General features: G+C 42.4%; 48 protein-coding genes, 1 pseudogene, 1 riboswitch and 1 other annotated feature (2 of these 51 cut by a window edge). Of the genes and pseudogenes, 32 read left to right on the forward strand and 17 right to left on the reverse strand.

Annotation, left to right across the window (positions count from 1 at the left end; translation table 11 throughout):
* From trpB to CUU66_RS10410, 3 genes are all read left to right on the forward strand, one after another.
* Positions 1-224 carry the final stretch of a tryptophan synthase subunit beta gene (trpB, locus tag CUU66_RS10400; protein ID WP_101641904.1) on the forward strand. The gene continues 982 nt to the left of window position 1, outside the view, so 224 of the gene's 1,206 nt are visible here — the last part of the coding sequence; the start codon falls outside the window, past its left edge; its stop codon occupies positions 222-224.
* Positions 217-1,008 carry a tryptophan synthase subunit alpha gene (gene trpA, locus CUU66_RS10405; protein ID WP_101641792.1) on the forward strand — a complete coding sequence of 264 codons (792 nt, stop codon included), beginning with the start codon at positions 217-219 and terminating at the stop codon, positions 1,006-1,008. The genes trpB and trpA overlap by 8 nt, the downstream gene beginning before the upstream one ends.
* Positions 1,009-1,352: 344 nt before the next feature.
* Entirely contained in the window at positions 1,353-1,775 is a 423-nt protein-coding gene (locus CUU66_RS10410; protein ID WP_101641793.1) for a VOC family protein, read from the forward strand.
* A gap of 322 nt (positions 1,776-2,097) precedes the next feature.
* On the opposite strand, the gene CUU66_RS10415 is transcribed toward CUU66_RS10410, so the two are convergent.
* Complete coding sequence (locus CUU66_RS10415; RefSeq protein ID WP_257967952.1) at positions 2,098-2,589, reverse strand: C40 family peptidase; 492 nt, start codon at positions 2,587-2,589, stop codon at positions 2,098-2,100.
* Between the two features lie 300 nt (positions 2,590-2,889).
* Between CUU66_RS10415 and CUU66_RS10420 the strand changes: the two genes are divergently transcribed.
* Entirely contained in the window at positions 2,890-4,608 is a 1,719-nt protein-coding gene (locus CUU66_RS10420) for an ABC transporter ATP-binding protein (protein WP_101641795.1), read from the forward strand.
* 227 nt (positions 4,609-4,835) lie between these two features.
* On the opposite strand, the gene CUU66_RS10425 is transcribed toward CUU66_RS10420, so the two are convergent.
* Entirely contained in the window at positions 4,836-5,522 is a 687-nt protein-coding gene (locus tag CUU66_RS10425) for an LrgB family protein (RefSeq protein ID WP_374702988.1), read from the reverse strand.
* Entirely contained in the window at positions 5,519-5,911 is a 393-nt protein-coding gene (locus tag CUU66_RS10430) for a CidA/LrgA family protein (RefSeq protein ID WP_101641797.1), read from the reverse strand. Before CUU66_RS10430 ends, CUU66_RS10425 begins: the two co-directional genes overlap by 4 nt.
* A gap of 211 nt (positions 5,912-6,122) precedes the next feature.
* Here CUU66_RS10430 and CUU66_RS10435 point away from each other — a divergent pair, with 211 nt between their 5' ends.
* Entirely contained in the window at positions 6,123-6,923 is an 801-nt protein-coding gene (locus CUU66_RS10435; RefSeq protein WP_101641799.1) for an alpha/beta hydrolase family protein, read from the forward strand.
* Positions 6,924-6,954: 31 nt separating this feature from the next.
* Here the strand turns inward: CUU66_RS10435 and CUU66_RS10440 are convergent, their stop codons facing one another.
* Complete coding sequence (locus CUU66_RS10440) at positions 6,955-7,149, reverse strand: hypothetical protein (RefSeq protein ID WP_101641803.1); 195 nt, start codon at positions 7,147-7,149, stop codon at positions 6,955-6,957.
* A gap of 203 nt (positions 7,150-7,352) precedes the next feature.
* Between CUU66_RS10440 and CUU66_RS10445 the strand changes: the two genes are divergently transcribed.
* The 5 genes from CUU66_RS10445 to CUU66_RS24145 all read left to right on the forward strand — a co-directional run bounded on the left by CUU66_RS10445 (position 7,353) and on the right by CUU66_RS24145 (position 11,689).
* Entirely contained in the window at positions 7,353-8,834 is a 1,482-nt protein-coding gene (locus CUU66_RS10445) for an amidase family protein (protein ID WP_101641805.1), read from the forward strand.
* Between the two features lie 714 nt (positions 8,835-9,548).
* Entirely contained in the window at positions 9,549-10,313 is a 765-nt protein-coding gene (locus CUU66_RS10450; RefSeq protein ID WP_101641806.1) for a sugar phosphate isomerase/epimerase family protein, read from the forward strand.
* 20 nt (positions 10,314-10,333) lie between these two features.
* Entirely contained in the window at positions 10,334-10,885 is a 552-nt protein-coding gene (locus tag CUU66_RS10455; protein WP_180955242.1) for a GNAT family N-acetyltransferase, read from the forward strand.
* A gap of 130 nt (positions 10,886-11,015) precedes the next feature.
* Positions 11,016-11,453: a peptidylprolyl isomerase gene (locus CUU66_RS10460; protein ID WP_101641810.1), complete on the forward strand. Its 438-nt coding sequence runs from the start codon at positions 11,016-11,018 to the stop codon at positions 11,451-11,453.
* A 62-nt stretch (positions 11,454-11,515) separates the two neighbouring features.
* Complete coding sequence (locus CUU66_RS24145; protein WP_180955243.1) at positions 11,516-11,689, forward strand: hypothetical protein; 174 nt, start codon at positions 11,516-11,518, stop codon at positions 11,687-11,689.
* Between the two features lie 298 nt (positions 11,690-11,987).
* Here the strand turns inward: CUU66_RS24145 and CUU66_RS10465 are convergent, their stop codons facing one another.
* Complete coding sequence (locus tag CUU66_RS10465) at positions 11,988-12,908, reverse strand: DMT family transporter (protein WP_101641811.1); 921 nt, start codon at positions 12,906-12,908, stop codon at positions 11,988-11,990.
* Between the two features lie 186 nt (positions 12,909-13,094).
* On the opposite strand from CUU66_RS10465, the gene CUU66_RS10470 reads away from it, so the two are divergent.
* From CUU66_RS10470 to CUU66_RS10480, 3 genes are all read left to right on the forward strand, one after another.
* The gene (locus tag CUU66_RS10470; RefSeq protein WP_101641813.1) at positions 13,095-13,517 is read left to right on the forward strand and encodes an organic hydroperoxide resistance protein; all 423 of its coding nucleotides are present in this window, start codon (positions 13,095-13,097) and stop codon (positions 13,515-13,517) included.
* Positions 13,518-13,757: 240 nt separating this feature from the next.
* Complete coding sequence (locus CUU66_RS10475; RefSeq protein WP_257967953.1) at positions 13,758-14,633, forward strand: GNAT family N-acetyltransferase; 876 nt, start codon at positions 13,758-13,760, stop codon at positions 14,631-14,633.
* Positions 14,634-14,718: 85 nt separating this feature from the next.
* Positions 14,719-14,824, forward strand: a riboswitch (SAM riboswitch).
* Between the two features lie 129 nt (positions 14,825-14,953).
* Entirely contained in the window at positions 14,954-16,057 is a 1,104-nt protein-coding gene (locus CUU66_RS10480; protein ID WP_101641817.1) for a 5-methyltetrahydropteroyltriglutamate--homocysteine S-methyltransferase, read from the forward strand.
* A gap of 248 nt (positions 16,058-16,305) precedes the next feature.
* Here CUU66_RS10480 and CUU66_RS10485 read toward each other — a convergent pair whose 3' ends face one another.
* The gene (locus CUU66_RS10485; RefSeq protein WP_101641819.1) at positions 16,306-17,265 is read right to left on the reverse strand and encodes an acetamidase/formamidase family protein; all 960 of its coding nucleotides are present in this window, start codon (positions 17,263-17,265) and stop codon (positions 16,306-16,308) included.
* Positions 17,266-17,416: 151 nt separating this feature from the next.
* Here CUU66_RS10485 and CUU66_RS10490 point away from each other — a divergent pair, with 151 nt between their 5' ends.
* From CUU66_RS10490 to CUU66_RS10525, 8 genes are all read left to right on the forward strand, one after another.
* A complete protein-coding gene (locus CUU66_RS10490; protein WP_101641821.1) occupies positions 17,417-18,205 on the forward strand; it encodes a GNAT family N-acetyltransferase in 789 nt (262 codons plus the stop codon).
* 199 nt (positions 18,206-18,404) lie between these two features.
* On the forward strand, positions 18,405-18,839 hold the full coding sequence (locus tag CUU66_RS10495) for a DMT family transporter (RefSeq protein ID WP_101641823.1): 435 nt from the start codon (positions 18,405-18,407) through the stop codon (positions 18,837-18,839).
* 111 nt (positions 18,840-18,950) lie between these two features.
* Positions 18,951-20,126, forward strand: coding sequence for an iron-containing alcohol dehydrogenase (locus CUU66_RS10500; RefSeq protein ID WP_101641824.1), 1,176 nt, complete (start codon positions 18,951-18,953; stop codon positions 20,124-20,126).
* Between the two features lie 1,072 nt (positions 20,127-21,198).
* On the forward strand, positions 21,199-22,605 hold the full coding sequence (locus CUU66_RS10505; RefSeq protein ID WP_180955244.1) for an IS4 family transposase: 1,407 nt from the start codon (positions 21,199-21,201) through the stop codon (positions 22,603-22,605).
* A gap of 222 nt (positions 22,606-22,827) precedes the next feature.
* Positions 22,828-24,252: a tyrosine phenol-lyase gene (locus CUU66_RS10510; RefSeq protein ID WP_101641828.1), complete on the forward strand. Its 1,425-nt coding sequence runs from the start codon at positions 22,828-22,830 to the stop codon at positions 24,250-24,252.
* An 84-nt stretch (positions 24,253-24,336) separates the two neighbouring features.
* Positions 24,337-24,544 (forward strand) — a binding site (T-box leader).
* 93 nt (positions 24,545-24,637) lie between these two features.
* Positions 24,638-25,933: an aspartate--tRNA(Asn) ligase gene (aspS, locus tag CUU66_RS10515; protein ID WP_101641910.1), complete on the forward strand. Its 1,296-nt coding sequence runs from the start codon at positions 24,638-24,640 to the stop codon at positions 25,931-25,933.
* A 337-nt stretch (positions 25,934-26,270) separates the two neighbouring features.
* On the forward strand, positions 26,271-26,498 hold the full coding sequence (locus CUU66_RS25400; RefSeq protein WP_101641830.1) for an HD domain-containing protein: 228 nt from the start codon (positions 26,271-26,273) through the stop codon (positions 26,496-26,498).
* A 246-nt stretch (positions 26,499-26,744) separates the two neighbouring features.
* On the forward strand, positions 26,745-27,353 hold the full coding sequence (locus CUU66_RS10525) for a LysE/ArgO family amino acid transporter (protein ID WP_374702989.1): 609 nt from the start codon (positions 26,745-26,747) through the stop codon (positions 27,351-27,353).
* A 773-nt stretch (positions 27,354-28,126) separates the two neighbouring features.
* Here CUU66_RS10525 and CUU66_RS10535 read toward each other — a convergent pair.
* Positions 28,127-29,254 carry an AI-2E family transporter gene (locus tag CUU66_RS10535; RefSeq protein WP_101641839.1) on the reverse strand — a complete coding sequence of 376 codons (1,128 nt, stop codon included), beginning with the start codon at positions 29,252-29,254 and terminating at the stop codon, positions 28,127-28,129.
* 427 nt (positions 29,255-29,681) lie between these two features.
* Here CUU66_RS10535 and CUU66_RS10540 point away from each other — a divergent pair, with 427 nt between their 5' ends.
* Together CUU66_RS10540 and CUU66_RS10545 are read left to right on the forward strand one after the other, a co-directional pair.
* Positions 29,682-30,890 carry an MFS transporter gene (locus CUU66_RS10540; RefSeq protein ID WP_180955245.1) on the forward strand — a complete coding sequence of 403 codons (1,209 nt, stop codon included), beginning with the start codon at positions 29,682-29,684 and terminating at the stop codon, positions 30,888-30,890.
* A 60-nt stretch (positions 30,891-30,950) separates the two neighbouring features.
* Positions 30,951-31,718 carry a GNAT family N-acetyltransferase gene (locus CUU66_RS10545; RefSeq protein ID WP_101641844.1) on the forward strand — a complete coding sequence of 256 codons (768 nt, stop codon included), beginning with the start codon at positions 30,951-30,953 and terminating at the stop codon, positions 31,716-31,718.
* A gap of 64 nt (positions 31,719-31,782) precedes the next feature.
* On the opposite strand, the gene CUU66_RS10550 is transcribed toward CUU66_RS10545, so the two are convergent.
* The 3 genes from CUU66_RS10550 to CUU66_RS10560 all read right to left on the reverse strand — a co-directional run bounded on the left by CUU66_RS10550 (position 31,783) and on the right by CUU66_RS10560 (position 34,187).
* On the reverse strand, positions 31,783-31,998 hold the full coding sequence (locus CUU66_RS10550) for an alpha/beta-type small acid-soluble spore protein (RefSeq protein ID WP_101641845.1): 216 nt from the start codon (positions 31,996-31,998) through the stop codon (positions 31,783-31,785).
* Positions 31,999-32,571: 573 nt separating this feature from the next.
* Positions 32,572-32,958: a VOC family protein gene (locus CUU66_RS10555; protein ID WP_101641912.1), complete on the reverse strand. Its 387-nt coding sequence runs from the start codon at positions 32,956-32,958 to the stop codon at positions 32,572-32,574.
* Positions 32,959-32,993: 35 nt separating this feature from the next.
* Positions 32,994-34,187 carry a M20 family metallopeptidase gene (locus CUU66_RS10560; protein WP_101641848.1) on the reverse strand — a complete coding sequence of 398 codons (1,194 nt, stop codon included), beginning with the start codon at positions 34,185-34,187 and terminating at the stop codon, positions 32,994-32,996.
* Between the two features lie 325 nt (positions 34,188-34,512).
* Here CUU66_RS10560 and CUU66_RS10565 point away from each other — a divergent pair, with 325 nt between their 5' ends.
* Together CUU66_RS10565 and CUU66_RS10570 are read left to right on the forward strand one after the other, a co-directional pair.
* Entirely contained in the window at positions 34,513-35,130 is a 618-nt protein-coding gene (locus CUU66_RS10565) for a DUF421 domain-containing protein (protein ID WP_101641851.1), read from the forward strand.
* A gap of 18 nt (positions 35,131-35,148) precedes the next feature.
* Positions 35,149-35,451, forward strand: coding sequence for an EthD family reductase (locus CUU66_RS10570; RefSeq protein WP_180955246.1), 303 nt, complete (start codon positions 35,149-35,151; stop codon positions 35,449-35,451).
* Positions 35,452-35,587: 136 nt separating this feature from the next.
* Here CUU66_RS10570 and CUU66_RS10575 read toward each other — a convergent pair whose 3' ends face one another.
* A complete protein-coding gene (locus tag CUU66_RS10575) occupies positions 35,588-36,412 on the reverse strand; it encodes an SPL family radical SAM protein (RefSeq protein ID WP_101641855.1) in 825 nt (274 codons plus the stop codon).
* Between the two features lie 132 nt (positions 36,413-36,544).
* On the opposite strand from CUU66_RS10575, the gene CUU66_RS10580 reads away from it, so the two are divergent.
* On the forward strand, positions 36,545-37,963 hold the full coding sequence (locus CUU66_RS10580; protein ID WP_101641856.1) for a S8 family peptidase: 1,419 nt from the start codon (positions 36,545-36,547) through the stop codon (positions 37,961-37,963).
* Between the two features lie 50 nt (positions 37,964-38,013).
* Here CUU66_RS10580 and CUU66_RS10585 read toward each other — a convergent pair whose 3' ends face one another.
* Together CUU66_RS10585 and CUU66_RS10590 are read right to left on the reverse strand one after the other, a co-directional pair.
* The gene (locus CUU66_RS10585) at positions 38,014-39,603 is read right to left on the reverse strand and encodes an amidohydrolase (RefSeq protein ID WP_101641859.1); all 1,590 of its coding nucleotides are present in this window, start codon (positions 39,601-39,603) and stop codon (positions 38,014-38,016) included.
* A gap of 223 nt (positions 39,604-39,826) precedes the next feature.
* Entirely contained in the window at positions 39,827-40,729 is a 903-nt protein-coding gene (locus CUU66_RS10590; protein ID WP_101641861.1) for a LysR family transcriptional regulator, read from the reverse strand.
* 135 nt (positions 40,730-40,864) lie between these two features.
* Here CUU66_RS10590 and gltB point away from each other — a divergent pair, with 135 nt between their 5' ends.
* From gltB to ppc, 3 genes are all read left to right on the forward strand, one after another.
* Positions 40,865-45,418 carry a glutamate synthase large subunit gene (gene gltB, locus CUU66_RS10595; RefSeq protein WP_101641864.1) on the forward strand — a complete coding sequence of 1,518 codons (4,554 nt, stop codon included), beginning with the start codon at positions 40,865-40,867 and terminating at the stop codon, positions 45,416-45,418.
* A 19-nt stretch (positions 45,419-45,437) separates the two neighbouring features.
* Complete coding sequence (gene gltD / locus CUU66_RS10600; protein ID WP_101641867.1) at positions 45,438-46,934, forward strand: glutamate synthase small subunit; 1,497 nt, start codon at positions 45,438-45,440, stop codon at positions 46,932-46,934.
* A 343-nt stretch (positions 46,935-47,277) separates the two neighbouring features.
* Positions 47,278-50,040, forward strand: a complete 2,763-nt coding sequence (gene ppc, locus CUU66_RS10605; protein WP_101641870.1) for a phosphoenolpyruvate carboxylase — start codon at positions 47,278-47,280, stop codon at positions 50,038-50,040.
* Between the two features lie 288 nt (positions 50,041-50,328).
* Here ppc and CUU66_RS10615 read toward each other — a convergent pair whose 3' ends face one another.
* Both CUU66_RS10615 and CUU66_RS10620 read right to left on the reverse strand, forming a co-directional pair.
* Complete coding sequence (locus CUU66_RS10615; RefSeq protein ID WP_101641875.1) at positions 50,329-50,964, reverse strand: FMN-dependent NADH-azoreductase; 636 nt, start codon at positions 50,962-50,964, stop codon at positions 50,329-50,331.
* 905 nt (positions 50,965-51,869) lie between these two features.
* Positions 51,870-52,313 carry a YndM family protein gene (locus tag CUU66_RS10620; RefSeq protein WP_101641878.1) on the reverse strand — a complete coding sequence of 148 codons (444 nt, stop codon included), beginning with the start codon at positions 52,311-52,313 and terminating at the stop codon, positions 51,870-51,872.
* Positions 52,314-52,525: 212 nt separating this feature from the next.
* On the opposite strand from CUU66_RS10620, the gene CUU66_RS10625 reads away from it, so the two are divergent.
* Positions 52,526-53,776, forward strand: a complete 1,251-nt coding sequence (locus CUU66_RS10625) for an MFS transporter (RefSeq protein WP_101641880.1) — start codon at positions 52,526-52,528, stop codon at positions 53,774-53,776.
* 226 nt (positions 53,777-54,002) lie between these two features.
* On the forward strand, positions 54,003-54,203 hold the full coding sequence (locus CUU66_RS10630) for a cold-shock protein (protein WP_101641882.1): 201 nt from the start codon (positions 54,003-54,005) through the stop codon (positions 54,201-54,203).
* A 106-nt stretch (positions 54,204-54,309) separates the two neighbouring features.
* Here the strand turns inward: CUU66_RS10630 and CUU66_RS10635 are convergent.
* Positions 54,310-55,065: pseudogene (locus CUU66_RS10635) on the reverse strand (class I SAM-dependent methyltransferase).
* Positions 55,066-56,496: 1,431 nt separating this feature from the next.
* Between CUU66_RS10635 and CUU66_RS10640 the strand changes: the two are divergent.
* Positions 56,497-56,922: a GNAT family N-acetyltransferase gene (locus tag CUU66_RS10640; protein WP_101641885.1), complete on the forward strand. Its 426-nt coding sequence runs from the start codon at positions 56,497-56,499 to the stop codon at positions 56,920-56,922.
* Positions 56,923-57,238: 316 nt separating this feature from the next.
* On the opposite strand, the gene CUU66_RS10645 is transcribed toward CUU66_RS10640, so the two are convergent.
* On the reverse strand, positions 57,239-57,671 hold the end of the coding sequence (locus CUU66_RS10645; RefSeq protein ID WP_101641887.1) for a metal-dependent hydrolase. The gene runs 440 nt beyond the window's last position; the window shows 433 of its 873 coding nt (coding positions 441-873); the start codon falls outside the window, past its right edge — the gene reads right to left on this strand; the stop codon is at positions 57,239-57,241.

Raw genomic sequence — 57,671 nt, forward strand, 5'->3', positions numbered from 1 at the left:
AATACACCTCCGTTACTGATGAAGAGGCTTTGTCAGCGTTCCATTTGCTTACCAGAACTGAAGGTATCATACCAGCGCTTGAAAGCTCACATGCGATAGCACATGCTGTAAAAATTGCTGCAGAACTGCCGGCTGATAAAAGCATAGTCATCTGTTTATCGGGACGCGGTGACAAGGACGTAGATACCATTAGAAAAGCTGAAGGGAGAGCGGAACATGAATAAATTAACCGAAAGATTTCATAGATTAAAAGAAAATGGCGAGAAAGCGTTCGTTGCCTATATAATGGGTGGAGACGGCGGCATGGAACGACTTAAGGAGGATATCTTCTCTCTGCAGGCTAGCGGAGCAGATGTTATTGAGGTTGGGGTACCTTTTTCAGATCCGGTTGCTGACGGCCCCGTCATTCAGGATGCTGGACTCCGGGCCCTTGAAGCAGGTACTACCCTTTCTACCATTCTAGAAACGCTGCGGGTTATTAAAGCACAGGTCAGGGTGCCGCTTATTTTAATGACCTATATCAATCCAGTCTTGCAGTATGGTGTAGATAAATTTGCTTTGGACAGTGAAAATGCCGGGGTGTCCGGCTGTATCTTCCCAGACCTTCCTCTCGAGGAAGAAGGCCTTGTTACAGGTGCGCTTTCAAAGACTGATATTTCGGTGATCCGATTAGCTTCGTTAACAAGCCCGGAAGAAAGGCTCAAGAGATTAGCAGAAGACAGTGAAGGTTTTATTTATGCAGTAACCGTTAAGGGAGTCACAGGGGAAAGGGCGGAACTAAATGCCGCTGAACTAGAGGCGAAAATCAGTAAACTAAAAACGTATACGAATACCCCGGTCTTGGCTGGGTTTGGAATTTCCACTCCATCACTTGCCAAGAAAGTCCTTCCTTTTTGCGACGGAGTGATCGTTGGCAGTAAAATCGTGAATGCCTTCCATCAGGGTAAAAGAGAAGAAGTTGACGAACTGATCAAAGGAATTAAAGGTCTTGCTTTAACAGTTAAATAAGAGAGAAGAAACACCTGGATCGTGGATCTGGGTGTTTTTCGCGATATATACATGTAAACGCATTGTGCCTATCTGAGCTTTTTCCATTTGGAGCAGCGGGACAGGTGAGACCCCACAGGCGAAGCCGAGGAGGCTCGGGCCCCGCCCCTAAGGTCCGCGAGCATCCTCACGTTCCAATCAACCCCCTAGTTCAATTAACAACAAAGTTTGCGAAAACAGCCTTTTATTTATACAGCCTTCTCAGAAAACTCTCTTATTCAAAATAAAATAACCCTCCTAGAAGGAAAGTACGTTTTTTTATCGAATATTTCAATCTAGAATGCTGAGAGAGGAGCCTGAGTTGGATGAATACTGAGTTATTACGGGTAGGGACAACGTATATTCCTGTAAGAAACATTGAAAAATCATCGGAATGGTACACGGCTGCATTAGGGGCAGAATTAAGCTATAAAGACGAGGATAAGGCCATTATCAATCTAGCAAACCAAAGCTTTTTCCTAGTGAAAGCCGCTCCGAATCAACAGTTGAATTTTATAGATGATAAGGGCAGGGAACATTTTGCCCTGACGTTTGAAGTAAATGGCATACAGCAGTTAAGAACCCTTCATGCCGAATTGCTGGAAAAAGGAATCAATATTGGTGAAATAGAAAACAGGGGCCACACGGGCAGGAATTTTGTATTCAGCGATCCAGATGGAAATAAGTTTGATGTGTGGAGTGAGCTAAGCCGGGATTTTATAGAAAAATACGGAATTCGTTCTTCTTGACATGGAATAAAACAGGCTGGAGCATTATCCAGTCTTTTTTCTATTTCTCTGTATTCCTTGAACTTGCAGGATAGGATGGATTACTTTCTTTCACATAATTAACATTGACCTTTAATTTCCAGCGCAAACCATCGTAATGATGAGTGAAGAATGTAAAATAAATGGCCGAGAAATAACAAGAATGACCCAAGCGGCAGGTCGGTTTACCATTTGGAGATGCTGCATGAGATATATTCTCCAAAGCCTTTTAAAACCAGATGAAGTAAAAAACCGCCGATCCTTATGAAAAGGAGTCTGCGGTAAGATCAAGTTAAATCTTTTTTTAGTATTTCGGAAGTACTCGTTTTGCGCCTGCATATTTATCTTTCCAATACTTCGAACTCATATTTTGAACAGACACGCCTTTTGAAACGGTCACAGCAAGGAACTGTCCTTTAGAAAGATAAATCCCTACAAAGCTTACATCTTTTCCATTTGTTTTAAAGAATACGAGGTCGCCTTCTTGAAGATCCTTCTGTTTGACCGCTTTACCTACCTTAAACTGATTTTTTGAAGAAGCTGGGAGGTTTATTTTGGCAGCTGACTTTTTGAACACATATTGAGTGTAGCCGGATGCATCAAAACCTTTTGGCGTTTTGCCTCCCCATTTATAAGGAGATTTGATATATAGATTTCCAACAGCTGTTACTTCCTGGCCCCAGGAAACACTGGCCTGTGCCTTCGGTGTAAAAGCACCGAACATGATAGCGATTGCCATAGAGGCAATCAGTAAACTTGCTAATAAAATCTTTGGTAAACGAATACTTGCTGTCACAAAAATGACCCCCTGTTTATTATTTTTGTTTTACAATGAATTAGTCGGAGGAGACTTACATTTAGTTTCGTTTTTTTATGAAGTTTCACTCGACAAATAGCGAGCGTATTCTATTTATTGACCCTGCAAAATCTGCAAAAGATAGAGGCCGTGTCAGCTGAAAGGTTATTCTGCAGTGATAAAGAGCATAGATAAAGGCGTAAAAATAGCATTTGGAGCCCCAATTATAGAAAAGCAGCATAAAACCAAAGAAAACCATGATATGATTTAGAAAGTTCATAAACAAAGGAGTAACAGAAAATGATTCAGCGATTTTTTACATATTATAAGCCGCATAAGAAGTTATTTATGATTGATTTTGCCAGCGCTGTAGTTGTTGCTCTGCTAGAGCTTGCTTTTCCGCTTGCTGTTCAATGGTTCATCGATAATTTGCTGCCGGGTGAGGATTGGTCTGCCATTGTATCAGTGAGTCTTGGACTCCTGGCGCTTTACGTGATCAGTACGTTCCTTCAGTTTATTGTGAATTACTGGGGCCATATGCTCGGGATCAATATCGAAACAGATATGAGGCAGCAGCTGTTTCAGCATGTTCAGAAGCAGTCCTTTACGTTCTTTGATAATACCAAAACAGGACATATAATGAGCAGGGTGACCAATGACTTGTTCGATATAGGTGAGCTTGCCCATCATGGTCCAGAGGACTTATTTATAGCTGTTATGACATTCTTCGGTGCCTTCTGGATTATGCTGACCATCAACGTCAAGCTGGCTCTCGTTGCAATTTGTATACTGCCTCTCCTTGTGCTTTTAATGGTGTTCAGTAACCTCAAAATGAATAAAGCATGGAATAAAATGTACGGGGAAATAGCTGACGTAAACGCCAGGGTAGAGGATAGTGTATCGGGGGCACGTGTTGTCCAATCCTTTACAAACGAAAAATATGAAATTAAAAGATTTAGAGTAAACAACCAAAGATTCAGAACTGCTAAACTTGCTGGCTATAAAGTCATGTCCTTCAGCTCATCCGGAATATATATGATGACCAGGCTGATAACTCTTGCCGTTCTTGTTGTAGGAGCATGGCTCAGCTACCATAATCAGCTCTCTTACGGGGAACTGGTAGGATTCGTCCTCTATGTAAATGTTCTGTTTAAGCCTGTGGACAAAATCAGTGCGTTGATGGAGCTGTATCCTAAAGGAATGGCTGGATTTAAGAGGTTTACAGAAATCATTGACCAGGATCCGGACGTGCAGGATGCGGAAGATGCAATCGAAGCCGGTTCATTAACTGGGGATATCACTTTTGAGGATGTATCATTCAGTTATGACGGGAAAAATCCAGTACTGCAGGACATAGATTTAGAAATTAGAGCCGGTGATACCGTCGCATTTGTCGGCCCGAGCGGAGCTGGGAAAACCACGATCTGTTCACTCATTCCACGCTTCTATGATGTAACTGCCGGGAAGATAAAAATGGATGGCATTGATATCCGCGAGCTCACCAAGCAGTCGCTGCGCTCGCAGATAGGGATTGTCCAGCAGGATGTTTTTCTTTTTACGGGTACACTTAGGGAAAATATAGCTTATGGGAGGCTTGGTGCATCCGAGAAAGACATCGAGGAAGCAGCGAAGCTTGCTCACTTAGAAAAATTTATTGAGTCTCTGCCTGACGGATATGAAACGCAAATAGGCGAGAGAGGCCTTAAATTATCCGGAGGCCAAAAACAAAGGATCGCAATTGCACGGATGTTTCTGAAAAACCCGCCGATACTTATACTCGACGAAGCGACATCGGCTCTCGATACAGAAACCGAAATGATCATTCAAAATGCATTGACTGAGCTTGCTAAAAACCGTACCACATTGGTAATTGCTCACAGATTGGCAACCATCCGAAACGCGGACAGGATCGTCGTTGTTACAGAAGAAGGGATTGCAGAACAAGGAAGCCATGAAGAACTGCTTCAGCAGGAAGGCGTGTTTGCTAACCTTCATCGAGTTCAATTTCAAAACAATTAAATGTGTAATGGCCCTTTGCTTAGCAGGGGGCTTTTATAGATATTGATAAGTGTTGGGGAAAAATGTAATAGTGAATTCAAGAATTTAACTGAAATCGAGGATATTAGAGCAGGATCCAAGAGATTAAGAGACAGGATTTAATTTATTTTAATTTCCAGGAAGAGACATTAAATTAGCGCAACAAAAGAAAGAATCCGGTTTTTACCACCGGATCCAGGCATTTCTCATTAAAATAGTAGATGCAATAGTAACGGACATAAGATGGAAGTGAAAATGGAACTTAAAGTCATGGCAATTGAACTGATGGCACTCTCCAGCTCGCCATATTCCGCGGCTTTTGAAGTTCCAATCCCATGGGAGGCTGTCCCAAGGCCGATTCCAACAGCGATTGAATGAGTGATGTTAAGTTTTTTTAGGATAACCGGTCCAAATATGGCACCTGATATACCTGCAACCATGACATAGACCGCAGCCAGTGCAGGAATGCCTCCGGTCAAGGAACTTATACTCATGGCTACAGGAGAAGTAACAGACTTAGGGGCAAGTGATAGTATGATTCTTTCATCCAGACCGCACCATAAGGCCAGGAAAATCCCGGAGACCAGGCCGGCCGCAGTACCGGCAAATACGCTCGTCAGTATAGACACGAAAGAGTCTTTCAATGTTTTCCGGTGCTGATATAGCGGATAAGCAAATGCTACTACAGCTGGTCCTAAGAGACTGCCTATCCAGTTTCCGCCTATCATGTAAAATTTGTAAGAGTGGTGTGACAAAAATAAAATGATGATAATCACCGCTGTTGATGTAGCAATAGGAACAAGAATAGGTGATGGAAACTTTTTGTAAATTATCTGCATGACGAAATATATGAGTGTCGTAAAGCAGATGATAAGGAGAGCTGTGATGATATTCAAATGCTCATCTCCTTTTCAGCTTCAGATACAACTTTTTTAAGTTTATTCCGGTTAAGCCTCTGGCTCATCGCTGAAGATAAAATGATTACGATCATTGTACTGATGAAAACGATCCCTAAGCTGGAAGGATATTTTCGGAAAAGGGAGAGGTAATCCATAGCTCCTACAGTAGCCGGAATAAAAAGAAGAGGCATGATTTTGATCAGAAAATGGCTTCCTGTTTCAATCCATCGCGGCCGAAACCACTTTACATGCAACAAAGAAAATAATATAAGCATTCCAATTATGCTTCCTGGAATACTTATGTGCAGTAAGCCTTGTATAAACTCTCCTAATAAAAAGAAACCATATAAAATTGCCGTCTGGCAAATGATAAAAAATATTTTCATTAAAAGACATCCCATATTATATTTTAATTCTCATGTTAAATCTGTAAGCGTTTGTATGTCAACCGTACTGTCTTGGCATTAATTTTCAGCAAATGCAGAAAGAAATTGACAGAAGATCAAATGTATTCTATATTAATTCCAACAAAACTTATAGGATTAAGTTAAATTAAACTCTTAATAGAAGCTTGAAAAGAAAAAGGGAGATGGAAAAATGGGAAGAAGTCATATAAAAATTCCGTGGACCAATCTGAGTTTATCGGCCGCACTAGATATCCCTGAGTACGATGAACCAGTGAGCGGACAATCCAATCTGCCATTAGTCATCATCTGCCATGGTTTTATAGGAAGTAAAACAGGTGTGGACCGCTTATTTGTTAAGACATCAGAAAGACTGAATGCTGAAAAATACGCTGTGTTAAGGTTTGATTATTGCGGGTGCGGAGAAAGCCCTGGGAAATACGGAAATACCGGATTATGCGAAATATTAGACCAGACTAAGAGTGTTATTGACTATGCGTTTAATCTTGATTTCATCGACAAGAACAAGGTTTTTCTGCTGGGTCATAGCCTTGGAGGTGCCGCAGCTGCTCTGACTCTTGATAGAGAGGCTAGAATAAACAAACTTATTTCATGGTCTGCTGTAGGCTTTCCCTATGAGGATATAACCTCTATTCTGGGGAGTGATGAAGTGTTGAATTTGAGAGAGGAAGAATCCATACAATACTGTGGATATGAATTTACAAGGAAATTTATTGAATCGCTATTAAAGCATTCTCCAGTAGAAAGTTTAAAAAAGTTTCACGGAGATGCTCTTTTTGTCCATGGTACTGGGGACGACGTGATCCCTTACAAATATAGTCTTCTGTTTAAGGATTTAGTAAAAAACAGTAAAGTCCATTTAGTGGAAGGCGCGAACCATACCTATTCCTGCTCAAGCCATTTTGATGAACTGATACATGTAACTATTGAATGGCTAAATAAAGTCGGCAGAGAGCAAAATACGGCTGTGTAGGAGCCGAAGCCTTCGGCTGGGCTCCCTTTTCTTAATGCTTTTCTAGATTATTCGCTGCTGTATTAGATTGCTGCAGCGCCTGATCAACCATACGTAAAGATTCTTCAATATCTTCCCGGTTCCCCTGCTTTTCTACAGTGTCCTTAGCATTTTCCAGCAATGACTTCGCCTGATTTAATGCTGAAGATGTGTCCTGAACGTAACCACGAGCATTTTTCTCTGGCATATAAATCCCTCCTTTGATTTCAAACATTACCTATTTTGTATCACTCTGCGGAGAAATATTTATTCTAATTTTTCTTAAGCCGCCAAAAAAGTCGAAAAATGTTTTCAACTTCAATTCTGTGGCAGGATAATGGATCTTGTATCCCGAATAGGAAAGGAGGCATAAAATCATCCACACATGCTAGAAAAAGGAGTATACATAAAATGAAGAGCCCGAAATTACAAAAACTATACGAAGAATGGCTGGTTGAGGCCACAATTGATGAAATGCAGGGGAAAATGGAGAGCGGCCAATTGACCTCTAAGGAGCTAACTCTGCTCTATTTACAGAGAATCGCCGATTATGATAAAAGCGGCCCTGAAATAAATTCTGTTCTTGAAATAAATCCGGATGCACTCCAAATTGCCGAAGCACTTGATGCCGAGAGAGCAGCAAAGGGTCCAAGAGGGCCGCTTCACGGTGTACCAATTCTGGTCAAGGATAATATCGATACTGGGGATAAAATGCATACCAGTGCAGGATCGCTAGCACTTGCCGGCTCCTCGGCTTTAGAGGATTCGTTTGTGGCTGCCCAGCTTCGAAAAGCGGGGGCTGTCATTCTCGGTAAGACAAATATGACCGAGTGGGCTAATTTCATGACGGAAAATATGCCTAATGGATACAGTTCAAGAGGCGGACAGGTGCTTAATCCTTATTCACCAGGAAAATTTGATGTGGGAGGATCAAGTGCTGGAAGCGGTGCCTCCATTGCAGCAAACCTGGCTGCAGCCGCAGTCGGGACAGAAACGTCAGGATCCATATTAAGTCCTGCAAGCCAAAATTCCCTTGTTGGTATCAAGCCGACTGTAGGTCTTGTCAGCCGGACAGGAATCATCCCGATTGCCCATTCTCAGGATACGGCTGGACCTATGGCCAGAACAGTAAAAGATGCAGTGTATCTTTTGACAGCTATTTCAGGAGTCGATCCAACTGATCCCGCTACTGGAAAGAACACCGATCTTAACGGAACCGATTTCACAAAATTTTTAGACTCTGCGGGGCTTTCGGGTAAAAGGATCGGTATTGCCAGGGAGGTTTATTTTGACTATATAAGTGAAGAAAAGCAGGAAGTATTGAATTCAGCTATTGTAAAACTTAAGGAAGCTGGAGCAGAAGTGGTTGAAGATGTGGTGATTCCTTCTACCAATGAGGACTGGGGATATGAAGTCCTTACATACGAATTCAAGGCGGATTTGAATGCGTATTTAAGCGGACTCCCAACCAAAAGTGCAGTCCATTCCCTAGCAGATGTAATTGTCTTTAATAATCAAAACAGCAGCCGTACATTAAAATATGGGCAGACTCTGCTATTAGAGTCAGAAAACACAAGCGGTACGCTGACAGAGAGCGGTTATATCCACGCACTTGAGCATGATCAATACTTCTCTGCCATAAAAGGTATCGATGCATTACTGGAAAGCGAGCAGCTGGATGCTATCGTATTTCCAAATAATGCAGGTGCGGGAATACCAGCGAAGGCAGGCTACCCATCCATTACTGTTCCAGCCGGCTACACTGCCGACGGTGAACCTGTTGGAATTACCTTTACTGGAACAGCCTTCAGTGAACCGCTGCTAATAAGTATTGCCTATGGATATGAGCAAAGCGCACTTGCTAGAAAGGCTCCGAAGCTAACCGTCAAATAACATCTGTTAAAACAATGATCTTTTTTCAAGCTTTTGTAATAAAACAAAATCCTAAGTGAGTGTTGATAGTTAGAATATATCTCCGTTACGGCGGGTCATCGGGTGAAGATCTTTTACGGAAAGGTGTAAAAGATCTTCAGCCATTTTAAAAAAAACGGCTCTTTTCTAAAAGATTGTTGTTTTTTTAATAAGTTCTGTGAACAAACCCTATTGTTAAACAGGTTGATTGAAACGTAAGGTGCGAGACTCCTGCGGGAGCAGCGGGTTTTGTCCAGCTCCGGACTGACACCGCGGGTCTAGACAATCGCCATTGAAAGGCAAAATCGGCCCTTCACTGCCGCTCGTCTTATGCCGTTCAGGTGTCTGCTTTTCTTTTAGTGTTTTGCCTCTAATTAAAAAAGATCATCATTCAGCTTTTGATGGATATTTTCTTGAAAAGCACCGTCCTCCGCTCTTCGATCAGGTGAGACCCCACAGGCAAAGCCGGGGAGGCTCAGCGCCCGCCCCGCGGAAAGCGAGCAACCTGTAGTGTAAATCAACCCCTTGTTCAATAACAACAAAGTTTGCGAAAACAGCCTTTAAAAAAGAAGAGGAAAGCCCTTACAAGACAGAGTGGGTTATAATGAGCCCTTCATTATAAAGCGAATCCCATCTTAAACGCTGGGGCTGGATCATACTACGGGGAATTTCTAATTGGTAAAGGAGGAGGAAAGTATGAAAAAGTTTGGACTTCAACTATGGACCGTTAAGGATGCAGCAGAGAGAGATTTTCTTGGTACATTAAGAAGAGTGGGTCAAATGGGTTATCACGGGGTAGAGTTTGCTGGATTTCACAACACTCCGGCAGAAGTTCTTAGGAAAGAGATGTCTGAAGCAGGGCTATCTGCTGCAGGAAGCCATACTTCGATTGAAATGCTGGAAGGTAATCTAAAGGAAGTATTTCAATACAATAAGACGATTGGGAATCATTTGATCGTATGTCCCTGGCTCCCTGAAGAAAGAAGAAAAACAGAAGCTGACTATCTTGAATTAGCAGCCTTATTCAACACGATCGGCAAGGAGTGCCAAGAGGAGGGGTTTCTTTTTGCTTATCACAATCATGATTTTGAATTCACCCAGTTTGGAGGCAAAACAGGTTATGAGATCTTATTGACTCAAACAGATCCGAATTTTGTAAGTTTTGAATTAGATTGTTATTGGGTGTCATACTCGGGATATGATCCTTTGGAACTTTTAACAAAGTACCCGGACCGGTTTTGTTCCCTGCATCTGAAGGATATGAAAATCGTGGATGGGAGAAAGAGAAGCATTGAAATAGGCACAGGGCAGCTGGATTTCGCAGCCCTTTTAAATAATGCCAAACATCTGCCAAACCTTAACTGGTGTATCGTGGAGCAGGAACAATTTGATAGAGACCCTCTTGAAAGCTGCAAAATTAGTATAGACTATTTGACGGCTCTGTCTGTGGACTCTAGATAGTAATGAACAGGGAGAAAGAGATGCTGCTGCAGGGAACTAACATATATTTAAGAGCTTTAGAAGAGGCTGATGCGGCTGCCTATACGGATTTGTTGGTACGTAACCGGCACGTCTGGAAGCAGTTTGAGCCTGCTAAAGATGAAGATTTTTATCAAGTAGAACATCAGCGGGAACTAATCCTGGAAAGTCAAGAGGATACCAAAAACGGAAAATCTTATCATTTTGGGATCTTTTTGAATAACACTGATCTGCTGGCTGGAGATATCAGTTTGTACAGCGTTAAAACCAGTTTCTTTCAGTCAGCTCAGGCAGGCTACGCATTGGATACCGATCAAACGGGTAAAGGGCTTGCAAGTGAGGCTTTGTTTCTCTTAATGAAATTCGCTTTTAACATAATCAACCTAAGAAGACTAGAAGCAGGGGTATCTCCTGATAATCCAGCTTCTATACGTGTGCTGGAGAAAGCAGGCTTTCGTAGGGAAGGATTAATGCGGGAAAATCTGCTGATCAATGGAGAATGGAAGAGTCACTTTTTGTATGCCGTTCTTTCTAAGGATATTTTCAGAGGGTAGCATCAGAATATACAAGGCTGAAAGGCCATGATAAGGAGCTCAGTGCCTGAAAGTTTTCCTTTTTGTCCAGTATGAAGTATAATCATGAAGTAAAACTTACATATCCATGATTTGAAGGGAGTTTTTTCATTTGACTAAATATGCAGTAATCGATTTAGAAAAAGGCGGACAAGTAAAAGTTGAGCTTTTTCCAAACGAAGCACCTGGAACGGTTGAAAACTTTGAAAAACTGATTAAAGAAGGCTTTTATAACGGACTTAACTTCCACCGCGTTATTCCTGGCTTCGTAGCACAAGGCGGCTGCCCGCATGGCACAGGAACAGGCGGTCCTGGTTACACAATCAAATGTGAAACGGAAGGAAACCCTCACAAGCATGAACGAGGCTCTCTATCCATGGCCCACGCTGGTAAAGATACAGGCGGTTCTCAGTTCTTCATCGTATATGAGCCGCAGCCTCATCTAAACGGTGTTCACACTGTATTCGGCAAAGTAGTTGAAGGCATGGAATATGTGGATGATATTAAACCAGGCGATAAAATGAAAGAAGTTCGGGTAATTGAAGAATAAGAAGTAAAGCTCACGATTTTCGTGGGCTTTTTTTTATGCTGTCCTATTGTTGATGAATGGAAATGGGAAAGCGAGATTGGAGAACCTATATACAGGCGATCAATGACCAAAAGGGGGGAATGGGTGCTGGAGAAACGTTCTTCATAGGGGCGATGAAGCACGAAAAGAGGGAATGGAGCTTTAGAAAAGTTCTTCATAGGGGTGATGAAGGACGAAAAGAGGGAATGGAGCTGTAGAAAAGTTCTTCATAGGGGTGATGAAAGACGAAAAGAGGGAATGGAGCTGTAGAAAAGTTCTTCATAAGGGTGATGAAGGACGAAAAGGGGGAATGGAGCTGTAGAAAAGTTCTTCATAGGGGTGATGAAAGACAAAAGGAGGCAATGGAGCTAAAGAAAGATCCTTCATAAAAGTGCTGATCGGGAACCCCTTCCTACAGGTGATGAATGACAAAAAGTAAAGCACGCAGGAACCTTCATCCAAACAAGCCGTCAAAACATAAAAAAGCTGCAGAAGCGGCCCTCTGCAGCAAAGTTATTATAGGGATGCATTGATTCCTTTGTTTTTCCTGAAAATCAGCTGTTTATAGGCACCTGAGCCAATTATAACGCCAGCTATGATAAATACGAGTCCTAGTAAATGGGATGCAGTAATCTTTTCGCCTAAGAAGAGGCCAGAGCCCAGCAATGAAAAGAACGGTATCAGATTTAAAAAGATAGATGCTTCGGCAGCACCTAATTTCCCGATACAGTAATTGTACGACATGTGTCCAAATGCTGTGGCAATGAGTGCGGATGCTAAGAAAATGGCCCATAGGGCTGTATTTCCTGTTGATAGGCTCTGTATTCCTTCTGGCTCGAACAACCTTGCTATGATTAATAGAATGAACGAACCGATAAACAGCATATAGCCTGTCAGCAGCCGTGGGTCCATCGTCTTTGAGGCCTGTTTAATCAGGATAAAGCTAAAAGCCTGTGAAAGCATCGATAGGAAGACTTCGAAATCCCCAATACTGGCTCCCTGCAGGCCGGTTTTACCCTCTAAGACCGTGATAAAGACTCCAGAAACCCCGATTATAAAACCTAATACTTTAATCCATGTAAGCCGGCTTCCAAGAAATAAAACGGACAAAATAACAGTTAACAGCGGTCCAATGCCAAGGATCAATCCTCCATTGACACCAGATGTGTGCTTAAGTCCAATAGACAGGAAGGAGTGATGGCCGGCAACGTTTAAAATCGCTCCAAGAATGATTGCCTTCCATTCACTTTTCAAAGGCAGTCTGAATCGTTTTAACAGCAGTAATACAAGAAAAACGCCAATGCCTGCCGTCATAATCCGGAATGCTGTCATCGTCAGCGGCATAAACTGATCGACTAACACTTTGGTGGCTGTGACATTTAAGCCCCAGGGAATCATAATTAAAAGTAATAAAATATAAATTCGATATGTACGCAAGACTTCAACTTCTTTCCAAAATGAATATTGTTTTATTGTATAGCGCGCGGCTGGTAATGTCACGGGTAAAAAGCTGATAAAAAGACAGCAGCATTCCAGTAAAAAATTATTCCCCTCGAGGTTTGCCGCGGATTGGACAGGGAAAACTAACTGAGTGAAATATTTTCTCGGGGAGGTAATGTTTTTATGAGCGTACTATTTACTGCTAAAGCAACTTCTAGAGGAGGCAGGGCTGGGACAGTCCGTTCAGATGATGGAGTGATCGACTTCCAGCTGGCCAATCCAAAAGCCTTAAACGGAGATGGCGGCAACGGAACAAATCCAGAGGCTTTATTTGCTGCTGGTTATGCTGCCTGCTTTAATTCTGCCCTCAGTCTTGTAGCGGGTAAAGAGAAAGTCAGTGTAGATCCAGTCGTTGCTGCAGAAGTGAGCCTGCTTAAAGACGAGAGTGATAATGGTTTTAAATTAGGAGTAGTCCTAAATGTTGATTTTGAAGGAATTTCCCAGGAACAAGCTGAAAGTCTTGTGGAAAAAGCCCACCAGGTCTGCCCATATTCGAAAGCAACCAGGGGAAATATTGATGTAGAACTTAAGGTCAACGCAAATTAAATTTTTGATTGCTAAATATCTATATGTATGTTATTATAAACAAGCGATGAGCTGAGTTGTGTAAGCCGAGTAACACACCTTTTTGGTACGCACTATGTGGAGTGCGGTTACTCGCCTCAATACGCGAAAGACGCCTGGGCAACCAGGCGTCTTTTTTTTATTCATTGACATACATACTTTTTACTTATAAAAATTGGATATACATAATAATCCAAACGTGGAAAATAAGGAGTAATAATAATGGGACTTCTGTTTGTGAAAGGGTATCATCATGAAGCGATTTTAAGAAATAGTTTTAATGAACTTGCACAACAGATATTCGGCATTAATTTTGAACCCTGGTATCAAGCGGGGTATTGGACGGACAAATATGTGCCTTATTCTTTTGTCGAGGGCAGCCGTGTAGTAGCCAATGTTTCTGTTAATAAGCTTGATCTGATGATTGATAATGTACAGAAGAAAAGTATTCAAATAGGGACTGTTATGACACATCCAGAATACCGCGGCTATGGTTTATCAAAAACACTCATGAACAGGGTACTTGAGGATTTTGCTGCATATGACTACATATATCTTTTTGCTAACCAATCTGTACTGGACTTTTATCCGAAGTTTGGATTTTATCCAGTAAAAGAAACTCAATTTTCTCAAGCATTAAAATATAATCCAGAAGTTGCTATTCCATATAGAAAACTTGAAGGAAGCAGCCGGGATGATCGGTCATTTATTTATGATTTTTCAAATAAGAGGAAACCCATTTCAAAGCGATTTGGGACCATGAATGCACAGGAACTTTTAATGTTTTACTGTATGTATGTCTTTACTGACGATATTTACTATTTTGAGAAGGAAAACGTTATTGCAATAGCGAGGCATGAGAATAACTATTTACATATGTACGATTTTATCAGCCAAGGTGAGGCAGATGTTGAAAGTATTATCCAATCTCTTTCCCTGCCGGCAACCACAGAGGTTATCTTTCACTTTACTGCGGATTCTCCGGAATTTCCTACTAATAATGGGGACAATGAGGATGCGAATGTGTTATTCGTAAGGACTCAAAACCACTCATCCTGGCCCGGAAATGTTAAACATCCATTGACCTCTCAGGCTTGATTTTTCCTTTATCCCTCTAAATTGCTATTTACTTTTTGTTTGAAAAGGTGTACTCTTTATAATAATCAAATAATTTATCAAATTAACCTTATCATGAGCGGTGGAGGGACTGGCCCTGAGAAACCCGGCAACCCTGTTCGAAAGAACAGATGGTGCTAAATCCTGCAGAAGATTACTCTGAAAGATAAGGGAGAGACAACATATGCTATGCCATGTATATCAACGCTCTTCCTTTTTAGGGAGAGCGTTTTTTATATGCTTGAAAAACTGCCGTATAAACGGCTGGAGACTATCTAATATATTATAAGGAGTTGTCATCATTGACCAAAACATTACTAAGAGCACCATTCAGAGCAGACCATGTAGGAAGCTTCCTACGGCCGGAAAGACTAAAAAAAGCTAGATTACAAAAACAAAACGGAGAAATAACTGCAGACCAATTACGAAAAATTGAGGACGAGGAAATTATCCGTCTGGTTGCCAAACAAAAAGAAGCAGGGCTGCAGGCTGTATCCGATGGAGAATTCCGACGAGCGTGGTGGCATTTCGATTTCCTCGCAGAGCTTGAAGGTGTCGAATTATATGAAGCAGATTCCGGCCTCCAATTTAATGGGGTTCAAACAAAAGCGCATGGCATACGAGTAATCGGGAAAGTCGATTTTGGAGATCATCCAATGCTTGAACATTATAAATTTCTGCATCAAATTGCCGGCGACCATACAGCGAAATTCACCATTCCCAGCCCGAACATGCTTCTGCTGAGAGCGGCGATCCAAGATGGAGTATATGATAGCCGGGAAGAATTATTTGATGACCTGGTACAGGCTTATCAAAAAGCCATTCAAGCATTTTATGAAGCTGGCTGCCGTTATCTGCAGCTGGATGATACATCATGGGCAGCATTCTTATCGGAAGATAGCAGACAAAAAATCATTGCCGGGGGTGACGAACCGAAAGAACTTGCTGAACTGTTTGCCCGGGCAGTCAACGAGTCAATTGCCCAGAAACCGGATGATATGACCATTACTATGCATATCTGCCGTGGGAACTTTAAATCAACCTTCATGTCCAGCGGCGGCTATGATTATGTTTCTGAAATCATTTTTGGCGGACTAAACGTAGACGGCTTGTTCCTTGAATTCGACGACGAGCGTTCGGGAGGATTTAATCCGCTGCGCCATGTAACCCGAGACGATCTGCAAATCGTGCTGGGCCTCATCACTTCCAAGTATGGAGAACTCGAACAAGCCGGACAAATTAAAGCAAGAATCGAAGAAGCCAGCCGATACCTTAACTTGAATCAGTTATGTCTAAGCCCGCAGTGCGGATTCGCCTCCACGGAAGAAGGAAATATTCTTACAGAAGAACAGCAGTGGGAAAAAATCAAACATGTAATAAACATTGCAGACGATGTTTGGAAATAAGTCTGTGACAGGACTCGATCGTGTGATCGAGTCTTTTTCGCTTTCAAATTGTATAGTGTATGGCTCGGCTAACAGCTCCTGCAGGCGGAATTCTCCTTGGTGAACTTATTCATATTTATTAATCTGATCGAATTCTGAGTTCATGTAAAGGTACAGCTACCAATTTACGGGTCCACTCGGTTATAGGGTTCCTTTATGCATCTACCTGTTATTCTAGCCCCACTTTTATTCAAGAAGCGGGGCCGACATTATACTTTCAATAAAGCATCATCAGGCAGAAACGCATGAACTCCTTTGGAAAAATTAACAATCTGGGTGATTCGCAAATCGACAACAAGTGAGGCATAGGCACAGGCTTCAGTCCGTGAGATGTTATAGGATTCTGCCATGAGGTCAAGCATAGCATTTAATGCAATCCACATGGCTTCATCCAGGTTTTCATGGAAGCCCATTGTAATCCAGCCGTTTTTTACTTTTGCTCTTGGTGTATGAATGGTTTTATTTTTCAATACAGTCAGGGTAAGGTCGACTTTTTCCATAGGGCATTCCAGCGCTGGACCTGCCACTTCTCCATCTCCTTGAGCCGCATGCCCGTCCCCGGCAGAAAAAAGTCCGCCTTCTACAGGTATGGGCAGAAATAGGGCAGAGCCTGCCTGAAGTTCCTTGCAATCTAGATTTCCACCGCAATTTCGGGGAACAACAGTAGTATGTTTTCCCTCTTCGGCGGGTGGCATCCCCATGATTCCCATGAAGGGGTTGAGCTTGACGGCGTAATCAAAATTGCCGAATTGGCTTTTTCCGAGCATTTCTTTATGGTCAAGGGAAAAATCAAATGTTACTTCTTTGGAAGCATCTAAACCCAGCTTTTTATTCCAATAGCTTGGAAAACCTCCTGCTGAGACCCATCCCCAATCCCCTGGAACGATTTCATTTATTTTTATCTCCAGAGTATCACCCGGCTGTGCATTATTAATGTAGACGGGCCCGGTTATGGAATGTCCGAACCCTTCAGGCTTGCGCTGGTCCTGAATATCCGTGAATTTCTTCCGAGTTCCACTCGGAACGGTTCGTTCTTCTTCTCCCCAGGCTGCATCGAGTGTTTTCATAATGACTCTGTCGCCAGAGTTGATCCTGACAGCTGGCTCGATATCCTTACTGAAAAAACCGTGTAATGTGTCACTGCTCGGGTTAATATAGTGAATTGCCACCAAAACCGCCTCCTTATCTTTACTTTTAATAGTAAAATTAATTACGTTAAAACACAACCAAAATATGTAAGAATATTTTTTATATAAAAAACTAAAGAGCTGATCGTTTTGATACAATAAAAGATAATAGACAGTAACATAGGGGGATATTATGAATAATCTTGATAAGATGCTGGAACTGGATTTTAGATATCTTGAATCCTTCACGAACAGAAGGGATACAGAGTGGGGAACGTTCTTTTATAATGTAGATCAGCCTGATTATTACGATGCGAACCATGCCCATATACATAAAAACTATATTGATTCTAAAAAAGTGATCGAAGAGACGATCGACTTTTACCATCGGATTTCCATTATCCCTCGCTTTTATATTTACGGATTAGATCAGAAGCAGGAGTTTATAGCTGCACTTAAGGAACAAAACTTTGGGTATGAAGAGTTAATATCTCCAGTTCAATTATGGGATAACAAACTGCATAATAAGAAAAAAAGAGAACAAGTTACCATAGAAGAGGTAAACGACCTAAATTTTGCGGAAGCATGGAATATTGAACGCAGCATTCCAGAATTAGGCGGAGAAGTTAGAGGAGACGCATTTGTAGAGGAATACAAGTGTGAGGAATATACTCACTATCTATTAAGATATAATGGGACTGCCTGTTCAACAGCTTGTATCTTTGAACATGATAATCAGGCGAGGATGGAGAATGTCGCAACCCTGGAGGAGTTTAGAGGAAGGGGATTAATTGGCGACCTGATAGGATACATCCAGGAGGAAGTGTCCAGAAGGGGATTAACGCATCTCTGGGTTTTTCCCATTTCTGAAGCTGTCGAAAAGGTGTACTGTAAAAACGGGTTTGAAACCATTGCCAGAATGAGAACTGGGCATGCCTTTTTAGGCGGAAAGAGCATTCAAGAAATAAGGGAAGGAAAGTAGTTCAGCGTTATACCTCCTTCTCTCCGAAAGTTGAAGTCCGAAAAGAGTGTATGGCTGTTAGAAACATATGGCTGGAAGTATTTATCCATATATATTACTCTTATGTAAGAAACTCTTTCCATACATATGGTTGGGATATTACCTCGGCATTATTTGTTTACTATACAGCTGAGAAAGTGACAGAGTAAGGAGAGTCAGCATGAGAGTTCTTTTTCCGGTATTAGCATTAATTGGGGGGATCGCTATCGCCTTTCAGGCGCAGATCAACGGAGGTTTGGGTAAGAAAGCAGGATCTATTGAGGCCTCTTTTATTTCCTTTTTAATTGGTACAGCCGCTTTATTTTTTGTAACCATCTTTTTTGGTAAAGGTAACTTGATTGCTGCGGGATCTGTACCAAAATGGCAGCTCTTAGGAGGTCTGTTGGGGGCCTTCTATGTATTTATCATGGTAGTGACCGTTCCGAAAATTGGAGTTGCCTCTACTTTTATAGCAGTAATTGCCGGGCAGATGATCATTGGAGCGATCATCGATCATTTTGGTCTTATGGGCGGCATAAAGGACCCCCTAACCACCAAAAAGGTAGCGGCATTCCTGCTTTTATTTGTTTCTCTATATTTATTTAATAAAAAATGAAGTAGTATCTTGAATAGGGATCTTTTTAAAAGATCTCTTATTTAGTAAGAAATAAATTCTGAATTTTTTTAATTTTGTAAATCAGAAGATTAGGTATAAGGGGGAAGAAAAATGGAGGCTTATAGTTACTACTGTTCCACACGTATTGAGTTTGGTGAAGGAAAGGCAAAACAGCTGCCAGAGATGCTGAATTTCTTAAATCCTGGTTCCAATTTACTGCTGGTTAGTGACCCAGGGGTTATTCGTGCCGGCCTGATAGCCCCAATTCAGCAAACACTTGAAGGCGCTGGTTTTAAGGTAACTCTCTTTGATGCAATTGCCCAAAATCCAAGGGATACAGACTGTTTAGCTGGTGCGCAGCTTTTTCGTGAATCAAGAGCCGAGGCGGTAATTGCCGTAGGCGGCGGCAGCGCAATGGATACCGGAAAAACGATAGCTTTATGCGGACCGAACGGGGGCACGCCATCGGATTATGCAGATCATTTGCGCCCGTACGCCCAGACAGCTCCCATCATCTGTGTGCCGACAACGGCAGGAACAGGGTCTGAAGTCACCCGTTCCGCAGTGATTACCGAACAAACAACGCATCGGAAAATGACTTTGAAGCACTCGCTGCTACGGCCGATACTCTCCGTACTCGACCCTTTACTAACGTATAGCATGCCAGCAAGTATTACAGCGGCTACTGGGGTTGATGCACTCGTTCACGCTATCGAAGGATATACTTGCAATGTGACCAATCCCATATCACAGGCTCTCGGTGCCAGTGCCATGAGGAAAATCGTTTCCTCTCTTCCTGAAGTATATCAAGATGGCGCCAATCGAGAAGCACGGAAAGAGATGCTGGAGGGAAGCCTGCTGGCTGGTTTGTGCTTTGGATCTGCAGATGTAGCGGCTGTTCACTGCCTGGCAGAAGCGCTGGGCGGTTTGTATGATACACCGCATGGCGTAGCAAACGCTGTCTTTCTTCCTTTTGTTCTAAGTTTCAATGCAGAAGAAAATAAAGAAATTCACTCCAGGGTCTCAAAAATTATGGGCTTTGCGGCAGAAACGGATGAAGAAGACGAAGCAGTGTCTAAATTAATTAGCGGGATACAAAAGCTGGTTAGAAGCCTGGATATTCCATATTTACAGGACCTTCCGGGAATCAAAGAAGAAGATTTTCCTCGAATTGTGGAATTAGCCTTCAGCAACGGATCCACCCAAAGTAATGTCAGACCACTCTCAAGAAACGACTATCTCGAAATACTTAAGAATGCTTATTTTTGTAAAGTGAGCCAGTCATAAATGGACTCCTGTTCCATGAAGTTTTTACCTTTGGAGCAATATACCCAAAGGTTAAAATATGGATTTATACCGTGTTAACAGGGAGGTGTACGATGAAGAGGAATCTATTATTCGTAGGGGTCTGCCTGGATACTATTTAGCACTTTTCCTATTTAATGAATAAAACGGCCTATTGCTCATGGATTCTGGGCCTTTCTGTTTATTTTGAGTATCCTTATTTCTTTGTTTTTTTCTATTTCGGTTTAAAAGAGAGCCCCTTAACAATATGTATTGGTTGGTCCATTGCCGTTCTGGCTGTAAGTATGGGTTCTTTATGTACGTATGGATCCAGTTATTACATAACTCATCTTTTGGGGTAGCCACTTTAGGGGAAACTATGTAATCTAACTATTATTATACGATTTCCTATTCGGCCTCCTCAGCAGGTATGAAAGAGTTTTATTAAGTCCAGAAAAGGGAAGACTCCCCGTCCCCCAATAAGAAGAGGAATAGGTACGGGTATGTAATTGCAGCCTATAAAAAATTGGAGGCAAACACATCGCCTAGGAGGCGGCACAGAAAGTAAGCTTTGAAATCAATTTCCAAAAACGAATGAAAGTTGATTTTAGGCAGGAGCCGCCAAGTGGGTTTGGTTGTGTGGATAGATGTCCGATTTTGAGACGAGTTGTATATGAATAGCCTATGAGTTTCATATATTCCGTGTTAGACAAGGTGACTTTATATAAACATATAAAGTCACCTTTTTGTATGTCTAGGGGCGTAATAACCCAGGACAATTTCCCATTATTTCTCGGGAAAGCGCAGGAAATGACACATAACGCCATCTTTGTCGAAAATTGAAGCTGGAAAGAGAACCGTCCATCCGGGAAATGGGGGACAGTCCCCCAGATGAAACCAGGGGAACCCTTTATATAACTAAGGAAATTATGGATGGCCAAACCCGGGAAATGGGGGACAGTCCCCATACCCATCAAGTTAAGGTTTTACAAAGATTTACAAATACCCCTTAGACTTTGTACTTTGGGGTATTTACTTTTTATAGATGTAAAAATTTATAGAAAGGATGTTGAACATGAATAAGACTTCTTTTCATGATGAATTTCAGATTCTTTCCAAGACTCTTAGTCATATCTTTTCAGCGGAGTATCTTGAACAAACCGCCAGAGATACGGGATTTGTACAGCGAGAAGGAAAGCTGAAAGCGAAAGACTTCCTGTCACTCTGCACATTTTTAGGTGACCATTCCGGGCAGAAAACACTGAACCAGCTCTGCAGCACCTTAGATTCGTACAGAGATATTAATTTAAGTGCCGAGGGATTAAATCAGCGATTTAATGAGGGGGCCGTAGCGTTTATTAAAAAGGTCTTTACGGATTCGCTTAGTCGCCAAATCGGAGAATGTCTGGGTTTTTCACATGCCTTTGACCAATACTTTGACCGTATAAGAATACTGGATTCTTCTGGTTTTCGTCTGCCGGACACTTGTCACGGCCATTACAAGGGCTCTTCGGAGCCAGGTGTGAAAATTCAGTTGGAATATGAACTCCTAAAAGGGAACTTCATACATCTTGAGGTGCAAGACGGGAGAGAAAGTGATCAAACATATGGACATGCCGTGGTTAATACAGTGGAGCCAAGGGACTTATGTCTTCGGGACCTTGGATACTTTTCTTTTAAGGATTTAGAACGGATAAAAGTAAAAGGAGCATACTATATTTCTAGACTCCACGAAAAATCTGCAATCTATGTAAAGAAGGACGAAGGAAACACTTCAAAACTTACAAGGAAACCGGTGTATGTCAGAGTAGACCTAGAAAAAATTATGGACCAAATGAAATTTGGAGAAATGTTTGAAATGGAAGAGGTGTATGTGGGCTATGATCAAAAGTTTCCCACTAGGCTTATTCTCTGTAAGTTAACAGAGGATCAAACAAAGCAGCGGCTTTTGATGAGAGAGAAAAAGGAAAAAAAGAAAGGTGTGAAATACTCACACCAAACCAAAAGGCTCTCAGCCCTTAACATATACATTACCAATATACCCGAAGAGTTTATTACTAAACAGGAAGTGCATGAACTTTACAGTCTAAGATGGCAGATAGAAATTTTGTTTAAAACTTGGAAGTCTCTTTTCAACATTCATAGGATGAAAAAGATGAAACCCGAGAGGGTTGAATGCCATTTATATGGCACCTTGCTTTCCCTGTTGGTAGCCTCGATGATCACATTTCAGATAAGATTCATCTTATATCATAAAAGAGGAAAAGAAACGAGCGAGTTTAAAGGAATGAGTATAGTTAAGGAATATTTTACAAAGCTGCACTATGCCATCTTTGACCGCTCCAGCCCTATTCCTAGTGTAATAACCAGTATATACCGAAGTATAGAAAAAAACGGTCAAAAGTGTCATCGCTATAGGAAAAAGACAGTGTTTGATATTTTGGGAATTGAATACAAGAAAAACTGTCGTTACGCAAGTTGATAGATCAAAAAAAAAAATTCCTCTTGAGGAAGGTTTATTAAGTAAGGCTAAATTTAAAAGAACAAATAAAAGGAACTCATCTGAATTCGATGAGTTCTCTTAACTTGATTGGTATGGGGACAGTCCCCGCTTTAGTGCGTTGATGGTTTAAGGTGTGTTCTTGAGGTGGAAACTGTTTGTTTTCTATAATTGGGTTAGATTTGTAGAAGGGGGATTTTTGCTATGAAAAGACGCACAGCTGAGCCGTATAGGATTAAGGCAGTGGAACCTCTTACGATTCTTACATATGAAGAAAGAATGGAAGCATTGAAAAGAGCAGGGTACAATACGTTTTTGATTGATTCGGAGGATGTCTATATTGATTTGCTTACGGATAGCGGTACATCAGCTATGAGTGATAAGCAGTGGGCCGCAATTATGATGGGCGATGAGGCATATGCAGGCAGCAGGAGCTGGAAAAGGTTAGAGCAGGCGGTCAGGGATGTGTACGGCTTTAGATATATCATTCCTACACACCAGGGACGCGGTGCAGAGAATATTCTGTCACAGTTGAAAATACAGGATGGGGATTACGTTCCCGGAAATATGTACTTTACTACAACGAGAGCACATCAGGAGCTGAATGGGGCAGCCTTCGTTGATGTGATTATTGACGAAGCGCACGATTCTTGTAGCGAGTATCCTTTTAAAGGCAATATCGATATTTTAAAGCTTCATAATCTCATTGACGAAGTGGGTTCAGAGAGAATACCCTATCTATGTTTAGCGGTAACGGTAAATTTGGCTGGGGGCCAGCCGGTCAGCATGGAGAACATGAGGGAAGTTTATCGAATCTGCAGAAATTATGGGATAGAAGTCATGTTTGATGCGACAAGATGTGTTGAAAATGCATATTTTATAAAAGAACGAGAAGAAGGGTACAGCACGAAATCGATTGCTGCAATTTTAAAAGAAATGTTTTCCTATTCAGATGGCTGCACAATGAGCGGAAAGAAAGACTGCCTGGTAAATATAGGCGGTTTCCTTGCCATGAATGATGAAGAGTTATATACCCGTGCCCGAGAACTTGTTGTGGTGTATGAAGGAATGCCCTCCTATGGAGGTATGGCGGGAAGAGATATGGAGGCGATGGCACAGGGGATTTATGAGGCGATTGATGACCATTACATTGAGCACCGTATTCATCAGGTGAGATATCTGGGAGATCAGCTTATAGAAACTGGCATTCCTATTGTCCGGCCTATTGGCGGTCATGCAGTTTTTCTTGACGCTAGAGCATTTCTTCCTCATTTAAAGCAGGAAGATTTCCCGGCTCAAGCGCTTGCCGCTGCCCTTTATCTCGATGCCGGTGTACGATCCATGGAAAGAGGGATCGTGTCTGCAGGGAGAAACAAAGTGACAGGGAAGCATAATCAGCCCAAATTAGAGCTTGTCAGGCTGACGATTCCACGCCGTGTTTACACGAACAACCATATGGACGTGGTTGCGGATTCAATACTTTCCCTTTATCAAAAAAAGGATCAGATTTGCGGCTTCCAGATGGTCTATGAACCGCCTACACTTCGCTTTTTCAATGCAAGGTTTTCTCCACTTTCAGCAAGCGGTGAACTTATGGGTGGAGAAGGGCATACGGTCTCTGTCAATTAGAGGATGGAGGAGCTGTATAAAGCTTCCTAAAAAAGGGTTTACAATTTCTATAAACTGGTATAATATCAAATAAATTTCATATCGATAAAAACGATGATCAGGAAAAGTAATTCTTTCCCTTGTCTTTAGAGAGCAGTCGGAAGCTGAAAAGACTGCGGCAATATAGAATGAATGACACCTGGGAGTGGGGCTCTGAATTATCAGTAGGAGCTGCCGGTAATTTGCCGTTATATGTAAATCAAGTGGCTGTTTACAGCAATTTGGGTGGTACCGCGGTTATTCCGTCCCTATTTTTATAGGGGCGGTTTTTTATTTTTAAGGGGGTGAGTGCATGGATTCTGACGATGACGATATGAACAAAAAGATAATCGGAGGAGGAAAAATAATGACTGAAAAAACACGTGTACTCATCAACGAATGTATAGGACAGGAAGGTCAAGGTGTCACCCTTAAAGGCTGGGTAAAAAAAGTTAGGCATTTAGGAAGTATCAGCTTTGTTTTACTAAGAGACAGAACAGGTGAAATCCAGTGTGTGCTGGAGAAAAAGTGGGCAGGTCTAAAGCTTGAAACGGAAAGTGCGATTGAACTGAGCGGAATTGTAAAGAAAACTCAGCAGACATCTTTAGGTGTTGAAGTGCTTGCAGATGAAATTACGATTTTGTCGTCTAGTGCACCACTGCCCTTTGAACTTTCAAAAAAAACGTTAAATGCCGGGCTCGACCAGGTATTGAATAATCGTTTTGTTTCTTTCCGGCATCATAAAATAAACACTATATTTAAACTGAAAGCATTGTTTGTAAACGCATTCAGTGATTTTTTAACTGATAAAGGGTTCACACAGATTTTTACTCCCAAATTAGTTTCTCAGGGAGCGGAGGGTGGAGCGAATGTGTTTACCTTGAACTATTTCGGTAAAGAAGCGTCTCTAGCGCAGTCCCCGCAATTTTATAAGCAGATGATGGTGGGGGCAGGTTTTGAGCGGGTTTTCGAAATAGCGCCTGTCTACCGGGCAGAGGAGCATAACTCCTCCAGGCATTTGAATGAGTATATTTCACTGGACGTTGAAATGGGGTTTATTGAAGATTTTCGCGATATTATGAGGCTGGAAACGGAGCTCCTTAAGTCTATTTTTAAAGAAATTCAGGAAAGCTTTGGTGATGAATTGGCTGAATACAAGGCCGAAATTCCCATCATCTCTGAAATACCCGAATTAACACTAAAGGAAGCGCAAAAAGTTTTAAAGGATGTTTATAAGAAGGATTCTCCTGTGGGTGACCTCAATACAGAAGGAGAAAAGCTAATAGGCAGGCATATCAAAGAAAAACACGGCAGTGATTTTGTTTTCATCACCCATTATCCGGCAGAAACGAGGCCGATGTATACCATGCCTAATAAAGAAAATCCGGCCCTGACGGATTCATTCGACTTGCTGTATAAAGGTACAGAAATCACGTCTGGAGGGCAGAGAATTCATACTCATGGCCAGCTGCTTCAATCGTTTGAATCCAAGGGACTGAACCCAAAAGATTTCAGTTCATATCTTGAGGCCTTCCAATACGGCTTTCCACCGCATGGAGGATTTGCAATCGGCCTTGAGAGAATCATCTATCTATTCCTAAATCTCGGCAACGTGAGAGAAGCCAGCGCCTTCCCAAGAGACTGCGACCGCCTCATACCTTAATGGGGACTGTCCCCCATTCCCGGGCTGGAAAATACCCAGCTGGCTTAGGTTTCAGCTGGGGCCAGTCTTTATTTCCCATACTTTTGTGCCTGGTATGGGCCTGCTGAATCAGCGCTGGATTTTTGTCTTATTGCAGGTTTTTCGCACAACCTTACAAAAGGGGCAAATGGATATGAATCGACCCAAATTACAGAATTAGCTTTCCAACAGATGGCCGGCTGTAAAGCTCATCTTTCCCTGAGAAAAAGGTTTTATATTCACCATTGTGAAGAGCTGCAAACAAGCGGGGCAATTATGAAAGGAATTACAGCCAGATCATCCATCCGTAGACAAGGTAATGTACTGTGGTGCGTTGCTTCACGATTTAACGAAAGGAATCGAGCCACATAACGAAACAGGGGCAGATCTGGTAAAATCTTTGCTGCAGCCCTATTGTCCAGAGGAAGAGATTTACCCGATTTCCGAGATTGTCAGATTACATAATAAAAGGGGAAACAGTGATTTCCCCATACATATCAAGATTATTCAGGATGCAGATGTACTAGATCATTTTAGTTCCACCTGACAGGTGGATGAAGTTTTTCTACAGTGCACATCATGGGGAAAATGCATGTCAGGCGATTGAAACCTGGAATATCGATTGTATCAAGGAATGCTATCGGAAAACACGCTCTCATTATATTTTGACGTTTCAAAAGCTGTGTTTGGTAATAAAGAAAAATTTTATAAGCGTTTTGCAGATCGATTTACACTTGAGAGGAACGGTGTATTGTTAAAGTAAGCGGTCCGAGCGTTGGAAGGAAGGATTACTTTGGAAGCAATTATCATTCATGGAGTTTTACTAGCGTTTGGCCTTATACTCCCTTTAGGTGTCCAAAATGTGTTTATTTTTCAGCAAGGTGCATATCATAAGGATTTTATTCGAGCGCTGCCCGCAGTCTTAACGGCTGCCATTTGTGATTTAGTCTTAATCACTCTTGCTATAGGCGGAGTTTCTGTTATCGTACTGGCCAATCCGGTTTTTAAAACAGTATTGATAACAGTGGGCTGTTTATTCCTGATTTATATGGGCTGGGTAACCTGGAACACGAAAAATCAGCAAGGCACAATGGAGGGGGAGGCATTTACAGGCAGGAAACAAATCATTTTTGCTGCTTCAGTGTCTTTATTAAACCCACATGCCATATTAGATACGATTGGAGTGATCGGCACTAGTTCGCTGCAATATTCTGGAATGGATAGATGGGTCTTCGCCGCCGCCTGTGTGGCTGTTTCCTGGATCTGGTTTTTTGGATTGGCTGCTGCGGGAAGATTTTTTGGGAAGATCGATCAGACTGGTAAATTAATGAGCCTTGTAAATAAGTGTTCTGCCATCATCATATGGGGAGTGGCCGTTTTACTAATCAAATCCCTTTTATAAAAAGGCTGTTTTCTCAAACTTTGTTGCTATTGAACAAGAAGTGGATTGGAGCGCAAGCATGCTAGCATTCCCCGGGGCAGGCGGTGATCCCGATTTTGCCTTTTAATGGCGGTTGGCTAGACCCGCGGTGTCAGTCCGGAGCTGGACAAAAAGAAAAGCGGAAAGCGGTGCCTTCCGCATTAACATTGTTTAAGAACTCGCATGATAAGCTCATCTTTTATCAACACAAATTTTTAAGGAAGGCAGAGACCTGAAAAGCATAAGACGAGCAGGCCGTGAGAAGCGGTTTTCTTCTCATGGACTGATTGGCTTATGACTCGAGGGTCTAAAGCCTTTGAGCTGGACAAAAAGAAAAGCGGAAAGCGGTGCCTCCCCCATTAACATTGTTAAGAACTCGCATGATAAGCTCATCTTTATCAACACAAAACTTTAGGGAAGGTCTAAAGCCTTGGTGCTGGACAATACCCGCTGCTCCCGCAGGAGTCTCGCACCTTACACTCCAATCAACCTGAATTAACAATAGGGTGATATAACAAAACTTATTAAAAAACAACAATCTTTTAGAAAAGAGCTTATAAAAAAGAATGCTGGTCATTTAATACGGCCAGCATTCTTTTTATTTTCTTGTACCTTCATTCGCTGCTGAATGTATGGCAGCAGGCCTGTGTTTTAGGTGTCCTGCTTAATAAAACTCGCTTTTATATCTTTACAAATAATCTATTGTATCAATTCAAAATCAATTTCTTTTGTGTGAATATACAACACCGGAATGCCTAATGTGAAGATGATGATTTACCAGTATTCTTAGTTTCCGATCCAAGCGAATTGGAGATTGCCGCTTTCCGCTTGCGGAGTCTGTAAAACAGCCTGAAATTTTTAACAAGCGTCTTAATTACAGAATAAAGAGGGATAGCGATTAAGATGCCCACAAACCCGTATATGGAACCGGCGACAAGCAGGAGCAGGATAATGGTTAACGGATGAATATTCAATTTCTTTCCCATTACATTCGGCGTTACCAGATGTCCTTCAAGCTGTTGAACGATAACTAACACGATCAGCACTTTTACAGCCATGAATGGATCACTCTGCAGGGCAACAAATAGAGCCGGAATGATTCCCAATAGAGGTCCTGCAAACGGCACGATCGTTAGAAACATGGCGAAAACAGCCAATACAAGGGGGGAATCAATTCCTATGATCAAATATCCCATAAACATCAAAACGCCATCAACAGCAGCTATGATGAATTGACCAGTGATATAGGTAGAAAGAGCTTTATCCATATCCACGAGAATTTTATTTCCTTCGAGCTCACCTTCAGGGGGTATATATTTCAGTAGGAACGGCCGAAGTTTATCATCATCCTTCAGAAAATAAAATACTATGAACGGAACGACCACCAGTACGGTTGCGATACTGGTCACCGTTGTAAATAATTTTATAATATTATCACTGGCATTCTGGGAAAAAGATCTAAAATAATGCATCGCTTTTTCCTGAATATGGCCTCCCTCAAAAACTCCGATATTATGCTTGTTTATTGCTTTTTCAGATTCAGAGGTAATCTCCCTGAATTTCTGTGGAAGGGTATCTGATAAATGCTTGACCTGATCTACTATGGATGGTCCGAAGAAGTGGATGATGGCATATATCATTCCAAAAATGAGTGCATATACAGATAAAATACTTACCGTTTTGGGCAGGAATTTAGACAGCAGCCGGACAACGGGCCTGAGCAGATAGTACAGCAGACCCGAAATCAGGATAGGAAAGAAAATGGTAGCAATGAACTGCTGAATGGGCTTCATAAAATAGTCGATTCTGCCGAACAGCAGGATAATAATTAAACAAAGGATAGTTCCTGTAGCATATTTAAAAAATGGTTTATTAATCCACACCCTAAAGACCTCCTGCAAAATAACCGTGCCGCACAGACACTTACCTTACTCCTTTCCTTTTTCCTGTGGATTTAAACTCTTAAGGAACAGAATATTTTTTTAGGTTCGGAAAAAAGAATGTTTAGAATTTATATTGTTTTTAGAAATGTTTTCTTATATGATTATCCTGAACTAAGTCGGAAGGAGGTACGCCCTGTGGGAATTTTTGCATCTGCAGTGAATCATGCCATAAAGATTTTTGATGTTGTTTTAAGTAAAGGGAGAAGTGTGTCCTTTTTTAATACATATCACCATCTTACATGCATATCACATGGGGAGCCTTCTAGTTAACTTGTATTTACAAAAGCAGGCACCTATCTTGGATAGGTGCCTTTTGTTTGTAAGTATTTTGTCTGACAGAAAGCCTCCTCAGACTGGGGGAAACAAAATGAGAGTAAATACTGAAATATTTTATAATAAGAACTTTTTATTTTATTGGCTGAGTGCGGTGATCACATCACTAGGAGATTCTATTTTCGTTATTGCATTAACCTGGCTCCTGGTCGAAAAAACCGGATCCCCGGCTGTAGTGGGTACTTATCTGTTTATACTGGGAATATCCAAGCTTGTATTTATTATAATAGGCGGGGCTGCGGTCGATCGGTTTGACCCCAAAAAACTTTTACTTTGGTCCACCTTGATAAGGGCGGCTGTTATCCTGCTTTCCTTATCAGCCGTTTATTCCGATTTTGGCGGCGTGTGGATATTCTATTTGATGAGTGCCATTTTTGGCAGTGTAGACGCAATTGCAGAACCTGCTGCCATAACCGCCCGTACCAGAATCGTTACAAAGGAGTTTTATACACAAAGTATGGGGCTCCTAATGACAGCGGGAAATGTTTCCGCGATCATCGGTCCTATGCTTGGTGCCGGACTGGTTGCAGCAGGCAGTACAGAAACCGCGATCATAATCAACGCGTTGATCTTCATGGCAGCAGCCTTTCTACTATCAAGAGTAAATATTACAAGTGAGAGAGAGCCAGAGCAAACCGGCAGGATGTGGCAGAATATAAAGGACGGATTTTCTTATTTCCTGCATACACCTATTATTCTTACTATGGCTATCTTCGCTTTCTTTTCAAACGCAGCAGTCGGAGCTATTCTTTTAAGCATCCCTTTTTTATCAGAAGAATTGGGATTTGGAGTAAGCGGTTATGGAATGATGAACACAGCGATCGCAATCGGGGGGGCAGCGGGTTCTGTCCTGTTTTCATTGGCCGCGATCAATAATCCAAAACCCTGGATGACTTTGCTGACTTGCTTTATTCAGGGGATTTTTATTCTGCTTACAGGAGTTACAGGAAATTTATTCATGATTACGGCTCTGATTGCCTTGATTGGCCTTCAGGAGGCAGCAGTAAATGTAATTGCCCCAAGTGTCAATCATGCCATGATACCTTCCAGAATGTTTGGAAGGGTGATAAGCGTGATGATTCTCGTCATGTCAGGATCCGTTCCATTGTCACAGGCCGCTGCAGGATGGCTGATGGAAACAGTCGAGCCGCAGACCATCTTTATATATGAGGGCCTCTTAGAAATGGTGGCTGCCTTTTGTACATTTTTATTACCTTTTGTGAGAAAATTTGAAAAGTTGTAGGGGTATCAGCTCCTCTTGGTAAGGGGGTAATGACTAACGAACTAAAAAGGAGAACCTATTTTGAATCAATTATTACCGCTTGAGAAGATTGTTAATCATTCATTTAAGATTCTAAACGGTCTGCCGGATTATATTAACATTGAAGAAAAACATACAGAGCGAGAGGATGAGCCTTCGCTTGAAAATAAAATAGCCAGTATAATCAACTTTGCTAATGCAAGGAAAGTCAACAGAATAGGCGCCATCATACAAAAATCCTCTAATAACTATCAGCTTCTAACCCGGTTATTAAAAAAATATAAGTTTGAATTCTATGCTTCACGAATAGAGGTGCAGCGGGACCTGCATGATATTGAGAAAGTACCGTACAGCTTTGAGTGGAGATCGATAGGAAGCCGTACCATTTCGGAGGAAGACTTTAAAACTCTGTGGAGTAGATGTATGACGGGATCCGCAAATGCTGCATCTACGCTTTCAATCGATGAACATCTTTCATCTGTTAAAAGCGAGCTTGGTACAGGCTGGGAACACTCCTGCCTGGCGGTATTTATAGACGGGGAGGCAGCCGGGATATCCATTCCGCATTTGGAGCCTGGGACAGCTGAAGAGGGGCGGATATTTTACTTTGGTCTGATTCCCGAGCAGCGCGGAAAAGGAATCAGTGCAGAAATCCATTACCAGTCACTCAGAATTTTAAGAGAAAAGGGAGCCTCTTATTATGTAGGAAGTACGCATGAATCAAATCTGGGAATGCAGGCTGTTTTTTGGAAAAATGGCTGTATGCTTAAGGGACATGTGGAATCTTATTATAGAACGGTGAAAATGTGAAATAATGAAGGCTATCTGCTAAAAGCAGATAGCCAATATCCAAATTATGCAGTTGTATTAAAAATTAACGAGATGTACCACCGAATTGACCTGCCATTTGAGATTGAGCTGTAGCAACAAGACGTTTTGTAATTTCTCCACCTACTGAACCGTTTGCACGAGATACAGTTTCAGCACCAAGTTGTACTCCAAACTCTTGAGCGATTTCGTACTTCATTTGGTCGATTGCTTGTTGAGCGCCTGGTACTAATTTTTGACGATTTGAACCACTTCTTGCCATGTGTCTTCACCTCCTTCGGTTGATACTTTTAATCTCCCTCTTTTTCAAAAGTTCATACATCCGATAAAAGATATTTTGTCCGTCCGATAGTATCATCTAGATCCTGTGCCGGCAGGAATTTGGATATCGTTGGAAGAATACGAAGATCCTAGACTTCCTATCAGGTTGTTAGTTTTGGGGAATATTGGAATAGTTAAGGGGTGAAAAACCTATTTCAAAAGGCTTATTTATAGATTATCTGGATTTATTTGGGAGCTGAACATTTTGGTGGTGAGGATATTATAGAATTACCCTTATTAAAATCTTGGAAGATTAACCTCTGTTTTATGGTTAAAATTGGAACTGCCGTTACCATCGTTCAGTTTTATTTTGTTTCAGGATACTGCATTTGAGGAAACTTTAATATTTAGTACTGGTGATTAATCCAGGCTGATTGAAACGAATGTTATTTAAGATGGTGCTAAAAGTTAACGCTGCTTAAGAAGAATGAAATACACCGAATTAATTGTTACCTCATCCAGTGAAATTATTCGTAAAAAAGCAGCCGCCAGTATAAGCAGCTGCGATACAGTGTTATCTTTGAAAGAATTCAATCCATTCACGGTCTGGTCCATAGATATAAAAGTATTTGTATCCGTTAGGAAGAGTGACGATTTCTTCGTCGATCAGCTCGACCTCTCCAAGTGCTTGTATCCTCCTGAATTCCTCTTCAATGGTTTCAGATTTTACAGCGAGATGATGGACCTTTCCTTCATTGGGAAGGTTATCATTGTATCCCTTAATAAGTTCAATTTCTGTTTCACCCTCATTGTTAAATCCCAGAAAAGCTAACTCTATTACCCCATTCGTATGGATAAGACGGTCTTTTAAAGTTAATCCGAGTACTTCCTGGTAAAATTGAATGGAGGTATCCATATCTTTAACCATGATTCCTACGTGATCGAGCATTTTTTGTATCATTTCTTTTTTTCCACCTTCTGTAATTTTCACAAGTTTTAGACTGTTGATACTTCCATTTTTAGCATTTTGAGTGCTGCCGCAACAAACATTTCAATACCCATGCTCAATGATTCTTCATCTATGGTAAAACGCGGATGATGGTGAGGATAGATGATACCTTTTTCCACATTCCCAGCGCCTGTAAAGAAAAAACAGCCATCTGCTTTTTGGAGGTAAGCAGAGAAATCTTCGCCTACCATATTTGGTTTCATCAATTCGACTGAAGCTTCCCCATATAATTCCAGAGCTGTATCATGGACAAATCTGGTTGATTCGTCATGGTTAATAACCGGACGGTAGCCAAAGTCAAAAGTGAAGTCATAGCTTGCTCCATGTGCAAGGGTTATTCCTTTAATTACTCTCTCCATCCATTCTGGTACTTTTTCCCGTATACTCGGGTTAAAGCTCCTTACCGTCCCCATGATTTCAACTGAACCGGGTATCACATTATGGGTGGTTCCGCCTGCAAATTTTGTAACCGAGATCACAAGCTGCTCAATGGGATCTACATTTCTTGAAACAATATGCTGTAAGTTCGTTACAACCTGCGCGGCCACAGCTATGCTGTCGACCGTTTCATGCGGAAGACCGCCATGGCCGCCTCTCCCTTTAACTGTCAGATAAAAAGTGTCAGGCGAAGCGAGCATGGGCCCATAAATAATCCCTATTTTTCCTGCTTCAAGGGGTGACCAAAGATGGGTCCCAATAACAGTATCTACCCCATCCATAACACCCGCTTCGACTAGCTCTTCAGCACCCCCGGGATACAATTCTTCTGCATGCTGGAAAATAAACCGTATTTCCCCTCGAAGTTCATTTTGCTTCTCTGATAAAATTTTTGCTGCTCCAAGCAGGATGGCGGTGTGGCCATCGTGCCCGCAAGCGTGCATGACTCCAGGATTTTCCGAGGCAAATGTTAAGCCAGTATCTTCTTGTATAGGAAGTGCATCAATATCTGCACGGATAGCAAGTATTTTACCTGGATCTTTGCCGATGAGCCTGGCCACCACACTATTTCTCGTTGGACGGCTAAGCTCAAGATTCCCAAATGAAAGAAGAGTTTCATATATAAACTGAGAAGTTTTTTCTTCATGGAATGACAATTCCGGATGTTTATGTAAATAGCGTCTCCACTCGACTACCTGTCCGATAACTGCTGCAGTATCCTTTTTTACTTCAGAAGAATCCATGTTTTCCACTCCTTTTCATGCTACAGAATATGAAGCCATTATATAGCTATTTGAAAATTTTGTATACGCAAAGGTGAAGCTCGTTTTAAATTTTCAAAGCTGCTATTGGACTGTAATTGATTGTCGCTGAAGGCGTGATTGCACCGACAAGGGGCAGGGAAGACCGGCAGGCTTAAAGTAAACGGATAATCAGGAACATAAGACCCATACTAAAATAAGCTTGGTTGTGATTCTATTTTAGGAGAGAAGCTAATGCCAGGATCTCTTCAAATCTTGATTAGAACAATAACTGCTTTCGTTTTCTTATGGATATTCGTTCAACGGTTTGGAAAGCAGACTATTTCACAAAAAAACATATCATCTTTATATTGCATCGATTACCATGGGGACGATAGCGGGAAATCTTGCATTCAACATAAGGATTAAATTCATCTATTTTGTTGTGGCCATTGTCATTATGGGAGCAATCGTCACATTGTTAAATATCATTGCTATGAAGAACCGGAAGTACCGAAAGTGGATCATCGGCGAACCGGAAGTACTGATTGAAAATGGGAAAATTATTGAAAAAAACATGAAGAAAATTGGATACTCAATAGATTCTTTAAAGGGAGCACTAAGAGAAAAGGATATCTTCCATCTTGAAGAAGTACAAAAAGCTCAATTGGAAATAAACGGTTCGCTCTCCGTGTTGAAAAAGCAGGAGTATCGTACGCTGACAAAACAAGATTTGAAGGCACTGCATGACCATTCACCTATAGAATTGATACTTGAAGGTAAATGGCTGGAGGATAATTTATCCATGGGCCGGTACAGCAAGGACTGGCTGTTGGCTGAGCTGGAAAAAAGACGGGTCCAGGCGGGTTCTGTCCGATATGCGGTGGCTGGCAGTAACGGAACACTCTATATTGAACTATTCGCCGGGTCTCAGTCTGAAAACTAAAACAAGGAGCTGCATATATTGGCTAAATTTATCGTTTTATACCACGAACCAAAGGACAAGGATCGTTTTGACAAGCATTATAACGAGGTTCATATCCCACTTGTGGAAAAAATGCCTCATGTAAAGTCCACTTCGCTGAATAAAATTGTAGATACTCAAAATAATGACTTAAAGTATTATCAAATCGTAGAGATAGAATATGAAAGTCTAGAGGACTTAAATGAATCACTTTCTTCAGACGCAGGAAGGAAAGTATCCGAGGATGCACCAAATCTCGCCCCATTTTTACATAGACCGCCAGTAATATTCATCACTGCGTAATATTGTTCGCTTTAGTCAGGGGACAACATGAGCAGGCATGAAGCACTGTAGGAAGGTCTTTCCTGCTCCAGGGTATAGCTTGTTTTCGGGCCGAACCATAAAAAAGCTTTGCTCCCAACAGCTAAGCAAGGTGCTGTTAAGGAGCAAAGCCTTCTTGTGATACGAAAATCATATCTTGAGGGTAAAACTTCAAAAAGTGTTTAACAGCCTTTCGATGCAGATTGGTGTCATACCATTTTGAAAAACCGTGAGCTTCAAACAATTGAGGCATGCCGAGTTTTTTTGATCGTCTTCCCTCAGCTCCATCACCGATGGTCAGGGTATCAATACAGATCCGGTCGACATGACCGGAAAAAATAAGCGGGAAATCAGGGGTGCACGGAAGCATAGGTGAAACAGCAGCCTGGGTGGCGATGCCAGCCTTTTTAATCTCTGCTAAAGCTTTGATCCGAAGAGGGATGCTGGGTGCGTGCGGTGCAAAAATCTTTCGAACATCCTCTCGGTCTGTTTCGACTGTCATGGATACACGGAGACCGCATTTCTCTTTTAATTGTACTAAAAGGTCTATATCTCTTGTGATAAGGGGGGAACGGGTCTGTATTAATAAAAAGTCTGGGGGATGATCAATCATTGCATCAAGAAGAGAGCGTGTAATCTCCGACTTGCGTTCAATTGGCTGATAAGGGTCAGTTGAGGAACTCATAAATATCCGTACAAACTTTCCTCTTTTTCTTAGATTCAAGATTTCCTTCCTATAAATATCTGATGCATTGGATTTTGCATCAATCCAGGTGCCCCACTGCTGTTCTCTGAACTTTTGGATAGGCAGTTCACGGACATAGCAGTAGGAACATCCAAACACACATCCGGCATAGGGATTTAAGCTGTGAGTATACCCGAAGTCCAGAAAGCCCTTCGCTTCGGTTAAAATTTTCTTTGAAGATATACTTTTAATCTCCATGACTAAAACTCCTTCCTGTCCAAACAATTATACCGCTAAATCTTGAATCTTTCCTCTATCCAGTCTTTCCCACGGTGTAAAATCGGTTAAAGGCGCAAGCTAAGTATAAATATACTCGAGAGGTGTAGGGGAATGGGAAGAATAAAAACTTTCGCCATAGCTGCTGCCATCCTTTTTGTGTTTGCAGGAACAGCCTACTGGATGCAGCCCTATTTTAATAGAGGACAAGAAAATGCAGAGACTGGCCGGTTCGATACTGCTAATCCACGGATCCTTGGTGTTAAAGACAAAACGGATATGATATATATAAACAGTCTAGAAGATGGGATAGCGCTGAAGAACGAGCTGAGGGGGAATCCCGAAGTTACCATTGTTAAACATAATGTACAGGATGAGAGCCATTATCATGAACATGAGGCTGCTGTTAAGTTTAAAAGGAATCCCGGCCAGCAGGAGTTAGAAGAGATGCTGAGGAGAATCGATGGTATGGCTATTAAACGTTTTAATCATACCATTGTGTTTAGATCGCGCAGTAAAAGTACGTCCGATTTACTTCAGTATTTCAATCATCTTCCTCAAGTTAAATTTGCTGAGCCAAATTATATCTATATGCAAAACGAAGCAAATGTGCCTAATGATTCCTTATACCGCCGCCAGTACCAATGGAATCTTCCGGTAATTCAGACAGAAGAAGGATGGGATATTACCAGGGGAAGTAAAAATGTCATAATAGCGGTAGTGGATACTGGAGTCGATCTTGATCATCCTGATTTAGAGCGGCGGATAACAAGGGGCTATAATGTCCTTGCCAAGAATAGTAATCCAGATGACGATAATGGACATGGATCTCACGTAGCTGGAATTATTGCTTCAGAAACCAATAATCTCCGGGGAATTGCAGGGCTTACCTGGTACAATAAAATAATGCCTGTAAAGGTCATGAATGAAAAGGGATATGGAAACGCCTTTGACGTTGCGAGAGGCGTAATCTGGGCGACAGACCATGGAGCCGACGTCATCAACTTAAGCCTAGGGAATTACCAGCCTTCCGCTGTCATGCAGGAAGCGATTCAGTATGCGTATGACCGAGATGTTGTGATTACAACTGCAGCCGGGAATGATAATACAGATCAGCCAAGTTTTCCGGCCGCTTATCCTGAAGTAATCTGTGTTGCCGCCGTGGACCACAATGGGAATCGGGCAGAGTTTTCAAATTACGGGGAGTATGTGGATGTTGCAGCTCCGGGCGTGGAAATCCCGAGTACGTATTTTCATAAGCAGTATGCCGCGCTTTCCGGTACATCCATGGCAGCTCCGCATGTTGCTGCGCTTGCTGGTTTGATCAGGTCCGCGAATCCTGATTTGAAAAATACAAAGGTAATGAATATTATCAGCAGAGGCACATACGATCTAGGGGCAAAAGGGTATGATCCCTACTTTGGAATGGGTTTGATCGATATCAGACATTCCCTGGAGCAGGTTGAAAAGCCAAGGAGACATAACAGGCAAAGCTTTTGGGATGAGCTAAGAGAATCATTCAATATTAAGTGAAAATAGAGGCCTCCACCTGAGGCCGCTATTTTCCTAAAAGCTCAGGGAGCTCAGACCTTTCTATGCTGGTAGACCATTTCTCCATCAATAAATGTTTCATCTACTGATAAGAGATCTATTTCATCTTCAGGGACTTCCAGGATATCTCTATCAAGTACAATAAAATCAGCACAATAACCCGGAGCAAGCATACCAGTTGAAGGAAGTCGGCATATTTCTGCCGCTGACTTAGTGTATAAGATAATGGCCTCTTCAATATTAATTCTTTCCTCTTTTCCGATATCAGTCCCATCATAGGCTTTACGGGTAACAGCAGCTTTCAGCCCGACAAAAGGATTATGGGGAACCGCCCAGGCAGTAGCTGGGGCATCGGAAGATAAGCAGACAGGGACCTTTTTTTCAAGCATACTTTTAATCGGGTAAGAAAGACGAGTCCTTTCAATTCCCAGATTAGATAAGTACCCTTCAATTTCGGCATAGAAAAAAATCGGCTGAGGCAGAAGTGCGATGTTAGAAGAAGAAGCCAGCTTCAATACTTCCTGACTCGATAGGGAAGCATGTTCGAGACGGAATGATGGGCCGTTTTTCAGCCAAGAGTTTTTCTCTGAAAAAACACTTGCTGTAAGTTGAATCGCTTGTTCTCCCATTGCATGTACACTAACCTGCAGTCCCATTTTACTGGCATAACTACATGCATCATTCATTGCTTCCCGTGATGTAATGGATAATCCGAATTCTTCATTGGAACCCAGGTAGGAGGGACTCACCCAGGCGGTCTTCCCTGTAATACTGCCATCTGCAAATAATTTGACACCGCCAATAAATATTGGCTGGTCAGTGTCCAGATAAACGGCAGGCATTTCAGGGTTTTTAACAATTGCATCCCACAAATAGTAAAGAACTGTCTTTTGGCGGAAGCCTTTTTGCCTCGCAGCATGAAACAGTTCATAAAAACCATGAGATGACATCATTTCTGTTACGGAAGTGATTCCATATCTAGACAATTCAACACTTAAATCAGCCATGAGCTTGCAATTGTGCTCAAAAGAAGCAGGCGGCTTGAGTGCGGTGACCAGGCTCATGGCTGCATCTTCGCGGAGCACTCCAGTTAATTCCCCATCCTTATTACGGTCGATCGTCCCTCCATCTGGGTTGGGAGTGTTGTTGTCAATTCCAGCTAATTCAAGAGCAAGGCTGTTCACAATGCATACATGAGCACATGATCTCGTTATAACCACCGGAACGTCCGGGCAGATACGATCGAGCTCCCATCTTGTCGGCAGTCGTTTCTCTTTCACCTTTCCTTCATCAAATCCCCATCCAAGTATCCACTGATACTCTTTCTGCTCGGCTCTCCTCTGAGAAATCTTACAAAGCATCTCAGCTATAGAATTAACCTCAGGAGGCGTACAGGCAATCTGGGTGAGTGTTTCGGCCAGCATAAAAGCATGCATATGAGCATCAACAAATCCCGGGAGCACTCTTTTTCCCTGTAAATTCATAACATTTCCTTCAGTCGTTTCCAAACAGCTGCCTTCTCCTATCCACGTGATTTTTCCCTTCTCAACGATCATAGTATCTGCATAGGGCTGATAAGGATTTGATGTGAAAAAACGTCCATTTATAAATATTGTTTTCATTTTAATCCCCCTAATTAAAGGTAAAGAAGAAACAGATTATTTCTTATGGCATGCGGCTAAGCAGACAGCTAAGGGTTTTCCTAAAGTTTATTAAAATGTTAGGAAAACTATGATAATCAAAGAAATAGGGGGGTATAGGATCAGGCAGACATTTTTTCTATAGAAGTCTGACACTCTTAAGACGCGAATACTATGAATACATTTTGGCAGTAGGGCAATTGCCCTATTTATACTGCTCGAGAATATAGAAAAACTCCTTAGCAAAGTGATAAAATGCTTTTTCGGATGGTGCCAATTCCCGGTTTTTAGGAGTGATGATACCGACTGTCCGGTTTAAATGTGGATCCTTTACAGGGATCTTCACTGTGTATCGGGGTATGTTTTCGGTTAGTGTACTATCAGGCAATAGGCTTACTCCAATTCCTGCAGCCACAAGCCCTTTGATTGCATCCATATCTTCGCCTTCAGATGCGATAGTAGGCACAAAGCCTGCTTGCCCGCAGGCATCTACTGCGATTTTTTGAAGAATGTACCCTTTCGGGAATAACACGAACAAATCGTTCCGCAGATCGCTTAAAAACAAGCTTTTTTTGTCGGAAAGGGGATGATTGGACGGTACCAGCGCCGAAAAACGCTCGGAAAATAAGATGTCTTTATTAATTTCGGATTCTTTTGTCGGTACGGGCCCGATAAAGGCTAAATCGATTTCACTATTTTTAACTGAATCAATCAAAGAAGTATATGAGCCTTGGCGTAAATAAAAGGTAACATTCGGCTGCTTGTCTTTAAATGCCGAGACAACAGTGGGCAGCAAATGGCCCGCAAGGCTGGTCGGATACCCGATTTTGATTATGCCTTTTTCCGGATCTAAATACTCATCTACTTTTGCCTTGGCATAATCTATCGCCTTGACCGCTGTTTTTACATGAGTTAAGAACATATTGCCGATTTCCGTCAGTTTTATATTTCTCCCTTTCCGTTCAAATAACGTAACTCCAAGCTCCGATTCCAGTTTTGCAATTTGCAGGCTGATCGCAGATTGAGCCACATGTAGCTGTTCTGCGGCTTCGGTGACATGTTCACGCTCAGCAACCTCAATAAAATAACGTAATTGTCGTAACTCCATATCGTCCTCCAGATTTATATATATTGAATCGAGATTAATTTAATCTAAATTATATATTGTTCATATTAATCTGAAAACCTACAATAATATACAACTAAAACTTCGTAAAAAATGAACGAAATGGAGGAGAGAAACGTGACATATCATCAACTACCAGAAGCACAGGGTCTCTACCGTCCCGAATTTGAACATGACGCATGCGGTATTGGCTTATACGCCCATATTAAGGGAGAAGCGTCACATGATATTGTAACGAAAGGGCTGAACATGCTTTGTCAGCTAGACCACCGAGGCGGCCAAGGCAGCGACCCATTAACAGGTGATGGAGCAGGGCTGATGGTTCAGCTCCCGGATAAATTTTTCCGGCTGGAATGCCCTGAATTAAAACTTCCCAAAAATGGCCGGTATGGCGTTGGAATGATTTTCTTTTCAAGAAATGAATCTGAACAAAATGAGATTGAAGGCGTTATTAACAGATTAATCGAAGAAGAGAGACAAATCCTTCTCGGCTGGAGGACAGTTCCTGTAGATATTGAAAAAATCGGGGAAACAGGAAAAGCGACCTGCCCCGTCATCCGGCAGGTTTTTATAGGCGCAAACTCTGCTATTACAGATGACCTTGCGTTTGAACGGAAATTATTCATTATCCGAAAACAGGCAGAAAATTGGGCGAAACAAAAAGAAATTCGCTTTTACTTTGCTAGTCTGTCAAGCAGGACCATTGTTTATAAAGGCTTGCTGGCACCTGAACAAGTAAATGCTTTTTATTTGGATTTGCAGAATGAATCATTTGTGTCAGCGTTTGCTTTAGTTCATTCCCGATTCAGCACGAATACATTTCCAAGCTGGGAGCGTGCGCATCCGAACCGCTATCTAATCCACAACGGTGAAATCAATACCTTGCAAGGCAATATAAACTGGATGAGAGCTCGTGAGCAGCAGTTTATTTCTGAAGCCTTTGGTGAAGAACTGCCAAAAGTGCTGCCTCTGTTGGATACGGATGGAAGCGACTCGTCCATTTTGGATAATGCCCTTGAATTCCTGGTCCTTGCAGGACGTAAGCCCGCACATGCGGCAATGATGCTTATACCTGAGCCGTGGAGTGATAATCCCCATATTTCAAAAGAGAAGAAGGCCTTCTATGAATATCATAGTGCTTTGATGGAGCCCTGGGATGGCCCGACAGCCATTTCTTTTACGGATGGCAGGCAGATTGGAGCAATCCTGGACCGCAATGGGCTACGTCCTGCACGCTATTATGTAACTAAGGATGATTATATTATTTTCTCTTCTGAAGTAGGCGTAATTGATATTGATCCGGAAAATGTGCTTTATAAGGACCGATTAAGTCCAGGGAAAATGCTGCTGATAGATTTGGAGCAGGGGAGGATTATTTCCGATGAATCAATCAAGAAGGAAATGATCGAGGCTCATCCCTATGAGCAGTGGCTCGATGAACAATTAATCAGAATGAACGACATGCTTTTTGAAATGGAAGATGAGCAATTAGCAGATTTAATTACACGTCAAAAAGCTTTCGGTTATACATATGAAGATGTACAGAAATATTTGCTGGCGATTGCAAAGGAAGGAAAAGATCCTCTGGGATCTATGGGAAATGACATGCCGCTTGCCGTTCTGTCCAATCGGCCGCAATCCTTATTCAACTACTTTAAGCAGCTATTTGCGCAGGTAACCAATCCTCCAATCGATTCAATTCGTGAGCAGCTTATTACATCGACCATATCGTATCTTGGTGCTGAAGGGAATCTGCTTCATCCTGATGAAGAAAATGCGCGCAGAATCCAGCTTGGTACTCCTATTCTGACGAATGGGCAGTTAGCTCAAATAAAGGACAATATGGATCGGGAGTTTAAGAGTACTGTCATCGACACATTATTTTCAGAAGATTTGGAGAATAGGCTCACGGAGATTTGCAAGGAAGCCGAAAAGGCGGTTGAAGAAGGAGCAAGTATTCTCATCTTATCAGATCGCAGAATGAACAGGTCTGAAGCGGCGATTCCTCCTTTACTGGCTGCAAGCGCGCTGCATCAGGAGCTGATTAGGAAGGGAGTCCGTACGAAGGCGAGCATTATTATTGAATCAGGGGAAGTCCGGGAAGTCCACCATTTTGCTGCCCTGATTGGCTATGGTGCAGATGCTGTTAATCCTTATCTTGCTTTTGCAGTCTTTAAGCAGGCAGTGGCTGATGGAAGCCTGAAGGCCAGCTATGAAGATGCGGTTAAAAAGTTTGTAAAAGGTGTTACGGAAGGCGTTGTAAAAGTCATGTCTAAAATGGGGATCTCGACCGTACAAAGTTACCGCGGGGCGCAGATTTTCGAAGCAGTAGGAATTGGCACAACCGTCATAGAGCGATATTTTACCGGTACGGCCTCACAACTTGGCGGAATTGAACTAGATACCATTTCTGCAGAAGCAATGATAAGGCACAAAGAAGCCTATGCTGACACCATTGACGATACCTTGGAGTCCGGCAGCGATTTTCAATGGAGAAAAACCGGCGAGCATCATGCGTTTAATCCAAAAACGATTCATACACTGCAATGGGCGACCAGAAAAGGCGATTATCAATTATTTAAACAGTATTCGCAAATGGCAAATGAGGAGAGAATAGGCTTCTTGCGCAATCTGTTTACATTCAACAACGAACGGATACCGGTACCAATTGAAGAAGTGGAATCAGTTACCTCCATTGTACGCCGCTTTAAATCTGGAGCGATGTCTTTCGGCTCATTAAGCAAAGAGGCGCATGAAACGCTGGCAATTGCCATGAACCGTCTCGGAGCTAAAAGTAATTCCGGTGAAGGCGGGGAAGATTCGTCAAGATATGAAGTGGATGAAAATGGGGATAACCGTCGCAGCCGCATCAAGCAAATTGCTTCGGGCCGTTTCGGTGTAAAAAGCCATTATCTGGTCAATGCAGATGAACTGCAAATCAAGATGGCTCAAGGAGCAAAGCCTGGGGAAGGCGGGCAGCTTCCTGGGAACAAGGTATATCCATGGGTTGCTGAAGTGCGAGGCTCAACACCGGGAGTCGGCCTTATATCACCGCCGCCGCACCACGATATCTACTCGATAGAAGATTTGGCCCAGCTTATTCACGATCTGAAAAATGCAAATCGAAACGCAAGGATCAGCGTGAAATTGGTGGCGAAGGCTGGTGTCGGTACGATTGCTGCAGGTGTGGCAAAAGGAGCCGCAGACGTAATTGTGATAAGCGGCTATGATGGAGGAACCGGGGCTTCGCCAAAAACAAGCATTAAACATACCGGGCTTCCATGGGAGCTTGGTCTTGCCGAGGCGCATCAAACACTGATGATAAATGGGCTAAGAGATCGTGTCGTACTCGAAACGGACGGCAAGCTGATGACAGGAAGAGATGTGGTGATGGCTGCATTGCTTGGAGCAGAAGAGTATGGATTCGCCACAGCCCCTCTCATCGTGCTTGGATGTGTGATGATGCGTGCCTGCCATTTAGATACTTGCCCGGTTGGGGTGGCGACACAAAATCCTGAACTGCGTGAAAAGTTCACTGGCCACGCAGACTATGTTGTGAATTATATGCGTTTTGTCGCACAGGAAGTCCGCGAGCTGATGGCAGAGCTTGGCTTTAGAACTGTTGATGAAATGGTCGGCAGAACGGATGTATTGAACATGAGCGACCGTGCGAAAGCGCATTGGAAAGCAAAGCATCTGGATTTGACCGCACTGTTATATCAGCCTGAGGGAATTCGTACTTTCCGCAGCCCGCAAAATCATAAGATTGACCAATCGCTTGATATGCTGGAAATTCTGCCGGCGGTGCAATGTGCAATAGACGGGCTGGATCCGATCGATCTCACCTTCCCGATTACCAACGTCAATCGTGTAGCTGGCACGATTGTAGGAAGTGAGATTTCCAAACGATATGGTGAGGCCGGGCTGCCTGACAATACCATCACACTTAGGTTTATAGGTTCCGCCGGACAGAGTTTTGGGGCATTCGTTCCGAAAGGTATGTCCATGTATGTCACAGGAGATGCCAATGATTATCTAGGCAAAGGATTATCGGGCGGCAGACTGATCTTAAAATCACCTGCTGCTTCAAGGCTGGCTTCAGCAGAGAATGTCATTGCCGGAAATGTGGCACTATATGGCGCAACAAGCGGTGAAGCCTATATTAATGGACGCGCCGGTGAGCGTTTCGCGGTCCGCAACAGTGGTGCAAACGTGGTTGTTGAAGGAATCGGCGATCATGGCTGTGAATATATGACCGGAGGCACCGTCGCTATTTTAGGAAATACCGGCAAGAACTTTGGTGCAGGAATGTCAGGCGGAATTGCCTATGTGCTTGCTGATGACCAGGAAGAGTTCAAGTCATTATGCAATCAGGAAATGATAGGTTTTGAAGCGCTTGAAAATTTAGAGGAAATTACGGAAGTACATCAAATGATATCGCGTCATTTTGAATATACCGAGAGTCCGAAGGCCCAATATGTCCTGGAGAATTGGGACCGATTCGTTACAAAATTTGTTAAGGTAATTCCAAAAGATTATAAGCGGATGATGGAACGCATCAAGCAGGAGAAGCTGGCCGGGCTTACCGATGAGCAAGCCATCCTAAGTGCGTTTCAGGCAAATGCTGCTAAAGAAAAAGCGCCATTAAAAGATAAGGAAGCAGTCATTTAATAAGAAAGGAGAGAGGAATATGGGAAAAGCAACAGGATTTATGGAATATAGCCGTGAAAAAGCTAAAGAGCGAAATCCATTGACACGTATCAGCGACTGGAAAGAATATTCAGCTCCTTTCTCTGATGAAATGGCAAGCCGCCAGGGAGCAAGGTGCATGGATTGTGCCACGCCTTTCTGCCATATGGGCATGGAATTGGACCGTGGGACAGCAGGCTGCCCGATTCATAATCTGATCCCCGAGTGGAATGATTTAGTCTATCGCGGCAGATGGAAAGAGGCATTGGAGCGCCTGTTAAAAACCAATAATTTTCCGGAATTTACAGGCCGCGTTTGCCCGGCCCCATGTGAAGGATCGTGCACTCTGGCCATTACGGACCCGGCGGTTACCATTAAAAACATTGAACGAACCATCATCGATAAAGGATTTGAGAACGGGTGGATCACGCCAAGGATCCCTGAACGCCGCACCGGCAAAAAGATTGCCATCGTCGGTTCTGGCCCGGCAGGAATGGCTGCAGCAGACCAGCTGAATCAGGCAGGTCACTCCGTTACCATTTATGAGCGTTCAGACCGTGCCGGCGGTTTGCTGATGTATGGCATTCCCAATATGAAGCTGGAAAAGGACATCGTGCAGCGCAGAATCAATTTGCTGATCCAGGAAGGCATCGACATCATCACGAATACCGAAATTGGAAAAGACATTACATCCGAGGAGCTCAAGAGCCAGTATGATGCAGTAATACTTTGCACGGGAGCCCAAAAGCAGCGTGATTTGGTCGTAAAAGGCCGGAATGTGAAAGGAGTCCATTTCGCGATGGACTACCTGACGACCACTACGAAAAGCTTATTGGATTCCGAATCTAAGGATGGGCAGTTTATTGATGTACAAGGCAAGGACGTCATCGTAATCGGAGGCGGGGATACCGGTGCTGACTGTGTCGCCACGGCCCTCCGTCAAAACTGTCGCAGCGTGGTACAATTCGGCAAGCATCCGCAGCTGCCTGCATCACGCGGCGCCGATAATATGTGGCCGGCACAGCCTGATGTATATACCCTGGACTATGCTTATGAAGAAGCAGAAGCAAAGTTTGGGAGAGACCCGCGCCAATATCTAATTCAGACAAAGGAAATTGTTTCAGATGAAGATGGGAATGTAAAAGAGCTGATTACGATTCAGATGGAAAAAGTTAAATCAGAAAGCGGACGATATGTGTTTAACGAGATTCCCGGAACAGAGAAAGTATGGCCGGCTCAGCATGTGTTCATCGCAATCGGCTTTGAAGGCACAGAACAGCCGCTGTTAACTCAATTTGGCGTAACAACACGCAACAATAAAATCGATGCTGCATATGGGGAATACACAACAAATGTTGAAGGTGTATTCGCTGCCGGTGACGCGAGAAGAGGCCAAAGCTTGATCGTATGGGCGATTAATGAAGGCCGTGAAGCAGCAAGGGAAGTTGACCGTTATTTGTTGGGCGCAGGAGGTGCCGTAATTCTGGCCAAAAAATGAATGAGATAGTGACGCGATTCGGAAGTATGTAAAAAGTGACCACCTGACTAACACTTATCACTCTCCTTTCTGCGAGCTTGGGATTTTAGTGGAATGTATAGGAAAGCAAGATGGCATGGTCATCTGGTTGGGCTCTAAAAATAGACCGCATATGGGATGCGAAAAGAAGGTAACAAATGTCCTCACATTAAAGGAGTCAACTATTAGGAACAACCAGATGAAGGGTTTTGGCTGTCCAATTACAGTTTGTTCAAAAAGCCCCTATGTACATTTATGAACAAGCGAATAAGTTCATGGTATATTAATAACAACTTGGTGATACATATGATAGGAAGGTGAGACCATGGCCATAGAAACGCAAGCGAATGACAGCACCCTTCCGCTCAGGCGGGATGTGAAAATGCTTGGGAACATACTTGGAGAAATCCTCGTATATAACGGGGGGAATGAGCTGTTTGAAAAGGTCGAGAAAATAAGATTAATGTGCAAAGATCTCCGAGACTCTTTTGACAGAAAAATCTACACAGAACTTAAATTGGTAATAAGCAGCCTGGAACCAAAAATGAGGATACAGGTAATCCGTGCTTTTGCGGTCTATTTCCATTTAATCAATGCCGCCGAACAGAACCACCGTATTAGGAGAAGGCGTGAATATCAAATCAAAGAGGATGCCAAAAAGCAGCCAGGTTCAATCGAAAGCGCGATAATCTCACTTAGGGAAGACAGCGTCAACGCTGAGGTAATCCGGAATGTACTAGAGGAACTTTCTCTGGAGCTGGTCATTACCGCTCATCCTACTGAGGCAACAAAGCGGTCGATTCTTGAACTTCAAAAGCGTATAGCCAATTTGTTGACTAATCTCGACAACCCGCTCTTGTCAAAAAAGGAGCGAAAAAGAATCGAGGAAAGCTTATATAATGAAGTTGCCGCCCTCTGGCAGACAGATGAGCTGAGGGACAGGAAGCCGACCGTCATTGACGAAGTCCGAAACGGATTATATTATTTTGACCAAACTCTATTTGACGTCCTTCCCGATATACATCAGGAGGTTGAAGAATCACTTGAGGAGCACTATCCAAATGAAACATGGAAAGTTCCGACATTTTTAAGGTTCGGGTCATGGATTGGCGGTGACCGGGACGGAAATCCCTTTGTGACCGCTGAGGTTACTTGGGAAACGTTGCTTCGTCAGCGCAGGCTCGTTTTAAAAAAATATAAAACAGTCCTTGTGGAATTAATGAAGCGTTTCAGCCACTCGACCAACAGGGTCAAGGTCAGCGATGAACTTCTGGATTCCATACACCGGGAAGAAGTGGATTACTTGCCGGAAGAAAAGCGCTGGACTGTAGTGGAAGAACCGTACCGGAGAAAGTTTGCTCTCATGATTGAAAGGATACAGCAAGTCGCACAAGGTGGCGATATCGGCTACAAAGAGCCGCAAGAGTTCCTTAAAGATCTAGAAATGATCAAACGGAGTGTATATCTGCATCATCCCGAAACCCGCGAATTAAAGATGCTTGAAAAGCTGATCAGGCAGATAAAACTGTTTGGGTTCCATCTGGCTACACTAGATATACGAAACCATAGCGGTGAACATGAGGCGGCAATCACGGAGATTTTGAACAAAGTCAAAATTACCGAGGATTACCGTTCGCTTGAAGAGCAAGAGAAACAGGAAATCCTTCAGAAGCTGCTTCAGGACCCGAGGCCGGTTTTGCTTTTACACGATGAATATACGAAGGAAACGCAGGAAATCATCCGCGTCTTCCAATTAATCAGGGAAGCGCATGAGGAATTTGGCAAGGATTCGATCTCCGTTTACCTGGTGAGCATGACCGAATCCGAGAGCGACCTGCTTGAAGTACTTTTGTTGGCTAAAGAGGCGGGTATATACAGGCTGCATTCAGATGGAACCGTGGAATCTGATCTCAATGTGGCGCCATTGCTTGAAACGATAGAAGACTTAACTGCAGGGCCTAGAATTATGGAAAACTTGTTCAATATGCCAGTATTCCGGGAGCATTTGAAAAAGCATGGAAACCGGCAGGAAATTATGCTAGGATACTCGGATGGAAGCAAGGACGGAGGCACACTGACTGCCAACTGGAAGCTGTACAAAGCACAGATTGAAATTCATCAGATGGCGAAAAGGCATTCTATCAGGCTGAAGTTTTTCCACGGGCGCGGCGGATCGTTAGGACGCGGCGGCGGACCGTTAAACAGAAGCCTTTTGTCACAGCCAGCTGAAACATTTGGTGATGGAATTAAGATAACCGAACAAGGGGAGGTATTGTCTTCACGCTATTTACTTGAAGATATCGCCTACCGCAGCCTTGAGCAGGCAACCTCAACTATGCTTGAGGTTGCCGGACATGTCTCGAATGAATCTGAGCAGCAAATCCTGGATCCGCGTTTTGTTCGGGCCATTGAAGAAATATCATCGGCTTCTTATGCGAAGTATCAGTCACTTGTCTTTGAGGATAAGGACTTCTTAACCTATTTCAATCAGGCCACTCCGTTGAACGAGCTCGGCGAACTTAATATCGGGTCACGGCCGATGGCCAGGAAGAACTCGACAAAGTTTGAAAATCTTCGTGCGATTCCATGGGTATTTGCTTGGACCCAAAGCAGGCAGCTGCTGCCTGGCTGGTACGCGGCTGGAACAGGTCTTGAAAGTTTCGCTTCGGCGGGTGCTGAGAATCTGGCGCTTTTACAGGATATGTATGAAAAATGGCCGTTTTTTCGCTCAACCATTGATAATTTGCAGATGGCCTTGACCAAGGCCGATATTACGACGGCAAAGGAATATGCTTCACTTGTTGAGGATGACGGAATCGGGACAAGGATATTCAGAAATATTAAAGACGAGTATAGACGGACGAAGGAAATATTGCTGGCGATTTCCGGAGACTCCGAGCTCCTTGACCACGCACCCAATATTAAGGATTCGGTTAAGAGGAGAAATCCATACGTCGACCCGCTTAATTTTATTCAAGTTGAGCTGATTAAGGAATTACGGAACAAAGAGCAAGAGGATGAGGCACTAATGACCCAGGTGCTTTTAACTATAAGCGGTATTGCAGCAGGGCTCAGAAATACAGGGTAAGGATAGCCTTATATTAAATGGGCGGGGCACTCTTGAAGAGTGTCCTGTTTTTATGTATTTAGCTATGTTAAAGGTCTTTGTTGATTATTGCACGATGTTGATTGGAACGGATATGCGAGACTCCCGCGGGAAAAGCGGGGCAAGGGAGACCCCACAGGCGTCAATGCCGAGGAGGCTCCCGAAACGCCCCGCGGAAAGCGAGTGCCTGCTAGCTGCAATCAACAGCCATGTTTAACAGAGCTTAAACAGAATAAAGAGCATGCAAGGGTTACCCCTGCATGCTTTAGCTTAAAATGATTTAGCACGTTCTGATGCTTCTTGAACGCCTTTTTCCTTAATTTCCTGGGCACGGTCAGGGTACTGATTGTGTCCCTCGATAAATACTCCTTCAAAAGATGGTACACCAAAGAACTGCATGATAGTAGAAAGGTAACGATGACCCATTTCCATTTCCGCAGCCGGCCCCTCGGAGTAAATACCTCCTCGTGCCTGGATATGCAGAGCCTTCTTATCTGTTAAGAGCCCGACTGGGCCTTGCTCTGTGTATTTAAATGTTTTCCCTGAAACACAGATTGAATCAATGTATGCTTTCATAACAGGAGGAAATGAGAAATTCCAGAGCGGAGTCACAAAAACATATTTATCGGCAGAAACGAACTGTTCCACAAGCTCCGAGAGCCTTCCAACCTTTGATTTTTCCTCAGCGGAGAGATCGTCGAATGCAGTACCGGACTGAAGCTTGCCCCATCCGCTAAAAACGTCCGTATCTATATGAGGAATGTTTTCTTTATATAAATCAAGTTGAATAACCTCATCACCGGGATTGCTTTCTCTGTATGACTCAACAAAGGCTTTTCCGGCAGCCATACTGAAGGATTGCCTTTCATCATGGGGATGTGCTGTAATGTAAAGTAATGTAGCCATTTAATTAAATTCCTGCCTTTCCAAAGATGAATTTAAGGATAATTCCTCCTTATTCTGCTTTAATTCCTTAAACCTATTCGTCATAAACCTAGATATAATAAGAATTAAATAAAAGGCTCTTTTCTAAAAGATTGTTGTTTTTTAATAGTGCGGTGAACCTACCCAATTGTTAAACAGGTTGATTGGAACGGAAGGTGCGAGACTCCTGCGGGAGCAGCGGGTATTGTCCGGTTCCAAGCAGAGACCCTCGAGTCATAAGCCAATCAGTCCATGAGAAGAAAAACCGCTTCTCACGGCCTGCTCGTCTTATGCTTTTCAGGTCTCTGCCTTCCCTAAAATTTTGTGTTGATAAAAGATGAGCTTATCATAAGAGTTCTAAAACAATGTTATTGGGAAGGCACCGCTTTCCGCTTTTCTTTTTGTCCAGCTCCGGACTGACACCGCGGGTCTAGCCAATCGCCATTAAAAGGCAAAATCGGCCTTTTACTGCCGCTAGTCTTATGCCGGGCTAACGCACGAAGCACAGGATGTGCGAGCCAGGCGGGGCCACAGGACGTGGCGTTACGAGCGTGGTAAGGGCGACTAGGCTTCTGTCTTCGCTGTCGCTTGCCAATCAGCAAGTCTTCTTTATCAGGTGTCTGCTTTTCTTTTAGCGTTTTGCCTCTAATTAAAAAAGATCATCATACAGCTTTTGGATGGATCTTTTCTTGAAAAGCACCCTCCTCCGCTTTTTCGATCAGGTGAGACCCCACAGGCGAAGCCGAGGAGGCTCGGGCGCCCGCCCCTAAGGTCCGCGAGCATCCTCACGTTCCAATCAACCCCCTTGTTCAAAGACAACAAAGTTTGCGAAAACAGCCAAATAAAAAAACACTGACATGAATACGCCAGTGTGATACCAAAGCTAATCACTTTAAATTTTTATTTGCAGAAGGATTTTGTTCTTCGGCAAATTCCGTTCCATAAGCAAGCTTGGGATTGATTGTTCTCTCCATTGTTTCTTTTGTATCTTTAGCCGTGTTGAGGACGTAGCGGTGAATCAAAACTTCAGCAGCGGCAAAAATTCCGGCCGAGATGATGCTTCCCCAAGCAATCTGCAGGTATGTATCAAGAAGAATGCTTCCGAAAATCCATACAGCTAAATAAGTTAAGGTAAACTCAATTATGACGGTGTGTATATGGCCAAGCCGCGGAAGGGCAATAATATCTCCTAATAAAAAAGTAATCAAAGATGCAACGAAACTAAACGAAACGATATCAGCAATTGTTGCGTCAAAAAACAAATCAAGTCCGATGGCAAAGGCTATGAGACAGGCTATGAATTTAATAATAAAAGTTAATAGCAGTTTCACTATTTCTCCTCCTTTTTTGTAATTAGTATTAACAATTGTGTGAAATTCATACCTTTATCCTAGGGATTATGTAATAAAAAGAGTGGTTGTGTAATTCTTTAAATATGGTAAAGTTTGGAGTAAGAATTTTCGAATAAGTTAACTCAGAGCTAATCAGAAAAAAATTTTGAGTAAATAGCAGATAGCTCTGATCCATAAAAAAGGGGGGCTTTATGAGTTCTTTAGAAACAAGACGTTTTGAAAGAGAATTAACTTTTATCCAGCCATTTAAGAAATCACAGTATTTTTCAGCTCTATTTTTTGGACAGGTGTTTTCACTCTTAGGAAGCAGCATTACAAATGTGATTCTGCCTGTTGTGGTACTACAGCTCTCTAATTCCACAGCGAAAATGGGAATGGTTATGGCACTTTATATGCTGCCTTTCGTCTTGCTGCTCCCATTTTCTGGCGTCCTGGTTGATAAACTGAATAAGATATACATTATGCTCTTGGTCGATTTAATCCGGTTTATATTTTTAACGATTTTAGCCATTTTAGCTTTCAGTGATGGATTAAACATGATGTTTTTATTTGTGTTTATGTTTTTATTAGGATGTATGGATAGCTTTTTTCAGCCCGCCTATTCATCAGTCAGGGCAAAGGTGTTTACACCGGACATTCGAAATGCGGCTAATTCCATCACGCAGATTAGTTTTCATGGATTGAAGATATTTGGTCCTATTTTAGGCGGGGTGCTTATTACATCCGTATCTTCCGCCTGGGGATTTGGCATCGATGCTTTCACCTATATTATTTCATTCATTTTCCTGCTCAGTCTTCGGACACTTGAATTTCAAACCTCCGGAGTTACAAAAGAACTTTCAATTAAGAAGGATTTTATAGAAGGAATTGATGTATTAAAACAGCAGTCTTGGTTATGGATAACCATTCTGGCTTTTTCGTTTATCAATATCTTTACTGGAGGAATCATAAGAATATTGATTCCCTGGCTTATTAATGTGTACCATGAATTTGAGCCTGTAGTGTACGGCCTTGTTTTGTCCGCATCTGGTGCAGGTGCAATAATATGCGGGATCATCTTCGGGTTAAGAAAAGAATGGTCCAGACGAGGGCCGCTGGCATATGGCGGTGTAGCCATATGCGGGATTTCGCTTCTAGTGACTCCTTTTGCTTCAAGCGTTCCATTATTGATGATCTGCATGTTTGTGAATGGGGCAGGGCTCATGCTATTTGGCCTAATATGGGAAACAAGCCTTCAAGAACTGGTGCCGGAAGAGAAATTTGGCCGAGTGGCAAGCCTTGATATGCTGGGCTCATTCGCTCTGCTTCCGCTGGGCTATCTTCTGATCGGCTGGATAGCAGAAGCTGCTGGAGAAATACAAACTCTGGTTTTTTCAAGTATTATCATCATTGTAGTATCTGCTGGAGTCATGTTTAACAAAGGCATACGGAATTTTAATTAAGCGTGAAGGCAAGGAAATGAAAAAATACGATCCTTCTGGGAAGGGTCGTTTATATGCTTTATCCAATTTCCAGAAAATCAAGACATGACATTTGAAAAGGCTAACTAAAATGCAAAATAAAAAGAATTTTTTTACGATGAATATGTTTTAATTAGGAGAATGCTGGATATAATACATAGGCAAGGAAATTGCAAAATTTTTATAGTTATATGTAGGAGGCAACAAAATGGAACGTGGTAAAGTAAAATGGTTCAACAGTGAAAAAGGCTTTGGTTTTATTGAGCGCGAAGGTGGAGAAGATGTATTTGTTCATTTCTCAGCTATTCAGGGCGAGGGGTACAAATCATTAGATGAAGGCCAGGAAGTTACATTTGATGTTGAACAAGGCCAGCGCGGACCGCAAGCGACAAACGTACAAAAGGTCTAAGCGGATATAATAAACAGACTCTAGCAGAGTCTGTTTTTATTTAATATGAAAATTCAAGTTAAACAAGGGATTTTGGCTGTCAACCAATAGATCCCTTGTTTTGTTTTTATGCTCTGGCAGCTTCAAAAATGAAACTGCGGGAGCGGCTGGCCGGCTGTGTATCAAAGTTAAAGTCCGCACTGACGGTAACCTGAGTAAATCCGATTTTTTCAAGTATCATTCTTAATTCTTCAATACCATACCAGCGGATGGCAAAACGCTGTAATTCCGTTTTAAGCAGTGAACCGTTAAGACACTTTTATACTTCAAATATGAAACTTTGCACTGATTATAAAAATCGGCTTCAACAAGCTTGTCTTCCATAGTGATCGTATCACCATTAAGGCAGGTAACTGTAGAAGAGCGTTTTACCTTCCCAGTCTCAAAATTTGAGTCTGGCAGGAAATATCAAATATCAAACGTCCGCCCGGCATAAGATGTTGATAGAGATTCTTTAAAGCCAGGAGGGATTCTTCATGGTCCTCAATCAGTAAAAAAGATCCTCCTGGTATGATGATCGCTTCATATTCCCTAAAGGGAAGAGAGAGGTCCTGTAAGCTGGATTGATATAGATTCGTATTTAGATCAAGCTCTTTACACCGATCCCGGCATGAAGAAGCATTTCGACACCGTCTACCTTCAGCACGGCCTTGAGGAGAGGTATAAGTACTCGGCCGGAACCTGCCATGGCTTCAAGGATCCTTCCTTTACTATTCGCAAGCCGCTGTTGATAATATTCAATATCACCGCCAAACGACTGTCCGATTTTTTTAGTCAAATCATATACCTCAGTACAAAGTTCTCCATAATGACTAAACGACATATATAGTTCCTCCATGTTTCTTTGGGCATGGAAGCAGGATTGATCAGCCTCTCTGCACCATTTTTAAGCGATATGTTTTGTATAAGCTGAAAGTCTTCATTTTCATCCCCCATTTCTACTTTTATTTAATTAAATTATTTAATTTTAGGAGTATTCAGTCAAGTGTTTTTAAGATGAACGAGATTTTAGTTGATGAAAACAAGAATGGTAAAAAAAGATTATGTAATAGTTAAGCCTTGGGAATTCCAAGGCTTGGCTTGTGATGATGAAATAATTTTTATCTTTAGGCTCTTTTCTAAAAGATGGTTGTTTTTTAATAGTTCGGTGAACCTACCCTATTGTTAAACAGGTTGATTGGAACGTAAGGTGCGAGACTCCTTGATCCAGCTGCAAGCTGAGACCCTCGAGTCATAAGCCAATCCGTCTATGGGGAGAAAAGCACTCCCCACAGCCGGATTGGCTTATGCTTGTCGGGTCTCTGCCTGCCATTTTGTTTACCATTTTATATCTATTTGGATTAACACTGAGCTTTTAATATTTATATGTTGGGCAGGCACCGCTTTCCGCTTTTCTGTGCGGGAGCAGCGGGACAGGTGAGACCCCACAGGCGAAGCCGAGGAGGCTCAGCGCCCGCCCCTAAGGTCCGCGAGCATCCTCACGTTCCAATCAACCCCCTTGTTCAAAAACAACAAAGTTTGCTAAAACAGCCTATCTTTATACTGGTTCCTTTGGAATACAGAAATCTTCTATAATATTTTAACGTAAACGGACTGTTGCCAATTCTTTTAAAGAGTATAGCGGATCTAGTTTCTATTTGGTTTAATGTGTTCCCTTATGAACATATGATGCCGTATGACTGCAAACCAGCAAGGGAAATGGTGGCCCGTTTTTGCCGGGAAACCAGTATTTTTCATGGATCTATCTTATTGTTGGCAAATGTTTTTGCAGATTGACTGCCAGCTCTGGAAAAAACAGGTTTTTTAGATAAGGTTTTGATTGAATTTGAAGGAAGTAGAACCACGCAATATGGTTTATGCTTACCTTCTAGGTAAATATGTTTATATGTTGAAGGTTTATGCTTATGTTTTCCAAATTTGTGATTATCCCCCTTCTTCCTATGCTTAGGTTGGTCTTTATGCTTATCGGGCGGCCTTTATACTTTTCTTTTCAAGAATATACTGATTGCAGGCAGCGGCGCTTCTAGCAAATCGGGGTTCGTCTTTTTGCAGGAAACCAGATTATCGTGCCGGGCTGGACCGTAATCGTATACAGAAAAGGGCTGACGAGAATTTTTCAACAATCAGAGCCTTGGAAAAGTTTTTCAAAAAAATCCGATTCCCAGTTAATTTTTTTCAAACAAACGATTACTATTAAAACAGATACTAGTGCAAGCCGCTAAAACGATTTGTTAATAGCTAAGGAGAATCAGGTATGAAAACAGTCGAATTAATGTCCGAATCAGAATTTATACAGGCATTTCCATTGATGCTTCAATTATGTGATCATTTGAGTCAACAAGAGTACATTCAATTATTGAATGAGATGAGGAAGGAAGGCTATCGGCTTTTTGCCCTTTTGGACGAAGAAAACCGGATGACGGCACTTGCAGGGGTCTTCATTCATATCGACTTTTTTAACGGGAAATATTTATGGATATCTGAGCTGGTAACCTGCCAGGAAACAAGATCCAATGGAATCGGCAAACTATTAATGAAGGACATTGAGGATTTTGCAAAGAAAGAAAAATGCAAGAAAGTCATCACTTATTCTGGTCTTTCTAGGGATAAGGCCCATCACTTCTGGGAAAACCATATGGGATGTGAGAGGCGGGGGATTGTATTCAAAAAAGAGCTATGATAAGAATAAAATGGGATTAAAAAGATGGTTTAATAGCCTTATTTGGCTGAAAAACCATCTTCTTTTATTTGGCTGCATTTTAGGTCGTGTTTTAGTAGGCTGCAAGCCCTTTTAGAAAAAAGCCCCGGGTATATTTCTGCTTTTCCTTAAAGTTTCTTATGTTATGCTTATCTTTTAAAACATTTATGCTCAGGCTTTAGGACTTTAGTTAAAGAACTTTAAGCTGATCTTTTACATTCATACTTCATATTACCGCATAGGCTTTATATAAGTGTTTTGTGCTTAGGACCGGTCGTTAATACGGATTTCCAGGAACTCACTTTTTCTCTATAAACTCAAATAAAAAAGATTCACCATTTCTATAAAAACGGGGATCATATATTCCGAGTTTTTCTTTATCGTTGACAATGACTACAAATGGGGACCACTGGTATAGGGTCCGCGCTTTAGGATTTTGTCTAAACAAAGTTTCTAAGGCAGAGGAATTTTCGCTCGATGTGAGCCTGTATTGGTGGACAGGCTTGGTCAGCAAAGAGTCATGGAGGATGTCCACTGTTCCGCCGTTTTTACCAATTACAGAAAAGTGCCATGGAATAAAGCTTGCCGATAAGGCTACCTGATCGTATCCCGGTTTGTATTGATTATATAGGATATATCCCTGTGCAGATTGAACGAGAATATGCAGACAGATGACCCCCCAGGCAATCCGGTATATGGAATATTCCTTTACGGAGCTGCGAGTTTTAGAA

It is taken from the genome of Peribacillus deserti, from assembly GCF_002863585.1.
Taxonomy (GTDB): domain Bacteria; phylum Bacillota; class Bacilli; order Bacillales; family DSM-1321; genus Paraperibacillus; species Paraperibacillus deserti_A.

What these genes read in the sequence shown, in the direction of transcription:
- trpA (WP_101641792.1), top strand. Translation starts at nt 217, where the DNA reads ATGAATAAATTAACCGAAAGATTTCATAGATTAAAAGAAAATGGCGAG.
- CUU66_RS10410 (WP_101641793.1), top strand. Translation starts at nt 1,353, where the DNA reads ATGAATACTGAGTTATTACGGGTAGGGACAACGTATATTCCTGTAAGA.
- CUU66_RS10420 (WP_101641795.1), top strand. Translation starts at nt 2,890, where the DNA reads ATGATTCAGCGATTTTTTACATATTATAAGCCGCATAAGAAGTTATTT.
- CUU66_RS10430 (WP_101641797.1), bottom strand. Translation starts at nt 5,911, where the DNA reads ATGAAAATATTTTTTATCATTTGCCAGACGGCAATTTTATATGGTTTC.
- CUU66_RS10435 (WP_101641799.1), top strand. Translation starts at nt 6,123, where the DNA reads ATGGGAAGAAGTCATATAAAAATTCCGTGGACCAATCTGAGTTTATCG.
- CUU66_RS10440 (WP_101641803.1), bottom strand. Translation starts at nt 7,149, where the DNA reads ATGCCAGAGAAAAATGCTCGTGGTTACGTTCAGGACACATCTTCAGCA.
- CUU66_RS10445 (WP_101641805.1), top strand. Translation starts at nt 7,353, where the DNA reads ATGAAGAGCCCGAAATTACAAAAACTATACGAAGAATGGCTGGTTGAG.
- CUU66_RS10450 (WP_101641806.1), top strand. Translation starts at nt 9,549, where the DNA reads ATGAAAAAGTTTGGACTTCAACTATGGACCGTTAAGGATGCAGCAGAG.
- CUU66_RS10455 (WP_180955242.1), top strand. Translation starts at nt 10,334, where the DNA reads ATGCTGCTGCAGGGAACTAACATATATTTAAGAGCTTTAGAAGAGGCT.
- CUU66_RS24145 (WP_180955243.1), top strand. Translation starts at nt 11,516, where the DNA reads ATGGGAAAGCGAGATTGGAGAACCTATATACAGGCGATCAATGACCAA.
- CUU66_RS10470 (WP_101641813.1), top strand. Translation starts at nt 13,095, where the DNA reads ATGAGCGTACTATTTACTGCTAAAGCAACTTCTAGAGGAGGCAGGGCT.
- CUU66_RS10475 (WP_257967953.1), top strand. Translation starts at nt 13,758, where the DNA reads ATGGGACTTCTGTTTGTGAAAGGGTATCATCATGAAGCGATTTTAAGA.
- CUU66_RS10490 (WP_101641821.1), top strand. Translation starts at nt 17,417, where the DNA reads ATGAATAATCTTGATAAGATGCTGGAACTGGATTTTAGATATCTTGAA.
- CUU66_RS10495 (WP_101641823.1), top strand. Translation starts at nt 18,405, where the DNA reads ATGAGAGTTCTTTTTCCGGTATTAGCATTAATTGGGGGGATCGCTATC.
- CUU66_RS10500 (WP_101641824.1), top strand. Translation starts at nt 18,951, where the DNA reads ATGGAGGCTTATAGTTACTACTGTTCCACACGTATTGAGTTTGGTGAA.
- CUU66_RS10505 (WP_180955244.1), top strand. Translation starts at nt 21,199, where the DNA reads ATGAATAAGACTTCTTTTCATGATGAATTTCAGATTCTTTCCAAGACT.
- CUU66_RS10510 (WP_101641828.1), top strand. Translation starts at nt 22,828, where the DNA reads ATGAAAAGACGCACAGCTGAGCCGTATAGGATTAAGGCAGTGGAACCT.
- aspS (WP_101641910.1), top strand. Translation starts at nt 24,638, where the DNA reads ATGACTGAAAAAACACGTGTACTCATCAACGAATGTATAGGACAGGAA.
- CUU66_RS25400 (WP_101641830.1), top strand. Translation starts at nt 26,271, where the DNA reads ATGTACTGTGGTGCGTTGCTTCACGATTTAACGAAAGGAATCGAGCCA.
- CUU66_RS10540 (WP_180955245.1), top strand. Translation starts at nt 29,682, where the DNA reads ATGAGAGTAAATACTGAAATATTTTATAATAAGAACTTTTTATTTTAT.
- CUU66_RS10550 (WP_101641845.1), bottom strand. Translation starts at nt 31,998, where the DNA reads ATGGCAAGAAGTGGTTCAAATCGTCAAAAATTAGTACCAGGCGCTCAA.
- CUU66_RS10555 (WP_101641912.1), bottom strand. Translation starts at nt 32,958, where the DNA reads ATGATACAAAAAATGCTCGATCACGTAGGAATCATGGTTAAAGATATG.
- CUU66_RS10560 (WP_101641848.1), bottom strand. Translation starts at nt 34,187, where the DNA reads ATGGATTCTTCTGAAGTAAAAAAGGATACTGCAGCAGTTATCGGACAG.
- CUU66_RS10575 (WP_101641855.1), bottom strand. Translation starts at nt 36,412, where the DNA reads ATGGAGATTAAAAGTATATCTTCAAAGAAAATTTTAACCGAAGCGAAG.
- CUU66_RS10580 (WP_101641856.1), top strand. Translation starts at nt 36,545, where the DNA reads ATGGGAAGAATAAAAACTTTCGCCATAGCTGCTGCCATCCTTTTTGTG.
- CUU66_RS10585 (WP_101641859.1), bottom strand. Translation starts at nt 39,603, where the DNA reads ATGAAAACAATATTTATAAATGGACGTTTTTTCACATCAAATCCTTAT.
- CUU66_RS10590 (WP_101641861.1), bottom strand. Translation starts at nt 40,729, where the DNA reads ATGGAGTTACGACAATTACGTTATTTTATTGAGGTTGCTGAGCGTGAA.
- gltD (WP_101641867.1), top strand. Translation starts at nt 45,438, where the DNA reads ATGGGAAAAGCAACAGGATTTATGGAATATAGCCGTGAAAAAGCTAAA.
- ppc (WP_101641870.1), top strand. Translation starts at nt 47,278, where the DNA reads ATGGCCATAGAAACGCAAGCGAATGACAGCACCCTTCCGCTCAGGCGG.
- CUU66_RS10615 (WP_101641875.1), bottom strand. Translation starts at nt 50,964, where the DNA reads ATGGCTACATTACTTTACATTACAGCACATCCCCATGATGAAAGGCAA.
- CUU66_RS10625 (WP_101641880.1), top strand. Translation starts at nt 52,526, where the DNA reads ATGAGTTCTTTAGAAACAAGACGTTTTGAAAGAGAATTAACTTTTATC.
- CUU66_RS10630 (WP_101641882.1), top strand. Translation starts at nt 54,003, where the DNA reads ATGGAACGTGGTAAAGTAAAATGGTTCAACAGTGAAAAAGGCTTTGGT.
- CUU66_RS10640 (WP_101641885.1), top strand. Translation starts at nt 56,497, where the DNA reads ATGAAAACAGTCGAATTAATGTCCGAATCAGAATTTATACAGGCATTT.